Genomic DNA, 53855 nt, shown 5'->3' with positions numbered 1-53855 from the left:
CGGTGGTGGTGCTGGCCGGGCGCGATTACGGCGCCGGCTCGTCCCGCGACTGGGCGGCGAAGGGCACGCGGCTGCTCGGCGTGCAGGCCGTGGTCGCCGAAACCTTCGAGCGCATCCATCGCGCGAACCTCGCCAACCTGGGCGTGCTGCCGCTGCAGTTCGTGCAAGGCCAAAGCCGCACGACGCTGGGCCTCGACGGCAGCGAGACCTTCGATATCGACACCTCGCCGGTGCGTCCCGGTGCCACCGTGACCGTCCGCGCGACGCGGGCCAGCGGCGAGGTCGTCGAGTTCCCGACCCGTTGCCGGCTCGATACCGCCAGCGAAGTCGAAGTCTGGCGAGGCGGCGGAATGATGCCCTTCGTCCTCGATCGTCTTCTCCACCAGGAGGCAACGGCATGAGCGCCCACCAGGTCTCGTTTCCCACCGTGTACATGCGGGGCGGCACGAGCCGCGCGCTGTTCTTCAAGGTGTCCGACCTGCCTGCGGAGCGCGCGGCGTGGGACGCGATCTTCTGCGCCGCCCTCGGCACGCCCGACCCGCATGGGCGGCAGCTGGATGGAATGGGCGGCGGCATCTCCTCGCTGTCGAAGATCGCGATCATCGGCCCGTCGACTCGCGCCGACGCGGACATCGACTACACCTTCGCGCAGGTCCCGATCGGCTCCACCGTCGTCCAGTACAAGGGCAACTGCGGCAACATCTCGTCCGCCGTAGGTCCCTTCGCGGTCGATGAAGGCCTGGTCCCAGTGGAAGGCGACGCCGCCACCGTCCGCATCCACAACACGAACACCGGCAAGGTGATCGTCTCGAAGTTTCCGCTGGCAGGCGGGCGCGCGGCGGTGGACGGCGACTTCGTCCTCACCGGGGTAGCAGGCGCGGGTGCGCCGGTGCGTCTCTCCTTCCTGGAGCCTGGCGGCGCCGTCACCGGCAAGCTGTTGCCTACGGGCATGCGGAAGGAAATGCTGGAGCTCGAAGGCTTTCCCTCGGTGGAGGTGAGCGTCGTGGACGCTGCAAACCCGGTGGTCATGCTGCGCGCCGACGCCATCGGCCTGCATGGCGGCGAGAAGCCGTCCGAGCTCGATGCGAACCAGCGGGTGCTCGAACACTGCGAGGCCATTCGCCGGGCCGCCGCGGTCCGCATCGGGATCGCACGCGACCTGGCCGATGCGCGCGAGCGCGTCCGCAGCCTGCCGCAGGTGGCCCTGCTGTCGCCGCCCGCGGTGCAAGGCTGCCACCTGCGCGTGCGCGTCATGTCGACCGGCCAGCCCCATCGCGCGACGCCGCTGACGGGGGGCATGTGCGTGGCGACCGCGCTGCAGCTGCAAGGGACAGTGGCCGATGCGGTCGGCCTGCGGCCGCAGGGCGAGGACGTGGCGATCGAGCATCCGTCCGGCACCTTGCACGTCGCGGCGAAGCTGGAGCAGCGCGAGGGTGAGCCTTTCGTGGCGGAGACGGCGGTGTACCGCACGGCCCGCCGCCTGATGGAGGGCAGCGTGTTCGTTCCCGTCTCGAAGATCCTGGAGGCCAAGCCATGAGCTCGGAAGACGACCTCGGCGGCGCCTGGGAGCCGGTTGCCGACCACGTGCTGCTGCGGCTGCGCGACGCCATCCTCGGAGGCGAAATCCCGCCTGGCGCGAAGATCAGCGAGCCCGAGATGGCGAAGAAGTACGGCGTGAGCCGCGCGCCGCTGCGCGAGGCGATCCGCCGCCTGGAGGAGCGCAGCCTGGTCACGCGCATCCCGCGCCAGGGCGCGCGCGTCGTCGTGCTCGACGCGAAGAAGGTCAACGACATCTTCCAGCTGCGCGAGGCGATCGAAGGCATGGCCGCGCGCGAGGCGGCACTGAACATCACGCCGGAAGAGATCGCCAAGTTGCGCGAAGCGCTGGAGCGCCAGCGGGTCGCGACGGAAATGGCAGCCGACGGCGGCTACCCCTTCAAGAGCCTCGACACCGACTACCACTCGGCCATCGTCCGCGCCAGCCGCAACGAGTTCCTGATCAAGTTCCTCAGCGAGGACTACCACGGGCTGATCGACCTGTGCCGGCGCCAGCAACGCCGGCGGCCCGAGCGGACCTTGCGGTCGATGTTCGAACACCAGCGCATCGTCGATGCCCTGGCCGACCGCGACCCGGAGCTCGCCGAGCTCACGATGCGCCGGCACGTCGCGCGAGCGAAGCAGGACATCCTGCAAAACATGAGCATTCCCCAAGCAGACCAAGGAGACAAACCATGACCGTTCGACGCCGCGTCGTTCTCGCCGCTGCCCTGATGACCGCCTTCGCGGCCCACGCGGAGGACTGGCCGACCAAGCCTGTGAAGATCATCGTCCCGTTCGCCACGGGCGGCGGCTCCGACTTCGTCGCGCGCTTCATCGCCAACAAGCTGCAGGCGGCTTTCGGCCAGGCCTTCGTCGTGGACAACCGGCCCGGCGCCGGCGGCAACCTGGGCGTCGAGATGGGCGTGAAGTCGCCGGCCGACGGCTACACGCTGACGCTGGTGGCATCGAGCTACACGGTCAACCCCGCGGTCTACAAGCTGAAGTTCGACCCGGTGACGGACATTGCGCCCATCGTGCAGATCGCGCAGGGCCCGCTGATCCTGTGCGCGAACCCGGGGTTGCCCGCGAAGTCGGTGCAGGAGCTGGTGGCGCTCGCCAAGGCGCAACCGGGCAAGGTGAACTTCGCGTCCAGCGGAACCGGCGGCATCGCCCATGCGGCCGGTGAATTGTTCGCGCAACGCGCCGGCGTGAAGCTCACGCACATCCCGTACAAGGGCACCGGACCGGCGATGAACGACACGATCGGCGGGACGACGCAGCTGTTCTTCAGCAGCGCTGCGTCGGCCATTCCGCAGATCCAGGGCGGCAAGTTGCGGGCCCTGGCCGTCACGACGGCGCAGCGGGTTCCCGCGCTGCCCGATGTGCCCACCGCACAGGAAGCCGGTGTCGGCAACTACACGGTGACGCTGTGGCACGGGCTCATCGCGCCCAAGGGCACGCCGCCGGCGGTCATCGAGAAGATCAACGCGGCCGTCAACAAGATCATGCAGTCCAAGGAAACCGCGGACGTGCTGAAGGGCGACGGCATGGCGCCGGCCGGCGGCAGCGCCGCGCAGTTCGCCACGATCATCCGCAGCGAGATCGACACCTGGCAGCAACTGAGCACCACGGTCAACCTGAAGGCTGAGTAGCGACCGGCCAGGTGCCGGACCCGCTCTGTCCCAAATTGGTCACATTCGGCCGGCATCCTCGCCGGCTGCAACCAATCGAATGGAGCTCCTCATGCCCGGCATCTGGAATCGCAAAGCGACATGGCTCTCGAGCGCCCTGGCGGGCGCCGTGATGGTCCTCTCCCCCCACCAGGCCTGGGCCTGGGGCCACACGGGCCACGTCAAGATCAGCGAACTCGCCGCCAAGGCCTTGCCGAGGGAGATGCCGCTGTTCCTGCGCAACCCGATCGCCGCGTGGGAGATCGGCGAGCTGGGCGCCGAGGCCGACGAGTCGAAGACGACCGGCATCGTGACGGGCGTGGCGAACGGCCGCATCAGCACGGCCCCGACCGTGCACGACGCCGAGCGCGACCCGGGCCACTTCCTCGACGTCGACGATTCCGGCTACGTCATCGGCGGCGCGGTGCTGCTGGCCAGCCTGCCGCCGACGCGCCAGGCTTTCGACACGGCGCAGCGTGGCGCCACGGCGCCAGCGGGGCAGACGCAGTACGGCGGCTACCTGCCGTATGCGATCATCGACGGCTTCCAGCAGCTGCGGAAGGACTTCGCCATGTGGCGCGCCTTCAAGGCCGGACTGGAGACCGCGAAGACGCCGGCCGACCGCGAATACTTCGTGGCGCACCTCGCGCTGCGCGAGCAGCTGATCGTGCGCGACATCGGCTACTGGAGCCACTTCGTGGCGGACGCGAGCCAGCCGATGCACGTGTCGATCCACTTCAACGGCTGGGGCGCGTACCTGAACCCGAACGGCTACACGACCGCGCCCATCCATGCGCCGTTCGAAGGCTCCTTCGTCCGCAATTTCGTCGACTTCGACGCGGTCCGCTTCCAGATGCGCCCCTACACCGACCGCGGCGTCGCGACGATCGAGCAGCGGGTCCCTCTGTATCTCGCCGAGACGCTGACCGAAGTGGTCCCGGTCTACCTGGCCGCCAAGAACTCGGGCAACGACAACTACGCGACGGCCCAGCCGCTGGAGCTGGCGATCGTGACCAAGCAGCTCGCCGCCGGCGCCTCCGAGCTGCGCGACCAGATCGTCGACGCCTGGCGCCAGAGCACGCAGGTGACCGTGGGCTTCCCGCTGGTGACCGTGAGCGACATCGAAAGCGGCGCGGTGCGGGTGACGCCGCTGACCTTCGGCGCGGACTGAGAGCCGCTCAGCCCTCCACGATCCCCGGCACCGCCTTGCGCATCGCTTCGACGAATCGAAGCAGCCGCGAAGGGTAGTGCCCGGCCTGCGGGTACGTGATCCAGATCGGCAGTGGCGCCGGCTGCCATTGCGGCGCGAGGTGGACGAGGTCGCCGCGAGCGACATCGTCCACCAGCAGCCAGGCCGAACCGGCACAAGCGCCCAGCCCGCGCAGGGCGGCGCTGCGCAAGGCGTACAGGCTGTCGGTGCTGAAGCGCGATTGCAGCGGCACGGCGCGCGTCTCGCCCGTCACGGCATGCGTCAGCAGCAGCTCGTCGCGGTAGTAGGTGCGCAGCGCCAGCCAGGGCAGCGCCGCCAAGGCCTCGGGGTCTTGCGGCACCTTGCCCCCCGCAAGCAGGCCCGGCGCGGCCACCACGATGCGCGGGACGGCGGCGAGCCGGATCGCGATCATGGCGGGGTCGGTCGGCTGGCCGACCTGGATCACGCAGTCGATGCCGCGCGCGCGGGCATCGTCCACCTCGTCCTGCAGCAGCCACTCCACCGTCACGCGCGGCCAGGCGCGCAGGAAGCTTTCCAGCGGCGCGACGAACTGGTCCTGCCCGAAGGCATGCGGCACGGCCACCCGCAGCAGGCCTTCCGGCTCCGCGCCGGCGCCGCCCATGTCGGCCTCGAAGGCCGCCCAGTCATCCAGCAAGGTCCGCGCGCGCTGGTAGCAACGTTCGCCATCCACGGTGAGCCGCATCCCGTGCGTAGACCGCTGCAGCAACGGCACGCCCAGTGACTGTTCCAAGGCCCGCAGGCGCCGGCTGACCGTCGGCTGCGTCGTCTGCAGCAGCGGCGCCGCGGCCGACAGGCTGCCGGCCTCGACGATGCGAATGAAGGTCTCCAGCAGCGCCAACCGGTCCGCGGGCACGCCCGGCGGCGCATCCGCCGGATCCGGCGCGGTGGTCCGGGCGGGCTGCTGGCGAAGTCGTTTGGTCATGCGTTGAGCGTATATCCGTTTTGCCGCGCGCCCGTCTTCCGCAGCGACCATTTGCACGGCAAAGTCCGCCGTCAGAGCAGAACAAGGGTTTTCACCGATGAACGACATTTGCATGACGAATAGCCCCGCGGCCCACCCCACGGGCCCCGGCACGGCGTTGATGGGCCTGCTGGCCGCGGGCGCCGGACTGTCGGTTGCCGCGATCTATTACAGCCAGCCGCTGCTGGGCGTCGTCGGCGCCGACCTGCAGGCGCCGCCCTGGCTGGTGGGCTGGATCCCGACGACCACGCAGCTCGGATACGCGGCGGGCTTGCTGCTGTTCGGCCCGCTGGCGGACCGCTTCGACCGCCGGCGCGTGATCCTCGCCAAGCTGTTCGCCTTGACGCTCGCCCTGCTGCTCGCTGCGGCCGCTCCGTCGGTCTGGGCCCTGCTGTTCGCCAGTGCCGTCATCGGCATCACGGCCACCGCGGCCCAGGACTTCGTGCCGGCCGCGGCCACGCTGGCGCCGCCGGAGCAGCGCGGCAAGCTGGTCGGCACCGTGATGACGGGCCTGCTACTTGGCATCCTGTTGTCGCGCGTCCTGAGTGGCGCGGTCGCTGCGCAAGCGGGTTGGCGCACGATGTTCGTGCTGGCCGCTTTCGCCGTTGCGGCCATCGCTGTCGCGACATGGCGCGTGCTGCCCGCTTTTGCGCGGAATGCCAGCCTGGACTACGCGGCGCTGCTGCGCTCGCTGGCCGAACTGTGGCGCGCACACCCCGCGCTGCGGCGGGCTGCGATCGCGCAAGGCCTGCTGGGCGTCGGCTTCAGCGCGTTCTGGTCGACGCTGGCCGTGATGCTGCACGCCGCGCCTTTCCACCTGGGCAGCGCCGCGGCCGGCGCCTTCGGGCTGGCTGGCGCCGCTGGCGCGCTGGCCGCGCCGTTCGCGGGCCGCATCGCCGACCGGCGCGGTCCCTTGCTGGTCGTGCGACTGGGCGCGGCGATCTCCGCCGCGGCCTTCCTGGCCATCGCGCTGGGCACGGTGCTGCCAGTTGCGAGCCAGCTCGTGTTGCTCGCTCTGTGCACCGTGGTGTTCGACCTGGGCGTGCAGGGCTCGATGATCGCGCACCAGACCATCATCTACGGCCTGGACGCCTCGGCCCGCAGCCGCCTCAACGCGGTGTTGATGACGAAGCTGTTCGTCGGCATGGCGCTCGGGTCTGCCTTGGGCAGCGTGCTGCTGGCGCGTGAGGGTTGGATGGGCGTGATGCTGCTCGCCACGCTGACGTCGGCTGCGGCGCTGGCGGTGCAGGCGCGCCGCTCGTGATGGTGCTCGAGCGGCCTCGTCCTCAGGACTCCTGCCGCTCGTAACGCATCGCCACCGCGCCGGAACCGTACTTCACCTGCTCCACGAGCTTCAGGTCGACCGGCTTCGACAGCCCCGCGAACAGGGTCGGCCCATGGCCGGCCAGCCGGGGATGCACGACGAGCTCGTAGTCGTCGATCAAGCCCAGCTCCGCCAATGCCTGCGGAAGCATCACGCCGCCCACCAGCAGCCCGCGACCGGGTTGCTGCTTGAGCCGCCGGACCTCCTCTGCCAAGTCGCCGCGCAGCAGCTCCGCGTTCCAGTCGACGCTGGTGAGCGTGCGCGACACCACGTACTTCTTCTTCGCATCGATCGTGCGCGCGAACGGTTCCATCCAGGCCGGCATCCAGTCTGGCCGCACGCCCGTGCGCGCCGGTTCGCGCCAGGCGGATTCCATCATCTCGTAGATGACCCGCCCGAAGATCAGCGCATCGGCCTGGGCGATGGTCTCGGCCGCGCGATGGTGCAGTTCTTCGTCGGGGATGATCGCGAGGTGGTCGCAACATCCGTCCAGCGTGACGTTGATGGAATAGCGCAGGCGTTGCATGCGTGCTCCTGGAACTCGTGGCTCGCAAGCATACGGCTCCTTGGCGCCTAAGCCAAAGCTACACTGGGGTCCAGCCCTATGCGTCGACGCGACCTGCTGATTTCATCGCTGCTCACCGGCTCGACGCTGCCCCTGGCCGCGCAAACGCCGGCGCGCGGGCGGCTCGTCATCGTCGGCGGCGCCGAGGACCGCGTGCGCGACCGGCTGGTCCTGCGGCGCTTCCTCGAATACGCCGGCGGCCCGCAAGCCCGCATCCGCCTGCTGGCCGCGGCAAGCTCCGTACCCTTGATCGTCGCCGAAAGCTACCGGAACGCATTTGCCGAGATCGGCGCCCGGGATTTCGAACTGCTGCCCTTGCTCGATCGCGACGCCGCGTCCCGGCCCGAAGTCGTCCAGGCGATCCTGCAGGCGGACGCGATCTTCATGAGCGGCGGCGACCAGTCGCGGCTGATGGACGTGTTGCGCGACACGCCCGCGGCCGCCGCGCTGCACTACGCCCACCGGCACAACGGCTGCTGCATCGGCGGCACGAGCGCTGGCGCCGCGGTGATGTCGCGCCACATGATCGCGCAAGGGCCGGCGGTGCGGCGCCCGCGCAAGGACGTCGTCGCCATGGGCATCGGGCTCAGCCTGCTGCCGGCGGCGATCGTCGACCAGCACTTCTCCGAACGCGGACGGCTCGCGCGCCTGTTCTCGGCGCTCGCCCAGCGGCCCGACCTGCTGGGCGTGGGCATCGACGAAGACACGGCCCTCGTCGTCGAGAGCCAGGAGGCGATCGAGATCATCGGTAGCGGCGCCGTCACGCTGGTCGACGCTTCTGCCGTGCGCACCAACATCGGCGAGCTGGAGCCGAAGAGCGAGATCGAAATGCTGGGACTGCAGTTGCACTCCCTTCCCTCTGGCCACCGCTATGCGGCGCACATGTCCCGGCAGAACGCGGCGTGGCCGGCGGGATTGCTGGAGTCGGTGCAGCGGCTGGTGGCGCCGGCTTCGGCGTAGGTGGCGACGGGCATGCTCGTCGCACTCTCAGGCCTGCCCGGGACCGGGAAGACGGCGATCGCGCGGCTGCTCGCCAGGCGGCTGCCGGCCGTCCACGTTGGGCGGCTCCCCCCTTCCCGTCGCTGCGGCGCCGATCCGGATCGAGCTGCGGCGCGGCACGTTGTCCGCATCCATCGCTTGGCCGCTTGAGGCAGCGGGTGCCTTCGGGGCGTGGCTGCGCGAGCTGTTGATGTGATCCGAGTCGATGCGCTCTGGCTGGCCGTTGAGCCGTTGGACATGCGCTCAGGTACCGAAGCGGCGCTGGCCCGCATCGTTCGTCTCTTTGGTGGGGCCCTTCCTCATCACGCGTACTTGTTCGCCAATCGGCGAGCCAACCGCATGAAGGTCCTGGTGCACGACGGCATCGGAGTCTGGCTCGCCGCCAGGCGTCTGAATGCCGGCCGACTCGTCTGGTCCCATGAGGAGAGCGTCACGAGGTCGCTGACCCAGGCGCAGTTCGACGCCCTGGTTCTCGGCCTTCGTTGCAGATCATCGGCACATGTCGCAATTGCGCGGCGCTACGGCCGGGCGCCAGCGGTGCGGCAGTAGTTCGCCAATGCGGCTGGCCGCTCTATCTCACGCTCCACGGGGAGTGCTGAGCGGAAGTGTCACGGTGAAGACGCTACCTTGCCCGGCCCCGCCGCTCCGGGCTTCGACTGCGCCATGGTGATCCTCTACCAGCCTGCGCACCAGTGCCAGTCCGACGCCCAAGCCACATTCGCCCGGCGACCCGTTGCCCTGCACGAACAGCCCGAAGATGTGCGGCAGCAGGTCCGCCTCGATCCCGCGTCCGTTGTCCTTGACCTCCACCACCGCTTTGCTGTCTGCACACGAGACAGCGACGACGATGTTGCCGTTGGGTGCCGTGTAGCGCGCCGAATTCTGGATCAGGTTGCATAGAACCTGCTTCATGCGTCGAGGGTCGACCTGCACCCACGCGGGCACGTTAGCGAGCCGCAGGGTGACCTCGTGCCCCTTCGCAGTCGTGGAGCCCGCGCTCATCTCGACTGACTGCGCGACGAGCTCGTTGAGGTCCGCCAGTTCCTTCGCAAGCACCACCTTGCCCTGCGCGATCTGGGCCGTTTCCATCAGGTCCTCGACCATCTGCGACATCTGCCGGGTCTGGCGCTCCATCAGATCCGCCAGCCGGGTGATTTCATCTGGGTCGATGGTCGGGCGCTTGCGCATGAGGTCCACTGCCAACTTCAGCGTTCCCAGCGGATTGCGCAGTTCGTGCGCCAGGGTGGCCACGAACTGGTTCTTGCGCGTATCCGCGCGTTCCAATTCCGCCTGCTTGGCGCGAAGCTCCTGGTGGATCTTCAGCAACTCGCGATTTTGTTCTTCGACTTCTTCGCTCGCCGAGAGCGGCCCGCGCTCGGCGAGATGCGCGGCAATGTCATCGAGCCGGGCCGGTGTGAGCCGCGCAACCGTGCGCGGCAGTTTCATTTCCAGCCGCACAGACGTTCCGCCGGTCGGCCGCGATTCCACCAGAAGCCCGTCGACCAGCCGGCTGCTGCCGACCAAGCCCATCGGGATGCGTCCGTTTGCATCAGGAAGGCCGCTCATCGCCTTCGCCACATCCTCGATGCCGCGCCCTTCATCTGCGACCACCGCGACCACACCTTGCTCGCGCGCGGCGCCAATGTCTTCCACCATGAAGGACACCGAACCTCCGCCCGCGTACTGGACCGCGTTGCGCGCGATCTCCGACACCGCGGTGGAGAACCGCGTCTGCTGCAGAGCCTCCAGGCCACTGAGGACAGCGACCTTGCGGGTTTGCGTGCGCACCGCGGGCAAGTTGTTGGCGCTGATGGAGAGGGTAAGTAGCTGCTGGCTCATCTGGAGGGGATGTCCGGAGGGCCGGGCCATGAGATTGTCTTCTACAAATGCCGGCGCAAACGCGACAAGAGCCCCATAATCGGCCGCTCACCCATCCCGGCCCTTTGCGGCCACTCCATGACTTCCCACACAGACACTCTGGTCCGGCTCCTCGGCGAGCAGGACTCCCAACTACTGGACGATTGGCTGCAGGAGGCGGGTGGACTTTCACCCCGCATCTCCGAGGGGGCCAGGAACGGCATGCGCGCGGAGGCACGGGAAATTGCGTCGAGCACGCGTGCTGCACTGAGCGCCGGCGGGAATTTGGACGACATTTCCGGCCCCGCCTGGGCAGCTTTGCGTCAGGCGCTCGAGTCGCTGTCCCGGTCGAGGGCGGCGCAGGGGCAGTCCGCCGGCGACACGAGTCTGTTCGTGCTCTCCTTCAAGCGGCCCTTGTTCGCGCGCGTGCAGGCGAGCGTGCCGGCCGACGCGCAACTGGCCGCCGCCTGGTCGATCTCCTCCATGGTCGACCGGATGGCGCAGTGGACGGTCACCACCTACCAGGGCACGCGCGAAGAGCTCATTCAACGGCAGCAGTACGAGTTGCTGGAGCTCTCCACGCCCGTGATCAAGCTGTTCGAGGGCGTCCTGGCGGTGCCCATGATCGGCACGCTGGACTCGAACCGCACGCAGGTGGTGATGGAAACGCTGCTGCAGCGGATCGTCGAGACGGGCTCGCGGCTGGCGATCATCGACATCACCGGCGTGCCGACGGTAGACACGCTGGTGGCGCAGCACCTGCTGAAGACGGTGAGCGCGATCCGCCTCATGGGCGCGGAATGCATCATCAGCGGCATCCGCCCGCAGATTGCCCAGACGATCGTGCACCTGGGCATCGACCTGCAAGGCGTCGCGACGAAGTCCAGCCTGGCTGACGCGCTTGCGCTCGCGATGCAACAACAAGGCTTCGTGGTCACCCGCACACGCGGGAGTTGACATGTACCGCATCCCGATCCTGCGGATCGGCGCCACCTTGCTCGTGACCATCCAGGTGGAAATGCAGGATCAACTTGCGCTGACGCTCCGGGACGACTTGGCCAACAAGATCGCCGAGTGCAGCGCTTCCGGTGTGCTGATCGACATCTCCGCCCTGGAGATCGTCGATTCCTTCGTCGGCCGGATGCTCGCCACCATCTCCGGTGTCTCGCGGGTTCTCGACGCGTCCACGGTAGTGGTCGGCATGCAGCCTGCGGTGGCGATCACCCTGGGGGAGCTTGGCCCCTCGCTGGAGGGTGTTCGTGCGGCGCTCGACATCGAGCGGGGCATGGGTCTGCTTGCGCAGGGCCGGAGCGCGCCTGCCCATGACTGCACCCGATGGACTTGATCACGGGTTCGTTCCACGTCGCGCTGCCGATGGGAGATCCGAGCTGCGTCGGCGAGGCGCGGCGGCATGCCGCGCTTCTCTCCATGGAGTGCGGCTTCAACGACGTGCAGGCAGGCCGCCTCGCATTGTTGGTCACGGAGCTGGGGGGCAACCTGGTGCGGCACGCGCGGCAAGGCAGGCTCCTGCTTTCCGTGCGCCCGTCACAGAAGGAAGTCGAGGTACTCGCCATTGACTCGGGCCCGGGAATCGCCGACCTGGAGCTTTGCATGGGGGATGGGTTCTCCACCGGCGGCACGCCCGGTACCGGGTTGGGTGCGGTTCGCCGGCTGGCCAGCGGCTTCGACATGCACTCGACAGTTCCGGAGGGCACGATCATCTCTGTCCGGGTACACGCAAAGCCGCAGGCGACTCGTCTGCATGCGATCCATGTCGGCGCTGTGTCGCTTGCGGCGTCTGGCGAACGGATCTGCGGCGACGCGTGGGCCTTCGCCGTGGACGGCGAGCAGGCGACGGCGATAGTGGCGGACGGTCTGGGGCATGGGCCGCAGGCAGCGGAGGCCGCACGGGAAGCGGTAGCAACTTTCCTCGAGGACCCGACGGCAACGCCCAGCGACACCCTGCGGCGCATCCACGGCCGGCTGCGCAGGACCTGCGGCGCGGCGGTCGCCGTACTGCACGCGAACGCGGCGGCGGGCACGATCACCACCGTCGGCGCCGGCAATGTGGTGGGCCGCGTGATCTCCGGAGTCAGTGATCGCAGCGTCCTCACGGCTGACGGCACTGCAGGTCGTGCCATCCGCACACCCGTGGAAACGACCACGCCTTGGCCTCCGCACGCAGTCGTCATCCTGTCGAGCGACGGGATCGCGACGCGTTGGAGCAGCAGCTGTGTGACGGCGGCGCTCGGCCGCACTCCAAGCGTCGTGGCGGCCCTGGTGGCGCGGGATCAAAGGCGAGGGTACGACGATGCCACCGTGGCGGTCCTCCAGCGCCGAAACTAGCGGCTCGACTGCGGCTCCCGGTCTGTGTTGTCGGGCCGGCCGTCTCTTCCTGCGCGCGAGCGACACACAGCGAAAAGAGATGTCGGGATTTCGCGCCGTGAGTCCGCCCGCGCCGAATCGCACCAATCTGACGGTCCTCGCGGTGGACGACAACCAAGCGCCCCAGGCAGCCGCAATGCTCCTGGATGTCCATCGTTCTGGGCCCCGCGCCGAGGCAGCGAGATCCTAATGCGCGGGATCCTCCGCTCCTTCCAAGGCGCGACGTCCCACACCTTCCAAGGCTCTTCGGCCCCACAGTGCATCTCGCCAGATGGCGGATTCCTGTTCCGGGCTTCCGGTCTCCACCGGGCGCGGAACAAGGACAGCATCATGATCTCCATCGGTATCGTCGACGACCACGCCATCGTGCGCGGGGGCCTGAAGGACTTCTTCTCCCAGCACGTTGACTTGCGGGTGGTGGGCGAGGCGGGTTCGGGGCGGGAGGCGATCGATCTGGTGCGATGCACGCCGATGGACGTGCTGGTGATGGACCTGTCGATGCCGGGCCAGAGCGGGATCGACGCGATCGCGATGATTCGTGCGAAGGCGGCCGATGTCGCGATCCTCGTCCTCTCCGGTTTCCCGGAAGAGCACTACGCGATGAACCTGATTCGCCAGGGCGCCAGCGGCTACTTGAACAAGGCGTGCGAACCGATCGAGATCGTCGATGCGATCCGAACCGTCTCCCTCGGACGCCGCTACCTGTCGCCGGCCGTCGCCGAACTTCTTGCGGAACAGCTCACGCGCAAGGAGGCCGGTGCACCGCACGAGTCGCTCTCGAAGAGGGAATTCCAAGTATTCCTGAAGTTGTCCACGGGTGAGACTGCCGGCGTGATCGCGGCCGCACTCTCCTTGAGCGTCAAGACCGTGAGCACGTATCGCACCCGCCTGATGGAAAAGATGCACCTCGCATCGAACAGCGATCTGACCTACTACGCCGTCAAGCACAACCTGATCCAGTGATGGTCCCATTTTGGACGCGAAGCGCTACCGGCCGGGAGAAGGACGATGCACGATCCGGTTCGGGTGAGACTTGGTCGATCCGAACCTGCAATGGCGGAACGCGTATTCGCATCGAAACGCACGACTGCAGATGGGCCCGATTCGCTTGGCGCTTATGAACGGCACCCGTACACGTACTTGCGCGACCTTCTCGAGCGGCTCCCGGCGCAGCCGGCCAATCCGATGGACGAGCTGATGCTGCATCGGTGGGGCGCGCAAGCAAACTCCTGAGAGCAGGCGTCAAGAGGGGATCACGGGACGCTTGGCGTTCTTCTCGTCTGCGGGGATGTGGAGGAACATCGCCGCCGCGTGACCGGAAGGCGGGCCGATATCGAAGGCCGCGTGCTGCCGGCGTGGAAAGAAGTATCGGCGCTGTGGATCGAGTCGACGTGGGCGGCAGGGCTCGTCATCGACACGGGCGGAGAGAGCGTCGAAGCGGCGAACGAGATGATCGTCGGCCGTGCAAGCTGACGGCTGGTGACGGCTGGTGACGGCCGAAGGCGGGCATAGCACCCGATTGTTCTCCGGCTCGGACTGGCTACAGTTCGCACCGGTCGGTGCAGCGGGCCTTCCGTTTCGGCTTTGCAGCGGTTGCGGTCGGTCGTCCGTGGACGTCCAATTCACAGACTCGGCTCAAATGCAGCCATTGAGTCACCCCGATGGGCAAAGCGCGAACGACGGCGAGGGGTTGGAAGCAGCCGTCAGTATTGCTGTTCGACTTCCGTCCCCCGCAGTTCCGCACTCCCCAAATCGAGAGTTCGCATCGTGTCCATTCGGCACCGCGAAGCAGCGGAAGTGGTTAGTGCTTCCGCTTTGGCGGCATGCCGGGTTCGACAACCAAACCGGGAGCGTTCCTTGCGGTCACGCCGAGACGTTGAGTGAGCGTGTTACTGATGGGATCAAACACCCACTGGCTTAATCGCCGTTGTTCTTCTTGTTCGAGCGGAATGCTAACTGGCCTTTTCGAAAGCTTGTCTAAGATGATTATCCCGTCGATCGTCGGCGCTTTTCGCACCCTATCTTCGGCTTCCATTTTTAGCGCCTCTGCGTCTGGCGCGCCGCATTCCGCTGCAAACTTTGCATAGTGCGCAAGGCATAGCGCAGCCGTTGAATCTTGGCCCGCCTTCAAAAAAGTTTGCTCGGCCTCCCTGTACAAGGACTTGGCCAAATCGAATTGACCGCGACGGAGAGCGACGAGGCCTTCTGTAGCCTTGAAATACGGTTCCAGCCATGTCTGGCCCACCAATCGCGAGCGCTTCATTGTTGCTTCTGCTGCCGCTTCTTCTCCAAGTGCCGCTTGACTGAAGCTGAGGTTTGAGATCAAGCCGGCATCTGAAGGATCCGCGATTAAACCGCGCTGCACCCAATCAAGAGCTTTGCCGTACTCGCCTTGAAGGGAGTACAAGGTCGTCAGAAACTGCAGCGGCCGACTGGAAAACGGTTCCTCGGCGTGCCACCTGAGAGCGTGGGCCTCAGATGCGACTTCATCGCCGGCCATCCAAGCTTGCAGGAGGAGCGCTTCCGCAGACTGAGTGACCGCCCGTCGAATGGCGGGCTCTTCCATATTTAGACCCATCAAACGCCCGTCAATCATCGCTTGTGCGACCACGTTGTCGGTCGGTTGCTCCAGCGCAAGACGAAGAAGGCCGCGAGCCTCCTTAAGACTCCCATCGATCATCTCTCTGTTAGCTACAGCTCCAGCCAGTTCAGCCAATTGGCGCGCTGGGCGCTTGGAACTCCGCAGCAATCGCCGCCCTGGATTTAGCAGCGTAGATTCGCGATCTGCGACTTGAGCTAAGGATATCTCGCTTGCCATTAGCCAAGGATCATCCTTTGCGGCGGGGTGCCGTGATATCAAAGAATGCGCACGGTCAAACTCACCGAGATGCACGAAGAATCGTGCGGCCGTTCGCAATACGATACGGCCATTCGGTGCGAGATTGAGAGCGGTAAATAAGTAGCGCTTAGCCGCAGCTTGCTTTCCTGCAGCAAGCTGAAGCTGCGCCATGTCCAAGAGCGCTAGAACGTTGTCCGGTGCGACAAGAAGCTCTTTGCGGAGCTGGGCCACTCGCGCCTGCGTCGCCAGCCGGCCGCCTAGGTGAGTGTCGTCGGGATCAGCTACCTCCTCTCGTACTTCGGCGAAAATCGATCTCTGCGTATCTGATGCTTGAAGGCCTTTTTGCACGGCTTCGTCGACGATGCGCGCGATGGCCGGACGCAATTCCTCGTCAGGCGAAAACGCGATTACGTCGCCCAAGTGACCTGCCGTGGGGTTGCTCCGCCAAGAGTCCACGGTGTCATTGAAGACGTCACGGTCGAACGCCAATTTCTTCGACGGTTGATCTACTATCGACTCAACCTCGGTGGTTTCCAGCGTCTTGGAGACTGGCCGCCAGCGAGGGATCAGCCGTCGCTTAGGGAGAGATGATTTCACGGGCGAGCGAGCTTTTCGTAGATGGCCGCCAGCAGTCGAAGCTGCTTGAACTTCGGCGGGAAGCGATCCAGGCCAGGTCCGCCTGTCTGTGCACGCGCGCGCTTGTCGCCGCGTTTGAGCGGGTCCGGTTCGATCAACTGCTTAATCATTTCGATCACCGCGTCCCGTACGTCAACAGAAATAGTTGGAGCAACCGAGTTGGCTAAGATACTCGATTGCTTGGAGCGTAGCACCTGGAGCAAGGGGTCGTTGTATCCGCCCGCCCACGTCCCCGGCGCCATTGCGCTCGGGATCTCGTGAATGAGTAACGACTGCATGGTCACTCCACAGAACAAAAAACAGGCAAGGCTGCCCAGCATGTACGCATCCGATGCTTCTCGCGCATCGGGCCATTGTGGAGGCGTGTAGCCGTACCATCGCTCGGGCGGCGCATAGTGTTTATCCCCAGGCCAGGGCATGAGGTCGTACGGTCCTGGCGTCCCTTTGCGGACGATCCGGCCCAGGTCCGCGACCTTAAACAAGTTCTTTGCGGCGGCTGACAAATCGGTCATCGAGATAACGTTTGATGGCTTCACGTCCTGATGCGCAATCCCGTGACGGTGAAGTTGCGCCATTCCGAGGGCTGTATCCTCCAGTACATGGAGAATGATGCTTGTCGGCAATGCACCAATTCGAGTGAGCTGCTTGCGAATGTCGCCATCGCCGATCTCCATGACCAGGCATAAGACCTGGCTCAAAGGGTTTTTCGCCGGATCTTGATTGACGTATTCCCACGAAATTAGCTGGACCAGCCGAGACAGCCGTTGGTCTTTGCAGAGCTCTAGTGCTTGCCTTTCAAACGCGGCCTCAGAGGTCAACTTGAACATCTCCGCGAAGGGGTCGGCAGCGCGAAGAGCCCGCGCAAAGTCCATTGCCTTAACGAACGCAACTTCGTTCTTCGATCCTTGAGCTCTCTCCGCCTTGTACCCAGTACCGAAATTCGACCCGGATGCCCCTGGTGGTCGGCTCAGGCGCTCGACGAGCTTCCAACCGCTAGGTAGGGTAATCCCTTCAAGAAGTTCGGCCGGTGTTGGTGGTCTAGTCGGCGGTGTGGTCATGTGTCCCCTATATGTGTCCGCGTGACCGGTGGCAGATGAACCCTCGTTAACTGAAATGGTTCACCGTTACAGCAAGCAGAACGTGGTCCAGCTCCATCCAAATACGGTATTGTGGCTGCTCAGCGTATGAGTGAGTGCGGATGTTTACGAGACCGGTCTCGACGGAGCTCGCCGACGCTCCCTCAGTTGATTCGCCCTGTCAAGTCCGCTTCCGGCCAATCGAGCTCGCTTGCCGCCCATGCCTGGCCAATGTCAGGTTTTGGCGACCGCCAACATCGGACGGCGAAACCTGACCGTCCGCCCCCAGTCTTAAGCGGTCATCCACCGCCCCCCCGCTCCCACAGCCCAGGGCCGAATCCCACCGCGCCGATTACGATCCACCCACTACGGCCCGCACGGTGCGTGGCCTGAACATTCTTCGGAGGACATCAGATGCCCAAGGCTTATTGGATCGCCATGTACCGCTCGGTCAGCGACGCCGAGGCGCTGAAGCGCTACGCGGCGCTCGCCGGCCCTGCCATCCAGCAAGGCGGAGGCCGCTTCCTCGCGCGCGGTACCGCCGCCGCCGCGTACGAGGCAGGCGTCGCCCAGCGAACGGTGCTGATCGAGTTCGACTCCGTGCAGCAAGCCATGGCGGCGCACGACAGCGCGGGCTACCAGGAAGCGCTGAAGGCGCTGGCCGGCGGGGCGGAGCGAGACCTGCGCATCGTGGAGGGGCTCGCGTAGAAACGAAAAAGGGCACCCGAAGGTGCCCCTTTCCAGGCAGGCGCCGAAGCGCGCTTAGTTACCCGCCGCCAGCCGGCCGTCGATCCACGTGAAGGCATCCTGCACGTCGTAGTTGCCCGCATGCCCCTGGTCCCAGAACAGCGCGTAGTCGACGTTCTTGACCTTGGCATCCGCCTTCAGCGCGCGGCTCATGTTGTACGCCACGGTGAAGGAGGTGTCGCGGTCGCGCGCGCCCACGCGGATGCGCCAGTTCTTCGTGATGCCATCGGTCTTGCCGATGTACGGCAGCGCGTTGATCATCTTGTACTGGTTCAACAGGTAAGCCTGCTGCGGGTTGGCGGCCCAGGTGTAGCCGGTGTTGCCGAGGCCGACATCGGCCTGCCTGGCGTTCACTGCATCGCCGCCGTTGTTGTTGTTCCAGGCGTACTCGGTGAAGTTGGAATAGACCTGGGCGGCGGTGCCGAACAGGTTGGATTCGCCGCCGCTGTAGTTGCCATTGACGGTGGCGCCAGCGTGCGTCGTGTCGGCCGTCGCGGTCGTGGCGAGCGCCGGCGTCTGGCCGAGCTGGTCGAAGGCCGGCACGGCCTTCAGGCGCGATTGCTTGGCCACGAACTTCAGGTAGTTCGACATGTTGAAGTACGTGACCGCCCCAGTCGAATCCACGTCGATGAAGTCGTTCTTGTACGACAGGGTCCCGCTGCCGCCGGCGACGCCGTTGGCCGCGGCGCTGCCGGTGGCGTTGTAGGCGACGAAGGTCTTGCCGGCCTTGACATAGGCGCTGGCCGCCTTCTTGATCTCCGCCTGCAGGGCGGCCAGCATGTTGTCGGTGGTCAGCGCCGTGCCGTCGTCGTTCTTCAGGCCCAGGCTGGCCTGGTACGCCACGAATTTGTTCATCAGCGTGTTGCTGCCGGCGGGGTCGGGGTTCGAAGCGCGCACGAGCTCGGTGCCGCCCGCGTCGACGATCAAGCCGGCCTTCTGGTCCGCGGACACCAGCCCGCGGGTATCCAGCACGTTGTACATCCACTCGTAGTGCAGGTCGGCGCTGCCCAGGTCCTGGATCGGGCAGTAGGCCACGATGGCGTAGGGGCTGTCGCTGATCGAGCTCTTGCCGTTCGCGTCGATGCCGGCCGCGCCGACGGCCTTCAGGTACGGGAAGTAGTCCGTGCTGTCGCCCGTGGCGCCCAGCTGCGTGCTCTGCGCGCCGCCGCCGCTGGTGCCGTTCACCACGATGCGGTTGGCGTTGCCGAACATGGCGGCGTCGTTCAGGCGCAGGTAGCGCACCGCCGCCTTGGCATCGACGATGGCGGCCGGGGCCTTGCCCTGGTAGATGCCGTCGTCGTAGGTGCCTGCGGGCGCGGTCGCGCCGCGGCTGCGCGAGGCGATGGTGACGTACACGAAGCCGCGGGCGAGCGCCGCGCCCTTCTTGTCGGTATCGCTGTTGCTGACGTACGTGCCGCCGTTGACGATGTCGGCGCCGCTGTAGTTGGCGTTGGTGATGGGGGTCGTCCCGTCCCAGCCACCCTTGCCGCCCTGGTAGCTGGCCAGCCAGCCGGCGTTGTTGACGTTCAGCAGGATGGCGTTGTCCTGGCGGGCGGCGTCGGCCTCCCGCACGAAGATGTTCATGTTCTGGTAGCCGCAGGCCTGGTTGTCCACCGCGCCGGCCGACTGCGTCGGCGCCAGCTTCATCGGCTTGCCGACGTAGCAGACCTCGCGGTACCAGCGCACCGGCGTGCTGACGCCGTCGAGCGTGACCGTGATCGTCGTGTACTTGGTCTTGTCGAAAGCCAGCGCGGTGTCGAACACGCCGGGGCCGGCGGTGTCGGTGGTGGTGGTCGTGGTCGTCCCGGTGGTCGTGCCGGCGTCGGCACTGCTGCTGCCGCCCCCGCAGGCCGTCACGAGCGCTGAAGCCGAGATGGCGGCGATGGAGGCCGCGAGGACCCGGAGTTTGTAGTGCTTTTGCATGCTTGTCTCGAGTGGTTTTGGCTTGCGGGCGCGTGCTCGGTGAACACTCCCGAGTCGCTACGCGCCAGCGCACTCTATGCAGGCGGGACAAGCTGCGAAAGATGACGGATCAGGGGGCGTGATAACCAATCTTCATCATGGTTTGCCCTCTTCCCCCAGCGGTAGTGCGACACCCTCTTCGGCGAAGACTTCCTTGACGGCTGCCAGCCCGTTCAACGCCGCCGGAAAACCCGCGTAGACGGACATCTGCATCACCACCTCCACGATCTCGCGCGGCGTGCACCCGACATGCAGCGCGGCGTGCATGTGCACCCGCAACTGCGGCGCCGCATTCCCCATCGCGCACAAGGCGGCTACGACCGCGATCTCGCGCTCGCGCAAGCCCAGCCCGCCGCGCGATCCGTCAGATGGAAGCCCGCCTCGGCACGCCCTTGTTCGAGCGCAACACGCAGGCCGTGGCCCTCACGCCGGCCGGCCAGCGCCTGCTGCCGCTTGCGCGCCGCATCCGATACCTCGCCGCGGCTCGTGCGCCTGCTGTCCCGCGGCAAGCTGGACGCGGCATGCATCGCGCTGCCGACCAACGCTCCCGGCCTGGTGGTGGACGTGCTGGAAAAGCAGCCGCTCATCGCGGTGCTGCCGGCCAGCCACCGGCACGCGCGCCGCCGGACGCTTTCACTGCAGGATCTGTCGGCCGACCCGCTGTTCTGGTTCCGTCGCGCCCGCCAGCCTGCGTTCTTCGATCACTGCCGCGCGGTCTTCGAACGGCACGGGTTCGCACCGCCCTTGCTGGAAGAACCCGAAGACCACCACGTGCTGCTCGCCGCGGTGGCCAGCGGCCGCGGCGTGGCGCTGCTGCCCGCCTCGTTCGCGGCCATCCGGCGCGACGGCGTCACCTACAAGCCGCTGCGCGAAGGCGCCGAACTGCATGTCGGCCTCGGCCTGGCCACCGGCGCGGACCGGCCGGATGTCCGCCAGTTCCTGCTTACTTGTTGCCGGGCTTCGCGTTCGGGTCCATCCACAACGTAGCCCACAGGTGGCCGTCCGGGTCGGCCAGGTCGCGCGAGTACATGAAGCCGAAGTCCTCGGGCGGGTTGGCGTCGGCCTGGCCGCCATGCGACGCGGCGGCGCGCTGCATCGCATCGACGGCTTCGCGGCTGTCCAGCGCCAGCGAGAGCATGTGCCCGATGCTGCCTGGCGCCGGCAACGGCCGCTGCGTGAAGGTGCGCCACTTCGCGTGCGTGACCAGCATGACCAGGATCGCCTCGCTCCACGCCATGCAGGCGCCGCTGTCGTCGCTGAGATCCGGGTTCTTCCTGAAGCCCAGCGCCTGGTAGAAAGCGGTCGAGGCTTGCAGGTCGGCGATGGGCAGGCTGATGAAGATCGTCTTGGTCATGGAGTGCTCATGGGGTGGTCAGGAACCGGGGACTCCGCGGATTCGGAGCTCCACCGGTACGACGAACGAGGCCCGCCGGAATCGACAAGCGGCGTCGCTGCAATGACCGGGGACGTGAGACTCCCTGCCTGGCGGCTACCGCCCCTGCGGCCGATAGGTGGCCAATACCGCGTGGCCGGCCTGCACGACCTGGTCGCTCTTGCCGCCCGGGGCCAGGTCGCGCAGGCGGTCCTCGCACCAGGTCTTCGCGGCTGGCGTGGGCACGCGCGCTGCGCGATCGGCGCTGTTGTGGGCCTCCCTCACGACCACCGAGCGCAGCTGCATGCGGCCGTCCTCGCCCAGCAGGCTTCCGGCCACGTCCAGGGCGCGCTGCGCCATCGCCTTGTTGCGGCTGGCCCACTGGTCGGCAGCCGTCCCGTAACGCCCCTGCTCGTCCGGAAAAGCGAACCCGCAGGTGGAGCGGAAAGCCTGGACGAGCTCGTACTCCCCGATCACGTCGCGCGCGCTCTTTTCCATCCCACCCGCCGGCGCCGGCGCAGCGTTGCTGAGGCTGGGCGCGCTCACGCCTGCCGGCGCCGCCAACGGCGCGGGGGCCGCCGACGCAGTGGGCGCCGGCGCAGCCTGGGCCCGCGCTTGCGCGGTTTCGGCGGTCGGCGGCTTGTCGGTGAACGTCACCTTGCCGTCCGGCCCCACCGATCGGTAGATCTGTGAATGCGCGGCAGCCGCGAGCGCCAGCAGCAAAACGCCCGTGAGCCAGGTCTTGACGACGGAATCTCCCATGCACCCTCCTCCCGTCCCGTGCGAACCGGGACTTGTGGGTGCCATCCTATCCGAGCGCCGGACTCGAAGACGTTGTCTTTGCGCCGCCCTGGCACGGTAGACTGCGCCCATCCATCGGAGGCCGCCCGCATGTCCATCGTGCTCTACCATCACCCCTTCTCGCGCGCGTCGAGCGTCGTCTGGATGCTCGAGGAGCTCGGCGTTCCGCACGAGCTGCGCTTCGTGGACCTCATGAAGGGCGCCCACAAGGCGCCGGAACTCATCGCGCTGAACCCGATGGGCAAGCTGCCGATCCTCGTCGACGGCGACGCCGTCGTCACGGAGTCGGCGGCCATCGGCCTCTACCTCGCGGATCGCTACTCGCTCGGCCGCCTTGCCCCGCTGCCGGACGATCCCTTGCGCGGGACCTACCTGCGCTGGTCCTTCTTCGCCCCGTCAGTCATGGAGCCCGGCTCGATGGCCAAGGCCGCCAACTGGCAGTTCAAGCCGTCCCAGGCGGGCTGGGGCGACTACGAAGCGATGCTGCAGGCCATGGAAAGCGCGGTCACCGGGCGCGAGTTCCTCCTGGGCGACCGCTTCTCGATGGCCGACGTCATCTTCGGCGGCACCCTGCGCTACATGCTGCGCTTCAACATGCTCGAGCCGAAGCCGGCCTTCGTCGCCTACAGCGAGCGCCTCGCCGCCCGCCCCGCGCTGCAGCGGGCCGATGCGCGCAACCTCGCCATCGCGAAGGAGCACGGGCTCAATCCGGGGTGAAGCGCGACTTGAACTTCTCGGCGTCGGCTTCCAGCTCGTAGGTCACCAGCTGCCCGTTCTTGCCGTCCGCCAGCCGATGCGCGGCGTACAGGGACCAGCGGCCCTTGGGGTCGTAGCTGGGCGGATCGACCAGGGCATACGGATGCGGAACGAACACCTGGTGCGCGAAGATCTCGCGGTGCGGGTTGCGCGGGGACGGGTACAGCTTGTACGTCTCGGTGTTGATGGTCGTGCCTGCCATGCGGCACTATACGACGCGGCCCGTGGACAATTGCGCGCCATGCGTCCCCTCGACTACAGCATCGATCGCTCGATCTTCGACGACTCCCCCGGCTACCGGCGCGGCCTCGTCGTCGTGCGCGCGGCCAGCAACGACCAGCCGCCGCTCGAAGAGCTCTTGCGGGCGGAGGAGGCGCGGCTCCAGGAGCGCCTGCGCGGCGCCAATGTGGCCGAGCACCCGAACGTGAACGCGTGGCGGGACGCCTACCGCCGCTTCGGGGCCAAGCCTTCCGAGCACCGCAGTTCGATCGAGGCCATGGCGCGCCGCGTGCTCAAGCCGGACCAGCTGCCGGCGATCAACCCGCTGGTGGACATCGGCAACATCGTTTCGCTGCGCTACCTGCTGCCCGCCGGCGTCCACCCGCTGCCGGCCGACGGCGACGGCATCGCCCTGCGCCGCACCGCGCCCGGCGACGCCTTCATTCCGGCCGACGGCAGCCCGGCGGAAGCGCCGCTGCCCAACGAAGTCGTGTTCTGCCAGGGGAACAACGTGCTCACGCGACGCTGGACCTGGCGCCAGGCCGCCGGCACGCAGACCTTGCCGCAGACTTCGGACGTGTTCTTCAACGTGGACGCCTTGCCACCCGTGACGGACGCCGACCTGCGGGCGGCGATGGCCGACATCGAACAGCTGGTGCGCGAGCACGCGGGCGGCCAGATCGTTGCGAGGCTGGTGCTGCGAGCCGATGCGCCCGCGTGCAAGATTCCCTGAAAGCGGGAATCGTTAACGGCCGTTGCGGACCGCCGGCAGCCTGGACGGCCGCCCGAGCGACCCCGGCGGAAAGCTCAAGGTCGAGACTTCCAGCGGATCCACCAGCTGGTCGCGCCCCTGCCGGCGCACACGCAGGTGTTCCAGCTCCGTCACGACGGCCACCGTCAGGACGGTGATCGCCGCCAGCAGCGCCCATTCGGCCACGCGGCTCGTGGGCCAGGCGCCGAGGGAGACGAGTGCGACCACGGCGATGCAGGCCAGCAGGGCAACCGTCGTCGCGGCAAGGAGGAAATGCAAGATGCCGTTGCCGGTGCGGCGGGACTGCTTCATGGTACTACCGAGGTGGTCAGCGCTGCAGTGTACCGGCGGCAGCCCGGCCGGTAAGTAGCCGATTCCCTCCGCGCCACACAGGCCTGCTAGCCTTCAGCCCCATGAAAAACCCCGACCAGCGGATCGAGACCCTCGATTCCCCGGCCGTCCGCCGGCCCCTGTGGCGAACTTTCCTCCTGTTTCTCGGCCCGATGATCCTGGCCAACATCCTGCAAGGCCTGTCGGGGACGCTGAACAACGTTTTCGTGGGCCAGATGCTCGGAACGCGCGCGCTGGCCGCCGTGGCAGGACTTTTTCCCATCCTGTTCTTCTTCATCTCGCTGGTGATCGGCATCGGCGCCGGCGCCTCGGTCCTGATCGGGCAGGCCTGGGGCGCGCGCGAGAAGCACAAGGTGAAAGCCATCGCCGGCACCGCGCTCACGCTGGGCCTGCTGCTCGGACTGGCGGTCGCCCTGTTCGGCGGCGCCTTCACGCGCGCCATGCTGTCCGCGCTGGGCACGCCGGCCGACGTGCTGCCCATCGCGCTGGGCTACGCCCGCACCATGATGCTGGCGATGCCGGGCCTGCTGGTGTTCATCCTGCTCACCCAGTTGATGCGCGGCGTTGGCGACACCGTCACGCCCCTGTGGGCGCTGCTGATCTCCACCTCGGTGTCGTGCGTGATGACGCCCGCGTTCATCCGCGGCTGGGCTGGCCTGCCGCAGCTGGGCGTGACCAGCGCCGCGGCGGCGTCGATCTGCTCCTTCCTCGCGGCGCTCGCCTTCCTGGCGTGGTTCATGCGCCGCACCAACCACGCGCTGAAGCCGGACCGCGAACTGCTGCACGCGCTGCGCATCGACCCGCAGCTGCTGAAGCTGGTGGTGAAGATCGGCCTGCCCACCGGCGTGCAGATGATCGTGATCTCGGTCGCCGAGATCGCGCTGCTGTCCATGGTGAATGCCTACGGCTCCAATGCCACGGCCGCCTACGGCGCGGTCAACCAGGTGGTGAACTACGTGCAGTTCCCGGCGCTGTCGATCGCCATCACCGCCTCGATCCTCGGCGCGCAGGCCATCGGCCGGGGCCACGCCGACAAGCTGGGCGCGATCACGCGCACCGGCCTGCTGCTGAACCTGGTGATCACCGGCGTGCTGGTGCTCCTGGGCTACTGGGGTTCGCGCCACCTGATGGCGCTGTTCATCACCAGCGAACCGGTGATCGAACTCGCGCAGAGCCTGCTGCACATCATGCTCTGGAGCAGCCTGGTGTTCGGCTTCGCTTCGGTGTTGAGCGGCGTGATGCGCGCGAGCGGCGCGGTGCTGGTGCCCACGGCCATCTCCATCTTCTGCATCCTCGCCATCGAGGTGCCCTCGGCCTGGCTGATCAGCCGGCGCATCGGCCTGAACGGCGTGTGGGTGGCCTACCCGATCACCTTCGTCTCCATGCTGGTGCTGCAGGCGCTCTACTACCGGCTGGTGTGGCGCAAGCGCAAGATCGTCCGCATGGTCTAGTGGCCCTGTGCAAAACCGGCCGCGATGTTGATCGACAGCCCGAGGATCGCCAGGTTGAAGAAGAAGCACAGCACCGACTGCACCATGACGGTGGCGCGCATCGATGTCGTGCGCACCGAGACGTCCGAGGTCTGGACGGCCACGGAGATCGTCAGCGCGAAGTACATGAAGTCCAGGTAGGACGGCGACTTCAGCCCTTCCGGGAAAGCCAGGGGCAGGCGGTTCTCGGCCGAGGAGTAGTACAGGTGCGCATAGTGGAAGGTATACAGGGCGGCGACGAGCAGCCAGGAGCCGATCACCGTCAGCGCCGTCAGGCCATACACGAAGGCCCCGCTCTGGCCCGAGTGGCTGCCTCGCGCCAGTTCGGCCACGATGGCCGCGACGCTGAGGACGGCCGCGCCGCACATCACCACCATCAAGCCGGCGCTGCTGGCGTCTTCCTGCTTCGCGATGGCGCGCACGCCGGCCGCGTTCGTGCGCAGCGACAGCCACGCGAAGGTCGCCAGGTAAGGCCACACGCCCAGGTTCCAGGCGACGAGCACCCGCGCAGTGAAGGTCCAGCCATCGGGCAGCAGGAAGAAGGAGACGGCGCCCAGCGCACTGGCGGCGAAGAGGCGGGGCCGGTGCAGCCCGGCCTGGCGGAAACGGTCGACGAGCGAAGTCACGCGGGGGAGACTATCACCCCGCGCCGGTCTCAGGTTGAGCCGTCGCCGCTCCTCGGCGTCTCGTTGGCCTCGCTGTACGCGCACGCCTGCTGCGCTTCGATCGGGCGGATCTCGAAGAGCAGCCCGCAGGCCAGGCAAGGGTTGTCCGCCACGATGCGCGCTGCTTCGTCCAGGCTGGGGGCGTAGACGAACCAGTAGCCGCCGACCACTTCCTTGGCTTCGGTGAAGGGCCCGTCCGTGATGCCGTTGCGCGTGACCAGCTTCGCGCCCGTCGCCAGCCGCTGGCCCGACTTGAACTTGCCTTCGGTCACCAGCTTCGCGTGCCAGGCGTAGAACGCGTCGATGGTGGCCTGGATCTCCTGCGGCGACTTGTCCGCGTCCCAGCGGCCGCGCGAAAGCAGCAGGTATTCGTTCATGGTTGCAGCGTCCTGCATGGTTCCCTGTCCTCCTGTGGAGATGCGTCGCCCGGCCCGGCGCCGAAGCGGCTTTCCAGCCAGCGCACGCCGAAGGCGACGAGGTCTTGCGCGTCGAGCAGCCAACAGCTCGCGTCGCCGACACGGCCCCGCAAGCCACTGCCCTGCGCGACGTAGTCGGTCGCGATGCCCGCGATCGCATCGAAGCCGCTGGCCACGAACTGGTCGAGCAAGGCATTGGTGTCGAATTCCTCGGCCTCGCGCCAGCAGCGCTGGCCGTCCACCCGCACCGGCACCTGGTAGCGAACGCGCCGCTTGCCCGGGACGCGCGCGATGGCTTCCGCGACGTGCAGCACCGTCACCGCACCGGGCGGCGCGCCCAGCATCAGGATGCGGCCGCCGCCGACGGCGAAGCGCCCCAGCGGCGAGGCGGGCCCGTAGCCATCCAGCAGCGAGTGGTGCGCCGCCAGGTCCGCGGCGCGCCGGCCGATCGCCACGATGCTCGCGTCCGGGTGCGCGCTGCGCTGCGCGCCCGGGTGGGCACAGACAAAGCGGTTGAACTTGCCGAAGCCGTCGTAAGGCGGCGCCGTGGCGGGCTCGAACACCGGCCACGCATCGCGTTCCTCGCGCGTGAGCTCGCGGCCATCCAGCGTCGCGTCGTAGCTGGAGTGCTGCCAGGACGCATACGCGAGCAGCGTGCCTTCCGGCCCCAGCGCTTCCAGCAAGGCTGCGAGCAGACCGGGCGGCCCACCGGCCACCGGCCCCACGGCGCGCAGCGAGGCGTGCACCATCAGCCGGTCGCCCGCGCGGACGCCCAGCGCGCGCAGCTGCGCGTTCAGCTCACGCGTGTCCCACACTTTGCTGTCCCGTCCGCAATTCACCCTGCCGCAGCGTGAACCATCCCAGCAAGGCCGTGCCGGCGGCAAACAGCGCGCCGACCAGGAAGGCCAGCCGGTAGCCGGCGTTCAGCGCGATCGCTTCCACGGCGCCGTCTGCCTGGACCTGCGCGGTGCGCGCGGCAGCCACACTCGCCAGCACGGCCAGCCCCAGCGCTCCGCCCATCATGAAAGAGGTGTTGACCACGCCGGACGCCAGCCCCGCGTCCTGCGGCGCCACGTCGTTCATCGCCGCCAGCAGCATCGGGTTGAAGGCGATGCCCGCGCCGATGCCGAGCAGCACCATGGCGGGGAGCACGTCGACAAGGAACGCGCCATCCGCCGGCGCCCGCGCGAACAGCGCCAGGCCCGAGGCGGCAATCAACAAGCCCACGGCGAAGGGCCCGCGGATGCCCCAGCGCACGACGATGCGCGCCGATGCGCCCAGCGACATGACGGCCATGATCAGGTTGCCGGGCAGGAAGGACAGGCCCACCTGCATCGGCGTGTAGCCCAGCACCAGCTGCATGTACAGCGCCGACATGAAGAACCAGGCGAACATGGCCGCGGCCCACAGCACGCCGGAGATGTTGGCCACCGCCAGGTTGCGGTGCCGAAACATGCCCAGCGGCATCAGCGGCTGTGCCACGCGCTGCTCCACCGCGATGAACAGGGCGGCCAGCACCACGGCGAGGCCAAGCAGGCCCAGCGTGTTCGCCGAGGTCCAGCCCGCCTCGTTCGCGTTCACCACGGCATAGACAGCGACCAGCAAGGAGGACGTCACCAGCAGCGCACCCGCGCCATCGAGGCGCCGCGTCGCATCACGCTGCCCCGGCGCGATCAGGCCGCGCACCAGCAGCGCCACGACGATGCCGATCGGCAGGTTCACCAGGAAGATCCAGCGCCAGTTCAACAAGGTGGTCAGCACGCCACCCAGCAGCACGCCCACGCTGCCGCCGCCGGCACAGACAAAACCGTAGACACCCATGGCGCGGGCCCGTTCGCCGGCGTCGGTGAACATCGTCATGATCAGCGACAGCCCCACAGCCGACACCACCGCGCCACCGACGCCTTGCACGGCCCGTGCCGCGATCAGCGCGAACTGCGTCGGCGCCATGCCGCAGGCCAGCGAGGCCAGCGTGAACAGCGCGAGGCCCGCCAGGAAGACCCGCCGGTGCCCGAACAGGTCGCCCAGCCGGCCCCCCAGCAGCAGGAAGCCGCCGAAGGTGAGCATGTAGGCGTTGACCACCCACACCAGCGAGGTCTCGGTGAACTTCAGGTCCGTGCGGATCGAGGGCAAGGCGACGTTCACGATGGTCGTGTCCAGCACGATCATCAGCACGCCCAGGCACAGCACGTAGAGGGCCCACCAGCGCCTGTGCGGGCCGGCCGTTTCGGGGGAGGCCACCATGCCTCAGCCCTTGCGCGCGGCTTCGATCCTGGCGATGTCGATCTTGCCCATCTTCATCATCGCGTCGAAAGAGCGCCTGGCCGCCGCGCGGTCGGGGTCGCTGATGGCCGCCAGCAGCGCGCGGGGCGTGATCTGCCACGACAGGCCCCACTTGTCCTTGCACCAGCCGCAGGCGCTCTCCTGGCCGCCGTTGGAGACGATCGCCTGCCACAGCCGGTCGGTCTCGGCCTGGTCGTCGGTCGCCACCTGGAACGAGAAGGCCTCGTTGTGCTGGAACACCGGCCCGCCGTTCAGGCCCACGCAGGGAACGCCCATGACGGTGAATTCGACCGTCAGCACGTCGCCTTCCTTGCCGGACGGATAGTCGCCCGGGGCGCGGTGGACGGCGCCCACCTTGCTGTCCGGGAAGGTCTTCGCGTAGAACTGCGCGGCTTCCAGCGCGTCGCGTTCGTACCAGAGGCAGATCGTGTTCTTGCTCACCATTTGCTTTCTCCAGGAGTTGCGGGACCTACCCGCCTTGCACTGACGACGAAGCAGCTCCCGCGAAATCGACAAGGATTTTCCTAGGGTTTTCACTAGCGGTGGCTCAGGCGTAACAGGCGGCGACGGCCGCCGGGTCGCTGAAGGGATCGCTCGGTGCCTGCATGGCACCGAGTCTATGCTTCAGCCTTCGCCCTTGAGGGCCGCCGCCAGCGGCGCGCGCTGCATGCGCCAGGCCGGCAAGGCCGCCAGCACCAGGCCGACGCCGAAGATGGCCAAGGCCACCAGCAGTTCCGCTGCGCCCAGGCTGGGCTGCAGCGAGACACCCGTGGAATGCGCCAGCCAGCCGCTGATGGCAAACGACAGTCCCCAGCCGCCGGCGAGTCCCGCCAGCACGCCGACGCCCACCAGCAAGGCCGTGAAGCCCCAGGCGATCGCGAACACGTAGCGTCGCGGCGCACCCAGCGCTCGCAAGGTCGCGAACTGCGGCGCCAGCAGCCGGAACAGGATGAACACGCTGGAAACGATGGCCAGCAGCACCAGCGCCTGCGTCACCACGGCCAGCAGGCTCATCAGCTGCCGCATGTCGCCCAGGATGGCATACAACTGCAGCAGCGCTTCCGCCGGGAAGAAGGCCATCGACTCCTTGCCCGTGTAGGCGCTGCGCAGCTGGTAGGCCGCGGCGATCTTCGGCGTGTGCACCACCGCGGCGGGGATGCCGGGCGTGAAAGCCGGATCGAAGGGCGCACCGAGCTGCGCCGATCCGGGCGCGTGCCCCGTGGGCAGATGGTGCAGCGACCAGACCAGTTCGATCGGCACGACGATGGCACGGTCCCAGGGCGAGCCGGTCGGCTTCATGCGGCCGACCACCGTGATGAGCACGTCGTGCGCATCGAGCTCGTCGTCGCCGCCATGCTCCATGCCACCGTGGTGCACGCCATGCGCGGGCTTGAAGCTGTCGCCCAGTTGCAGCGGCGAGGTCGCGCCCACGACAGCTTCGCGCGGCGATGCGAACACACGCCCTTCGGCGAGGCCTTCGGACAGGTGCTCCACCAGCGGCGCGATCGCGCCCACCACCGGCGCGCCGCGATGGCTGTCGCCGAAAGCGAGCGGCGACACGAAGGCCGCGCGCTTGTCATTGAGCAGATTGGCCGTCAGCGTGGGACTGAGCAACTGGCTGGATCCGGGCCGCAGGAACACGCCCGTGAACAGCGCATCGGTGCGGCTGCCCGGCGGCGCGACAATCAACGTGAAGCGGTCGGCAGCGCGCGTGCTGCCGTTGCGCAGCGCCCGCTCCTGCGACAGGATGGCGACCGCCAGCGTCACGCCCGCCGCCACCAGCAGCACGAAAGCCATCGCGCTGTAGCGATAGCGCGCCAGCGCGGCGCGAATGAGCGGCCAGGGATTCATCGCCCGGCGTCCCCGACGATGCAGCCGGCGCGCAAGGTCAACACGTGGTCGGCCGCAGCCATCAGCTTGTCGTCGTGCGTCACGGCTATGACGGTCTTGCCGGCGCGCGCGAGGTCCAGCAGCGACTGCGCGATGCGTTGCCCGTTCCCGGCATCCAGGCTCGCGGTCGGCTCGTCGGCCAGGATCAGCGGCGGGTCCAGCAGCAGGGCCCGCGCCAGCGCCACGCGCTGCTGCTCGCCACGCGAGAAGCGCGCCACCGGCCCGGCGCGCTGCGGCACTTCGAAGCGTGTCAGCAGTTCGTCCGCCCTGGCCTTCAATTCAGGCGACACGCGCACGCGGCGAAATTGCGCCGGCAGCAGCGTGTTGCCCAGCGCATCCAGTTCGTCGATCAGGCGGAAGTCCTGGAACACCATGCCGCAATTCGCGAGCCGCCAGGCATCGCGGCGGCGCTCGTCGAGGCGGTTGACCACCGTCTCGCCGCAGCACACCTCGCCCTGCTCCGGCACCACGATGCCGGCCATGGCGTGCAGCAGGGTCGACTTGCCGGAACCGGACGGACCGACGATGGCGGTGAGCCGGCCCGGCGCGAACTGCGCACTGACGCCGGCCAGCGCGCGGATGACGCCCGCGCCATGGTCCGCGAAGCTCACCGTCAGCGACCGGATCGCCAGCCCGCCGGCGGGCTGCGCGAGCGCCGTCATAGCACGCGGAAGGTGGCGTCGACCAGGCGCACGCGGCTGGTGAAGCCGGTCAGCGCGTCGGTCTGCGGGCCGATCTCCAGCTTGCCTTCCACCAGGATCAGGTCGCCGGGGTTGGCGGCCTGCTGCCGCTTCTTCATGCGCACGAAGATGATGGTGTCGATCCACTGGTCCTCGGACGCGCAGAACGGGCAGGTCTCCACCGGCTGGTTCGACAGCACGAAGAAATCGGAGTCGACCTTCAGGTGCGGGGCCATGAAGCCCTGCACCGTCACCGCCTTGCCGGCGAGCTTGCGCGCGGCGGGCGAGAAGGTGCGGTCCTTGTCCTCGTTGTACAGCTCGAACATGCGGATGCGCGGCGGCTCCGCGGCGAAGGCGGCACCGGCCAGCGGAAGCAGGCCCAGGGCCGTGGCGAACTGGCGGCGCTGCATCGCGCTTACTCCATGCCGGTGACGGCCATGACGATGCTCAGGCTGGTCGTCACGGCCTTGACCATCGGTTCCTTGGTCACGTCCATCCACTCGTCCAGCGAGTGGCCGCGGCCACCGGCGTCGGGTGCGCCGCGGCCGATGGTGATGGCGGGAATGCCCAGGTTCATCGGCATGTTGGAGTCGGTGGAACTCCAGCCGTAGGTGGGCTTGTAGCCGCCGGCTTCGATGGCGGCCTTGGCGTACTGCACGATGTCGCTGTTGGCGTCGGTGCTGCCGGCCGGGCGGTCGCCGATCAGCTTGGCTTCGACGGTGATCTTGCCTTCCTTGGTGGAGCGGGCGAAGTTCTCGCCCTCCGCCGCTTCCTGGACGATCTTCAGCAGGCGGTCCTCGACGCGCTTCAGGTCCGGCACGGACTCGGAGCGCATGTCCACTTCCATCCAGCCGCTCACGGGAATGGAGTTGACGGAGGTGCCGCCGCCGATCACGCCGATGCCGTAGGTGGTCTTCGGGTGCGCCGCCACCTGGATGCGCGAGAACTCGGTGGCCGCCTGGCCCAGCGCGAACATCGGGTTCACCAGGCCGAAGGCGCCGAAGCTGTGGCCGCCGGGGCCACTGAAGGTGACGCGATAGCGCTTGGAGCCGACGCCGCCGTTGGTAATGCCGGCCACGCTGCCCGCCTCGATGGAGAAGAAGGCCTTGATCTTGTCCTTGTACGCGCCCTTGGTGAACAGGTAGCGCACGCCGCGCAGGTCGCCGGGGCCTTCCTCGCCCACGGTGCCGACGAACAGGATGTCGTCGCGGGTCTTGATGTTGGCGGCCTGCATGGCGCGCACGTAGGCCAGCAGCACCGACAGGCTCATGGTGTCGTCACCGATGCCGGGCGCATACAGCTTGTTGCCCTGGCGCTTGACCTTGACGTCGGTGGCGGCAGGGAAAACGGTGTCCAGGTGCGCGGACACCACGACGACCTTGCCGTCGCCGTGCGTGCCCTTGCGCAGCGCGAACACGTTGCCTTCGGGGTCGATCTGCGCGTCCTTCAGGCCGGCGGCCTGCAGCATCTTCTGGAATTCCTTGGCGCGCACTTCTTCCTTGAAGGGCGGCGCCGGGATCTCGGTCAGCTTGATGCCTTCGTCCACGATGCGGCCATGTTCGCGATCGATCTCGGCTGCCGCGGCCTTGAAGGCGGGGCTGGCGAGGATGCGGCCCACGTCGCCGGCGTAGTTGGCGGACTGGGCGAAGGCGCCGGAGGCACCGAAGGCGAGAGCGAGGGACAGGGAAACGGAAGACAGGCGCAGCGCGGAAAGCATGGGATGTGTTCGGTCCTGAAAATAGAACTTTCATTATGGCCGAGCATCGCGGCCGGTCCGCCGCGGATCGTATGCATGCTAACCCTGCATGGCCGCTGCTCTTTTCCCTAGCGGGCGGGCGTGCAGCGGAAGGCGCGCGCCGGCCCGAGCTTGCACTGCGCGGACACGCTGCCGTCGGTGCCGAAGGCACTGAGCGTCCATGTGTCAGGGCCCGTGTTCTCCAGCAGCACGAAGCCGAAGCGCTGCGCATGCAAGGCTTCGCGCACCTGCACGCCGGGCGCGGGCGACGCCCCTTGCAGCGCAGCCTGCGGCAGGTCCGTATCGAGCTTGGTGCCGGCGTGGCCGGCCACCAGCGTGGGCGGTTCGTCCTGCGCGAACGAGAGCGCTTCGAACAGGTGCACGTGGCCATGCAGCGCGAGTTGCACGCCAGCCGGGAACAGGACCGGTCCATTGACGCCCCGCAAAGCTTGCTGCAGCGCCGGGTTGCCGGGGAACAGGCCCGTGCCGTTGGCGGCGAAGCCAAGCACCGGGTGGTGGCTGATGAACCAGCTGCGCACGCCGGGAGGCGCGGCGAGCCGGGTGAGGTCTCGCATGTCCTGCGCGTACTGCTTTTGCGTCAAGGCGTCTTGCGGATTCTGTGGATTCAAGGGCGTATTGCCGGCAACCGCGGAATCGACGATCAGCAGTTGCACGCCGGCGCCGATGGGTACCGCATAAGGGCTGGCGTAATCCGCGACGCCGTCGTTGCGCGGGTCGTCGCAGGAGCGCTGCGCATCGAACGGCCCCGGCGCCAGCAGGCGGGCCCAGCCCTGGCCGGCGCGCGCGCATTCCTCGTGGTTGCCGCGCACGAAGACCCAGGGCGCCGCGGCCAGCAGCGGCGCGGCCGGCACGAAGAAGTCCGCGCGCCAGGGCTCCCAGGCGAAGCCGTAGGGGCTGCCTGCGCAGCCACTCGTGCCCGGCGGGCAAGGCGCCTCGCGATAGTGATAGTCGCCGAGGTGGACGACCAGGTCCGGCCTGGTGGCCGCAGCCGCTGCGGCAACGCGCGCGAACGGCCAGGCCTCCGCGTCGTCGCAAGCCTGGGCGACGCCGGGTGCGATGCGGCAACCGCTGTCGCCCAGCAGCACGATGCGGCGCGCTTGCGGCGCGGGCACGGGAAGGCGCTGCGAGCCGACGCGCAGCTCGCTCGCGCCGGGCGGCACCGCGGCTTCGCAGACGCTCGCGTCCCATGCGGGGCGCGTCGGCGAAGAAGGCGCGCCGGCTGCGGCGCGCATGTGCATGGTCACCAGTTGCCCGTCGACTTCCAGCGGCGGACACTGCGCGCCGGCGGGCACCAGCCGCACCTGCGGCTGCGCGGCACCGGTCCACTGCACCCAGGCGAACTGCGGGTCGGGCTCGCCGACCGAGGCACAGCCGCCGAGGAGCGCAGCGGCGGAAACCAGGGCGGCGAACAGCGCGGCGAACAACTTCACTCGTAGCAACATGGTGGCTCCTTGCGATGGCGTTCGCGCGCCGGTTCTCCTTCAGGCGGCGGCCGGACTTTCCATTTTGCGGTGCAAAGCCACCGTGCCCAGGCAAGCCCGCGCGACCTCGATGCCCTTCTTGACGAAGTGCTCCGAGAAGAAGCGCAGGTGCTCCTCGTGCTCGTGGAAGTCACGCGGCGTCAGCACGGCGGACAGCACCGGGACGTCGGTATCGAGCTGGATGCGCATCAGCCCGTCGATGACGGCCGTGCTCACGAACTCGTGGCGGTAGATGCCGCCGTTGACGATGAGCCCGATGGCGATGATGGCGTCGTAGCGCCGCGTGCGCGCCAGCATCTTGGCGCACAGCGGGATCTCGAAGGCGCCCGGCACGTCGAACAGGTCGACGCGGTCGCGCGCGATGCCGTTGCGCTCCAGTTCGGCGAGCGCGGCGTCGCGCCCGCGGTGGACGATGTCCGAATGCCAGGCGGCGCTGATGATGCCGAAACGCATTCGGCCGCTGTTGGGAAGGGAAAAGTCAGGCTGATTCATGAAAGTTCCTGTGAAGGTTTCAGAACCAGGGCGCTTGCGAGCAAGGGCGCCGCTTGCCCGAACTGGCATGCGGCGGCCCTTGCGCGTCTCTTTCATCCGGACTGTGACCGTCGGCCCTGGCATCGCACCAGGTCTGCTGACCCCGGCACGGGCAATAGCCTGTGCCGGGCGCTCGCGGGCTCCTGCATCGCTGCAGATACCGCCGGTGGGGAATTTCGCCCCGCCCTGAGAACGCTGCCGACCCGTGAAGGCCGGCACCGCCATTTTATGCCGGCCGGGCCGGCAGCCATTCGCGCAGCACGCGATGGAAGCCGATGGGGTCGGACACCATCACCCAATGGCCGGTCTCGAACGCTTCGACGCGGCTGCCGGGGCGCTGCGCCAGTTCGTCCGTCCAGCGCTTCGAATGGAACATCAGCGGCTTGCGCTTGCCGTAGATGAACAGCATCGGGCAGGCGGGCCGCAGCGGACGCGATTGCCGCGGCAGGGACTGCGCGCCGCCGAACCAGGTGCGGTGGTAGGGCCAGTTCATCCGCACCGAGATGCGGGCGGGGTCCGCGGGCGCGCGCAGGAAGCGCGCCATGTGGCGCGTCATCCGGTCGCCGAGGCCGCCACCGATCTTCCAGGCCAGCGCCAACCAGAGCTGGTAGCCGGCCACCATCAGCAGCTGCTTCTTGCTCAGCGTGCGCGACAGCGACTCCGCATCGCCGACGTCGACGCCGACGATGCGCGCCACCCGCTGCGGATGCCGCATCGCAAACTGGTAGCCGAAGATGCAGCCCCAGTCGTGCAGGACCAAGGTCACCGGTTGCTCCGGCGACACCTGGTCGACGATGTGCAGCAGGAGGCCGCTGATCTCCTCCAGCGTCGGCTGCACGCGCGGGCTGCCCGGTGCGTACCCGGGCAAGGTGAAGCGGACGCAGCGGAAGCGATCGCGCAGCACCTCCACGGTGGGATCCCACAGCTGCAGCGTGTCGGGCCAGCCGTGCAGCAGCAGCAGGGTTTCGGGGCCCGTGCCTTCCACTTGCACTTCGACGCCGTCGACAACGAGCGTTTGCATCTTCACCTTTCTTCGATCGCGACCTGGGCGGCCTGCGCGCGTTGCAGCAATTTCGGCTCACCGATGCGCTCGGCAAACGCGGCGAAGGACTTCTTCGGGCCGCGCCAGCGCAGGGAGTCCACATCCTTGAACAGCTTCGCGTCGGTGCGAAGCGTGGCCAGCCGCTTGAACAGCAAGGCGTCGGGCAGCCGCTCGCCCAGCACCTGCGGCGGGAAGGACTCGATGGGCCCGTGCTGCTGCAGCAAGCGAGCAGCGCCGACGGCGCCTATGCCGGGGATGCCGGGGTAGCCGTCGGCGGCGTCGCCCACCAGGGCCAGGTAGTCCGGGATCAGCTCCGGATCCACGCCGAACTTCGCGCGCACGTCTGGCGCGGCACGGACCTTGTTGGCGCGGCGGTCGACCTGTACGACGCGCTCGCCGCGCACGCACTGGGCGAGGTCCTTGTCAGGGGTCCAGAGCAGGACCTTGTCGACGCGCGGGTCCTTATCCGCCAGATGCGCTGCGCTTGCCAAGGCGTCATCGGCTTCCAGTTCGGTCATCGGCCAGACGACAACGCCCATCGCGGCCAGGCCTTCTTCCAGCGGCTGGAACTGGGCACGCAGCGCACGTTCGATGCCTTCGCCGGTCTTGTACCCAGGCCACAGCTCGTTGCGGAAGGACTCGACGACGTGGTCGGTGGCCACGCCGACGTGCGTCGCCTGCTTCTCCAGCAGTTGCAACGTCCCGTTCAACACGCCCGCCACCGCGCCGAAAGGGCGATCCTCGCCCTGGGTGAAGCGGCGCAGCCCGTAGAAGTGCCGGAACAGCTCGTAGGTGCCGTCGATGAGGTCGATGATCACCCGGCGAGTATGGCCGGATTCCCGGCGGGGCCCGCATAGAATGACCGGCCCATGCTCGCGAAGCGCCCTGCCCCCACCAGCCCTCCCGCCGCCCCCGGCGTGCGTGTGCGCCCCGTGCCGGCGGTCAGCCGCGCCATCGCCATCCTGCGGCTGCTCGGGAAGACGGACCAGGCCCTGGGCGTGAAGGCCGTCGCGGACGAACTGGAGCTGGTGCCCAGCACCGCTCTGCACATCCTGCGCGTGCTGGTGAGCGAGGACCTGGTGAAGGTCGACCCCGCCACCAAGCGCTACTCGCTCGGCACCGGGATGATCAGCCTGGCGCGCAGCGTGCTGCGCGAAGGCGGCTTCGCGCAGCTGGTGCAGCCCGCGCTGGACCGCGTGGCGCAATCGCATGGCGTGACGGCGATGGGCGTGGAGCTGACCACGCGCAACACGATCATGGTGCTGGCGCTCTCGCGCTCGAACCAGCCTTTCCGCTTCCACACCGACGTGGGGAGCCAGTTCAGCTCCTTCGTCAGCGCCACGGGCCGCCTCGCTGCGGCCTACGGCGGCGAGACCTGGACCCAGCTGCGCAAGCGCTTCGGCGCCATCGAGTGGGACCGTGCGCCCAGCTTCGACACCTGGAAGAAGGAAGTGGAACTCGCGCGCGAGCGCGGCTGGGCGGTGGACCGCGACAACTTCCTGTCCGGCCTGACGGCCGTGGCCGTGCCGGTGTTCAGCGCCGGCGGCCGCTTCAAGTACGGCCTGGCGGCCATCGGCTTGACCGGCCAGCTCGATGAGACCACCACTTCCGCGCTGGCCACCACGATGCGCGCGGAAGCCCAGGCGCTCAGCGAACGCCTGGTCGAAGTGGACTGAAGCCTATTCGGCCCTCATGCCGGTCGCCTTGATGATCGGCTCCCACTTCTTGCGTTCGGCGCGCGCGAAGTCCGCCAGTTGTGCCGGCGTGCCGCCCGCCGGGTCGAAGCCCAGGTCCAGCAGCTTCTGCCGCGTCTCGGGCCGCGCCAGCGCCTTGTTGATCGCGGCGTTCAAGGTCGCGATCACGTTGGCCGGCGTGCCCTTGGGCGCATAGAGCGCGTTCCAGGCGATCACCTCGTAGCCGGCGAAACCCTGCTCCGCCACCGGCTTCACGCCGGGCACCAGGCCACTGGGCTTGCCGGAAGTCACGGCCACCGCGCGCACCTTGCCCGCCGCCAGGTGCGGCCGCAAGGCCGTCGGCGTGTCGACGATCACCGGCAGCTGCCCGCCGATCACGTCGGTCATCGCGCCGCTCGAACCCTTGTACGGCACGCCGAACAAGGGCGCCGAAGCGCGTTCCTTCAGCAGTTCCACGACCAGGCGCGCCGTGGTGCTGGGCATGGCGATGTCGGCAGAGCGCTGGTCACGCTGCGCGACGCTCACCAGGTCCGCCGCGGAATGAAACGGCGATTGCGCATTGACCGCCACCACCATCGGGAAGGTGCCCACCAGCGCGATCGGCTCGAAGTCCGTTTCCGGGTCGAAGCCCAGCTTGGGATAGAGGAACTGGTTGAGCACGTGCGTGGCATTGGTGCCCATGGTCAGCGTGTAGCCGTCCGGCGCGGCCTTGGCTGCGAGCTCGGTGCCGACGTTGCCGCCGGCGCCACCGCGGTTGTCGATGACGATCGGCTGGCCGAGGTCCTTGGACAGTTGCTCCGCGAGATAGCGGGTCGCCACGTCGGTCCCCTGGCCGGCGGTGTAGGCAACGATGATCTTGATCGGCTTGGACGGCCAGGTCTCGGCCGGGGCAGCCACGGACGCCAGCAGCGCACAGGCCGCGGCAAGGACTTTCACGATTCGCATGCTTGTCTCCTTTGTGTGTGTATAGGCAATGCTTCGTTGCGGGGCGGATGCTAGTGACCGGGCACGGCGCCGCTTTCGCGCAGGCGCTCGCGCGCCGTTGCGTCGAAACCCAGTCGTTCCAGCACTTCGTCGGCGTGCTGCGCAAAGGCGGGCGGCGCTTCACCCGGCGTGCCGGGCGTGCCATGCAACCGCATCGGCGAGCGCACGCCGGTGTAGCTGCCGCGGCGCACGACGATGTCGCGGTGCGCGCTGTGGGGGTGCTCCAGCGCCTGCGGCACCGAGCTCACGCGGCCGGCCGGCACGCCGGCGCGCATCAGCGCCTCGCACAGGGGCGCACTCGCGCGGCCGCCAATCGCCGCTTCGATCTCGCGCTTCAGCGCGGCGCGATTCGTCACGCGCGCCCGGTTGTTGGCGAAGCGCTCATCGGCCGGCAGCTGTTCCGCGCCCAGGTGCGCGCAGAAGCGGCGGAACTGGCCGTCGTTGAGGATGCCGATGAACACCTCGCCGTCCTGCGCGCGGAACTTGTCGTAGGGCGCGATGTTGGGGTGCGCGCTCCCCAGCAGCTTCGGCGCGGCCTCCGACGCGAACCAGTTCGCCGCGTGCGGCAGCAGCAGGCTCAGCGCCGTGTCGTAGAGCGTGGCTTCCACGCGCTGGCCGCGCCCGCTGGCATGCCGCGCATTCAAGGCCATCAGGATGCCGGTGAGCGCCACGTAGCCGGTGAGGTGGTCGACGATCGGGATGCCCAGGCGCGTGGCGCCGCTCTCCTCGTCGCCGTTGATGCTCATGAGGCCGCACAGTGCCTGCAGCACGGCGTCATAGCCTGGCAGGCCGCCCAGGGGGCCGTCACCGCCGAAGCCCGAGATGGCGCAGTACACCAGGCGCGGATAGCGCCCGGCCAGCGCCTGCTCGTAGCCCAGGCCCCAGCGCTCCATGGTGCCGGGCAGGAAGTTCTCCACCAGCACGTCGGCATCGGCCAGCAGGCGATGCAGCACCTCCTGCGCCTCGGGCCGCGACAGGTCCAGGCTCATGGACTGCTTGCCGCGGTTCAGCGCGGTGAAGTAGGCCGCCTGCCCCGCCTCGTCGAAAGGCGGGCCGAGCGTGCGGGTCTCGTCGCCCGAGGGCGGCTCGATCTTGACGACGCTCGCGCCCTGGTCCGACAGGATCTGCGTGCACAACGGGCCGGCCAGCACGCGGGTGAGGTCCACCACCCGCAGGCCGGCCAGCGCGCCGCCACGCCCCGTGGCGGTCATGGCGTTCAGGCCCGTGAAGGCAGGATCACCACGCCGCTGCCCACCACCGACAGTTCGTCGTCCTGGTTGCGCGCTTCCTGTTCGATCTCCACCATGTGCTGGCCGTTCTCGACGAACTTGCGCTTGACCGAGCCCTTGATGAACAGCATGTCGCCTTCCGGGTTGTGGCGGCGGATCTTGCAGCTGGCCTTGTGCAGGAAGCCGCGGTCGCCGGCCCAGTTGGTCAGGTGGTGCGTCAGCCAGGAGGTGCGCTCCGGGCCGTAGTCGTAGGCTCCCGGCGCGCCCACTTCCAGCGCGAAGTCCTCTTCCCAGTGCACGCGCTCGGGCACGTCCGGAATGCCGAAGCGGTTCTTGATGCCGACACCCGGGTGCTGGTCGATCAGCTTCCAGGCCAGCTTGTTGGCACGGATGTAGAGGCCGCCCCATCCTTGCGCGTAGGCAATGAAGCCGGTCACCGTCATCGGGCCCTTGAACATCACGGGCAGTTCGTCGCCGACGGCCACGTCTTCCCAGTAGCGCGGGGTGGCGCCGCGCACCTGCTCGCCGCGGTACAGCTTGTAGGCTTCGCCCAGTTCCTCGTCGGTGTAGCGGCGCGGCTCGCGGGCGCGCACTTCGCTGTACTTGGTGCCCTGCTCGCGGGCGTGGTCGCGCTCGGTGCGGAAGCACCAGCTGTCGGCCTCGGCCACCTTGTCGCCGCCCTGGTTGAAGAAGTCCACGTGGTAGATCTGCTGCACGGCGCGGCCGGCAAAGCGCGTCTGGTGCTCCACCAGGTCTTTCAGGTAGGCCTCGGTGCGGATCTCGTCGTTGCGGTGCACCGGCTTGTGCCAGGTCCAGTCGGAACCGGACCACATGGCGTGCACGCCCGGCAGGCCGCCGACGTAGCCCGACACGATGCGGCTGGTGGCGAACAGGAAGCTGGGCAGGGCGATGATGCCGCCGTACTGCGTCTTGGCGGCGTACTCGGGGTCGCACCACAGCGGGTTGTCGTCGCCGATGCCGTGCGCGTAGTGGCGGATGTTGTCGCGCGTGGCTTCATGGCACCAGGGTTCGGCGGTCTGGCCGATCTTCACGCCGATGCGCTGGCGGAGCTCGTCGAGGCCACTCTCGGTGATCTTGGGGAAGGTGCGTTGCTGGGGGGCGGACATCGTTGTCTCCTCTGGTTGAATCGGTTCGGGGGTCAGTGGGCGGCGGCAGCGGCTTCGCGTTCGCGCAGCACCTTGCGGTGCACCTTGCCGGCGGGGGTCTTGGGCAGTTCGGCCACGAAGGCCACGTGGCGCGGGTACTCGTGCTGGCTCAGCTTGTTGCGCACCAGGTCCTGCACCTCCTGCACGAAGGCGTCGGAGGCGCGGCGGTCGCTGACGATGAAGGCCTTGACGACCAGCCCGCGCAGTTCGTCGGGCACGCCGATGACGGCGGCTTCCAGCACGTCCGCGTGCATCAGCAGCACGTTCTCGATCTCCACCGCGCTCATGGTCCAGCCGGCGGAGATGATCACGTCGTCGGCGCGGCCGCCGTGGTAGTAGTAGCCGTCCTCGTCGGTGCGGCCCAGGTCCTTGGTCGGGATCCATGCGCCCTTGCGCAGCACCATCAGCTGGCCAGTGACGCCGGGCGGGCAGACGCGGCCTTCGGCGTCGTGCACTTCGACGCGCGTGCCGGGCACCGCCTTGCCGAGCGAGCCGCGCTTGACCGGGAAGTCCGGCGCGCCGGGGTAGCTGGCCAGCACCACGCCGATCTCGGTGGTGCCGTACATGCTGCAGACGTCCAGGCCGAAAGTGCGCTTGACGAAATCGGCGGTGTCGTCGTCGATGGGCTCGCCGGTGAAGGACAGCTTCTGCAGCGCGTAGCGGTAGTCGCCCGCCACGCCGCTGTTCTTCATCATCCGGTAGTGCGTGGCCGCCGCCGACATGTTGGTGAAGCCGTGGCGGGACAGCGCTTCCAGCAGGCGCACGGGGTTGAAGCGGCCGCTATAGGCGCCGACGGTGAGGCCCATCGCCAGCGGCGCCAACGTGCCGTGCCACAGGCCATGGCCCCAGGCCGGCGAGGACGGGCAGAAGAAGCGGTCGCCCGGACGCAGGCCTGTGCCATAGAGCGCGGCCACGGTCAGCGTGACCAGCGCGCGGTGCGAATGCTTCACCGCTTCGGGCAGCTCGCGCGTCGTGCCCGAGGTGTACTGGAACACCGCCAGGTCGTTGGCGCGGGTGCGCGTCTCGAACTTCGGGGGCAGGCTCGCCAGGGAAACGCGGAAGGCCTCGTCGAACACCAGGGTCTGGTCGTCGACGATGGCGCGCGCCACTTCTTCCTTCTGCGCGTTCGTCACCAGCAGCGCCGGCTGGCAGTCGTTGACGCGCAGGCGGATGCCATCCGGCCCGAACAGCGTGAACAGAGGCACCGCGATGGCGCCGCTCTTGATGACGCCGAACATCGCCGTGTAGAAGGCGCGCGAGGGCTCCAGCATGATCGCCACCCGCTGGCCGGGCTGCACGCCCCGCGCCACCAGCCAGTGCGCGAAGCGCGACGAGTCCGCGGCCAGTTCGGCGTAGGTGATGGTCTCGTCGCTGCCGTCGGCGTTGGCCACGACCAGCGCATCGCGGCCGCTGGCGGCATGCCGGTCCACGCATTCGTGGGCGATGTTCAGGAAGTCGCGGTCGCCATCGAACAGTTCCCACAGCTTGTCGCTGCTGAAGTTGGCCTGGGCGTCGGCATAGCCCAGGAAGTCGGTGAGTTTGGCCATCGGTCTCGTCTCTGCTGGTGCGCTTGCAGTTTCGTGGCCTCGCTTGCTTTTGTCAATAGCCTCCATTGTTTGTCTATAGACAACCAGCTGGAGGCAACTTTTCGCAGGCTGGGTTTCGCGCCAGCGAACCCCAGCTCTCTCCCGCACGCTTTAGCCGCGCGCCACCACCTTCATGATTGCCTGCCCCGCCAGCACCAGCTCGCCCTCGACGACCACCGTCCCCCGCATGAACAGCATGCTCTTCGACCTCTGCACCACCTCCGCCCGCGCCTGCGCGAACTCGCCCGCCCGCACGGCGCCGGCAAAGTGCGTATCGAGTTGCAGCGTCACGCAAGCTGCGCGCCCGGCGGCCTCCCACGCCACCGTGCTGATCGCGTGATCGAGGAGCGTGACGAGCGCGCCGCCATGCACGACACCGGCCGGATTCAGATGCTGCTCGCCGGCCAGCAAGCCATAGGCCCAGCCCTCACCTTCCCGCAGCGTCCACAACGGGCCCGCCAGGCCGATGAAGCCGGGCAACTCGCGCTGCTTCCAGCCTTGCTGCTGCAGCAGCGAGATCAGTTCAGAGTCGGGCATGCGTGCGTCCTTCACGGTTTGTCAAAACCCGTTATCGATTGTACTAATGCAATTTGTAGAGTGTGCAGCTCCGCTGCGCACCGCGCGACTCAAAGGGCCGGCGCACAGGGGCCAGTATGCAGAACCGCCGAAACGCCCTCGAGACGCAGAAGAAGGTTCGCGGCGCGACAAGGCCGAGAAATATTTGAGCATTGGGCACAGCACGACAAGCACCCTTGCTTTGTCGGACTTGTCCTACCTCATAGGACGGCGGAGCAGAGCGACACTATCGGTCTTCAGCAGTACCCAGAATCACTAGAACATGAGCACGGCCCCAAGCGATGCGCCAGACACGCAGGCTTCGGTCAACATCCTGATCGTCGACGACGAACCGCGCAACCTCACGGTCCTGGAATCGGTGCTCGCGGATCCCGACTACCGGCTGGTGCGAGCCACCTCGGGCGAAGAAGCCCTGCTGGCCCTGATGAAGGAAGACTTCGCCGTCCTGGTCCTCGACGTGCGCATGCCCGGCATGACCGGCTTCGAGCTGGCCGAGATCATCAAGGGCCGCAAGAAGACCGCCTCCATCCCCATCATCTTCCTCACCGCCTTCTACAACGACGACCAGCACGTGCTGGAAGGCTACGGCAGCGGCGCGGTGGACTACCTGCACAAGCCGGTGAACACCGCGGTGCTGCGCTCCAAGGTCGCCGTCTTCGCGGAGCTGCACCGCAAGAGCCGCGAGCTGCGGCAGCTCAATGCCTCGCTGGACCAGCGCGTGGCCGAGCGCACCGCGGCCCTGGCGGAGAGCGAGGCCAAGCTGCGCCATGCCGACGCGATGAAGGACGAGTTCCTGGCCACGCTGGCCCACGAACTGCGCAACCCGCTGGCGCCGATCCGCAACGCCGTGCACGTCGTCAAGGCGGCCGGACCCCAGGGCAGCCAGCTGCCCTGGGCCTGCGACATCATCGAGCGGCAGGTCCGCACCATGAGCCGCCTCATCGACGACCTGATGGACGTCAGCCGCATCAACCGCGGCCATTTCGAGCTGCGCCGCGAGGTGTTCGACCTGCACGCGGCGGTGACCGATGCGGTCGAGACCGTGCAACCGCTGCTGCTCGATTGCGGGCACCAGCTCGAGGTGACGCAGGATCCGCAGCCGCTGCCGGTCGACGCCGATCGCGCCCGCATCGCGCAGGCGCTGGTGAACCTGCTGGCCAACGCCGCCAAGTACACGGACAGCGGCGGCCGCATCGAGCTGCACGTCGAGCGGCACGCCGGCCAGGTGGTGCTGCGCGTCAAGGACACCGGCATCGGCATCGCGCCGGAGCGCCTGGCCTCGGTGTTCGAGATGTTCGCCCAGGAAGACGTCGCGCTGGCCCGCTCGCGCGGCGGCCTGGGCATCGGCCTGGCGCTGACGCGCAAGCTGGTCCTGATGCACGGCGGCGAAATCGGCGCCACCAGCGACGGGCCGGGGCTCGGCAGCGAGTTCTCGATCAAGCTGCCGCTGTCGGCCGCCACCCAGGCCGCGCAGGAACCCGCGGCCGAAGAGGCAGCCGCCGCACCGGCTGGCCTGCGCATCCTGGTCGCCGACGACAACCGCGATGCCGCGGAGACCCTGGGCACCTTGCTGGAGCTGATGGGCCACGCCGTCATGCGCGTGCACGATGGCGAATCCGCCGTGGCGGCGGTGCAGTCCTTCGACCCGCAGCTGGTGCTGCTCGATATCGGCATGCCGAGGCTCAATGGCTACGAAGCCTGCCAGCGCATCCGCACGGCCGCCGGCGGCAGCGCGCGAAAGCTGGCCGCCGTCACCGGCTGGGGCCAGGCCCAGGATCTCGCCCGTTCGCAGGAGGCGGGCTTCGACAGCCACCTGGTCAAGCCGATCGGCGTGGACGCGCTGTCGCAGCTGATCGCCAGCACCGTCGCGCCGCGGCCGAACTGAGCGCCTACGCGCCGCCCTTGGCGCGCGCCGCGGCGCGTCCCGCCAGCAAGGCATTCAGCGCCACCGGTTCCACCGGCTTCACCAGGTGGTGGTCGAAGCCCGCCTCGGCCGTCGCCACGCGATCGTGCGGCTGGCCATAGCCCGTGAGCGCAATGAACAGCGATTGCCGTAGCGCCGGCAAGGTGCGCAGGCGGCGCGCCAGTTCCAGCCCGGTCATGTCCGGCAGGCCGACGTCGAGGATGCAGATGTCCGGCACGATGCGCTCCACCGCGGCCAGCGCCTGCTCGCCGCTGTAGCACACGGCCACTTCATGGCCGTCGAACTGCAGCAGCAGCGCCAGCGATTCGGCGGCATCGACGTTGTCGTCGGTCACCAGGATGCGCAGCGGCGCGGCGCCTTCGGCCCGGTCGGGTGCCGCAGCGGCCGTGCCCTGGGGCAACTCGACCCGCGGCAGCCGGAGGACGAAGCGGCTGCCCCGCCCCTTGCCATCGCTTTCCGCGCGCACCGAACCCTGGTGGAGGGCGACGATGGCCTTGACCAGAGCCAGCCCGATGCCCAGGCCGCCCTGGCTGCGATCGGGCGTGCGCTCGCCCTGCGTGAACAGGTCGAACACCTTCACCAACAACTCCGGCTCCATGCCGGCGCCGTTGTCCTCCACCGCGATCTCGGCGTCCTTGTCCACGCGCGAGAGCCGCACGCGGATCTCGCCGCGCGGCGGCGTGTACTTGGCCGCGTTCGTCAGCAGGTTCACCAGCACCTGCACGAGCCGCGTCCGGTCGCCGAGCACGATGACTTCGCCCGGATCCGTTTCGACCACGACCCTATGCTGGCGCGCGTCGATCAAGGGCCGCGCCTGCTCCAGCGCGCTCTGGACGATTCCCTGCAAGTCCAGCGGTTCCTCCTCGATGGTGATCAGGCCGCGCGTGACGCGGGACACATCGAGCAGGTCGTCCACCAGCTCGCTCATGTGCCGCACCTGGCGCGCGATCAGCTCGCTGGTGCGCAGCACCACGTCGCGGTCGCCGGCGCCCTTGGCGAGCAGCGCGCTGCCGGTGGCGATCGGCGCCAGCGGGTTGCGCAGCTCGTGCGCCAGCATGGCCAGGAATTCGTCCTTGCGCAGGTTCGCGTCGCGCAGCGCCTGCTCGGTGCGGACGCGATCGGTGACGTCGATGATGACGCCGCGCATCAGCGCGCCGCTGCCCGGCTCTTCCTCGTCGACCTGGCCGCGGGTGTCGGTCCACAGCAGCGCGCCCGTGTCCGGCCGGATGCGCCGGTGCACCAGCTGGTACTTGCCGTGGTTGGCGCGCGCCTGGTCGATGAGCGTGCGCAGGTGCGGCAGGTCGTCCGGGGACACGCTGCCGAGTCCTGCGTTCGGCGAGTCTTCGGTATAGCCCAGGACCTCGAGCGCATTGGGCGAATAGCGCACCTGGCCCGAGCGGAAGTCCCATTCGAAAGCCACCATGCGCGCGGCCTGCAGGCCTTCCTGCAGCCAGGCCCCGGTGCGCTGCAGCTCGGCGTAGGCGCGCATGGTCTCGGTGACGTCGAAGCCTTCGCAGAAGATGCCGTCGACGTCGCCCGCCTCGTCGAACAGCGGCTGGTAGACAAAGGTGAGGTACTTCTGCACGAGGCTGCCGTCCGACAACGCCAGTTGCGCCGGCGAGGCCTCGGCCCGGTAGGGACGGCCGGTGCGGTACACCTCGTCGAGGCGCTCGAAGAAGCCCTGCCCCTCCAGGTCCGGGAAAGCCTCGCGCGCCGGGCGGCCGGCCAGCGGCCGGTCGAACAGGCTCCGGTAGGCCGCGTTGGCGAACTCGAACACGTGCCGCGGCCCGCGCAGCGTGCAGATGAAGCCGGGGGCCTGCTCGAACATCTGCGCCAGCCTCGACTGCTCGTGGGCCAGGCGCCGCTCCGCGCGCACCTTTTCGGTCGTTTCCACGACGATGGCCAGCACCGCGGCGGGCCGGCCCTGCTCGTCCAGCACGGGCGAGTAGTCCAGGTTCATCCACACCGGCTCGGGGACGCCGCGCCGCTGCAGGGTGAGCTCCTGGTCCTTGTACGACAGCGTGCCACCGGCGAGGCCGGTACGCATCACGAAGTCGTTGAAGTCAGCCACTTCGGGCCAGCCCTCGCGCACCGCCGAGCCCAGCAGGCGCGGGTGGCGGCCGCCGGCGAAGACCGAGTACGCGTCGTTGTAGATCATGACGCCCGGTTCGTCGAACAGGGCCACCATCGGAACGCCGGATTGCAGCATCAGCGCCACCGTGTGGCGCACATGCGCCGGCCACCCGTGGATCGGCCCCAGCACCGTGGTTTCCCAGGGAAAGCGGGCAATCAGTTCGGCGAGCTCGGTGCCGCCGGCGAGGAAAGGGGGACGATCGTTGGCTGGGCCGGTCATGGAATGGGAGGGAGTGAACGTCCAGCCACGAGCGCGCATCGTACTTGCTCATCCGGCCCGGCCGTGTCGGACGATTCCGACAGGCCGGGGCGGCACGGCCATCAGCCGCCTTGGGCGAAGAAACCGATCTTCCGGCCGCGCGCGAGCGCCTTCAGGCGCAACTCCGCCCGCAACGCATCCGACTTGCTCGGATATTCCCGCGCCGCCAGCACGCGCAGCGGCGGCCGCGCGCGCGTGAACTTGGCGCCGGTGCCGAACAGGTGCTGGTAGAAGCGCTGCTCCACGTCCAGCGCGATGCCGGCGTAGTACACGCCGCCTTCGCATTCAAGCAGGTAGAGCCAGTAGGGTGGGGAGACGGTTTCGGTCATCGCGGCGAAGCGGGAGCTTAGCCGAGGACGTCCTCCAGCCTCAGCAGCACGCGGTCGGGCCGGGCCGATGCGATCGGCCGGCCACCGTTGTAGCCGTGCGCCAGCGCCCAGGCGCGCACACCCGCGTTGCGCGCAGTCTCGACATCGATCGCCGAGTCGCCGACGAACACGGCTTCGTTCGCGGCGACGCCGGACCAGCGCAGGCAATCGAACACGCCGGCCGGGTCCGGCTTGCGCCGCGGCAGCGTGTCGCCGCACACCACGCGATCCAGCAGCGGCTGCAGGTCGTGCTGGCGCAGCAGCGGCAAGGCAAAACGCTGCTCCTTGTTGGTGACGAGCGCCCTTCTGACACCGCGCGCCGCCAATGCACGCAGCAACTCGCGCGCGCCGGGGTACAGGCGACTGCCGGTGCCGCAGTGGCGCGCGTAACGCAGCGCGAACAGCGGCTCGGCGGTGTGCCACAGTGCGCTGGCCCGCAGCACTTCCGGCTCCAGCCCGGTTGCATCGGACAAGGCGCGCAGCAGCAGCGTCCCGGTGCCGTGGCCGATCCAGGCTTCCACCTTCGCCAACGGCGCGGGCGGCAGGCCCATCTCACGCAGCGTGTCGTTCAACGCATCCCGGATCTCGGGTGCGGTCTCCACCAGCGTGCCATCGAGGTCGAACAAGACCAGCGCGATGTTCATGCCGCCGCCAGCGCGCGCTGCCGCCGCTCCATCATCCGCCACACGAAGGGCGTGAAGATCAGCTGCATCGCCAGTTCCATCTTGCCGCCCGGCACGACGATGGTGTTGGCGCGCGACATGAACGAGTCGTGGACCATGTTCAGCAGGTAGGGAAAGTCGATGCCCTGGGGCTGGGCGAAGCGGATCACGACGAAGCTCTCGTCCGCCGTCGGGATGGCGCGGGCGACGAAGGGGTTGGACGTGTCCACGCAAGGCACGCGCTGGAAGTTCACGTGCGTGTGCTTGAACTGCGGGCAGATGTAGTGCACGTAGTCGGGCATGCGCCGCAGGATGGTGTCCGTGACCGCCTCGGTGCTGTAGCCGCGGCTGGACTTGTCGCGCCACAGCTTCTGGATCCACTCCAGGTTGATCACGGGCACCACGCCGATCAACAGGTCCGGGTAACGCGCCACGTTCACCTCCGGCGTGACCACCGCGCCGTGCAGGCCTTCGTAGAACAGCAGGTCGGTCCTTTCCGGCAAGGGTTCCCACGGCGTGAAGGTACCCGGCTCCTGGCCGCTGCCGGCGGCCTCCTGCGCGTCGTGCAGGTAGCGGCGGCGCATGCCCTCGCCCGTCTCGCCGTAATGGCGAAACAGCTGCTCCAGCTCCGCGAACAGGTTGTTGGCCGGACCGAAGTGGCTGAAGTGGCGGTTGCCGGCCTTCTCGGCCTGCGCCATGCGGTCCTTCATCTCGCGGCGGTCGTAGCGGTGGAAGCTGTCGCCCTCCACGATGGCTGCTTCCACCTTCTCCCGGCGGAAGATGTTCTCGAAGGTGTGCGTCACCGAGGTGGTGCCGGCCCCGCTGGAGCCGGTGATGGCGATGATGGGATGGCGTTCGGACATGGCGGGGCCCTCACGCTGCGCGGAACAGCGTGCGCTCGGCGAACAGCGGCAGCACCGAATCGGAAGCGCCCGGCTCCGCGTGGTAGCGCTCGATGCGCTCCACCTCGTTGCGCGAACCGAACACCAGGCCGATGCGCTGCTGCGCCGCTTCCGGCTGCAGGCCCAGCACGGCACGGCGGCCGGTGCTGGCGCGGCCGCCCGCCTGCTCGATCAGCAGCGCGATCGGGTTGGCTTCCTCCAGCAGGCGCAGCCGCGCCGCGCGCTGCGGCTCGCGCGAGTCGCGCGGGTCCAGGAACACGCCGCCGCGCACCAGGATGCGGTGCACCTCGGCCACCAGCGAGGCGATCCAGCGCATGCCGAAGTCCTTGCCGCGCGGGCCTTCGCGGCCGCGCTGGCATTCGTCCACGTAGCGCTGCACCGGCCGCTCCCAGAAGCGGCGGTTGCTGGCGTTGATGGCGAACTCGCGCGTATCCGCCGGCACGCGCAGGTCAGGATGCGTCAGCATGAACTCGCCCATGTCGCGGTCCAGCGTGAAGCCGGCCACGCCGTTGCCGACCGTGAGCACCAGCAAGGTCGTGGGGCCGTACAGCGCATACCCGGCGGCGAGCTGGGCGTGGCCCGGCTGCAGCAGGTGGGACTCGTCGAACGCTCCTTCCGGCGCACGCAGCACCGAGAAGAGGCTGCCCACCGGCAGGTTCACGTCGATGTTCTCGGCATCGGCCAGCGGCTCGAACAGCAGCAGGTACTTGCCCTGCACCCGCTCTGGCGCCTGCGCGGGCCCGGGCAGCCGGCCGAGCGCCAGCAACCGCGCGATCGACTTGCACGCGATGGCCACGTCGAGGACCAGCGCGTTGAAGTCGCCGGTGGCGTCCGGGAAGCGGCGACGCTGTGCGATCAGGTAGCGTGTGAGTGTCTCGGCATTCATGGCGCCGCTCCCTCGGCCAGGCGCGCGCGCCAGCGGCCCAGGCGCGCCACGGTGACGCCCGCCAGCGAAGGCAGCACGCGCATTGCGCCGCTGAAGTCGTGGTCCTGCGTGAAGACGGTCGGCGTGACCACCGTGTCCAGGCCTGCGGCCGTGGCGGCGCGCAAGCCGTTGGCCGAATCCTCGAAGGCGATGCAGGCCTGCGGCGGCAGCTTCAGCTGCGCCAGCGCCTGCAGGTAGACCTGCGGGTGCGGCTTCTTGCGCGGCGCGCTGGAAGCGTCGCACACCACCGGGAAGTGCAGCGGCCACTGCGGCCCCACCGCGCGCCGCAGCAGCGCCGCCACGTTGACCGGCGAAGTGGTGGTGGCGATGGCCAGCGCCAGGCCGCGGCGGCGCGCTTCCTCCATCAGGGCCAGCACGCCGGGCCGCAGCCCCACCAGGCCATCGCTGACCATCGCCTCGTACACGCCCGTCTTGGCCTGGTGCAGCCGCTCCACGACGTCCAGGATGGCGTTGGCGTCGATCTCCACCATGCGTTCGCGCGAAGCCCGCCAGTAATGCAGCATGCGCTCGCGGCCGCCGGAGACGTCCAGCAGCTGCGTGTACAGCGCCTCGTCCCAGTGCCAGTCCAGGCCCTCGTCGGCGAAGGCGCGGTTGAAGGCGCACAGGTGGAAATGCTCGGTGTCCGCGAGCGTGCCGTCGACGTCGAACACGAGCGCGCGCAGGGGCTGGTCCATGAAGCTCTCCTCCTCAGGTGGCCGCGAACACGCGGCTGGCGAGGATGTCGCCGGCCGCGATGGTGGTGAGGTCGTCCGCGTCCAGGGCGCGGTGGCGGTCCTTGGCGAACAGGCGGCTCGCCTGCCGCAGGCGTGCGCGGTCCAGCGCGTTGCGCACGCTGCGGGCATTGGCGAAGTGCGGCTGCTGCGTGCGCAGGGCGATGTAGCGTTCCAGCGCTTCGCCGGCGCCCTCGTCCAGCCGGTAGTTCTGCGCGGCGAGCATGCGCTGCGCGATCGCCATCAGCTCGTCGGGCCGGTAGTCCGGGAAGTCGAGATGGTGCGCAATGCGCGAGCTCATGCCCGGGTTGCTGCGAAAGAAGGCCTGCATCCGCTCTGCATAGCCGGCCAGGATGACGACCAGGTCGTCGCGCTGGTTCTCCATCACCTGCAGCAGGATCTCGATGGCTTCCTGCCCGTAATCGCGCTCGTTCTCGGGGCGGTACAGGTAGTAGGCCTCGTCGATGAAGAGCACGCCGCCCATGGCGCGCTTCAGCACTTCGCGCGTCTTCGGCGCCGTGTGACCGATGTACTGCCCCACCAGGTCGTCGCGCGTCACCGCCACCAGGTGGCCCTGCCGAACGTAGCCCAGGCGGTGCAGGATCTGCGCCATGCGCAGCGCCACGGTGGTCTTGCCGGTGCCCGGGTTGCCGGTGAAGGACATGTGCAGGCTGGGCGCCTGCGTGGCCAGGCCCAGGTTGGCGCGCAGCCGGTCCATCACCAGCAGTGCCGCGATGTCGTGGATGCGTGCCTTGACGGGCGCGAGTCCCACCAGGTCTCGATCCAGTTCGGCCAGCACCGCTTCCACCTGCGAGTCGGCCAGCACCTCAGCGACCGAGCGAGGCTCCGGTTTCGCGACCAGTTGCAGCGGCTGGCTCATTCGTACCTTTGCGTCTCCGGCCGCCCGGCGGAGTAGGCGCGCGTGGTGTAGCGCATCGTGCGGCCCGGCGCTTCCTGTCGCTCCAGCGCGAAGCCCGGCTCGTTCTTCGGCCGGTTCACCAGGAAGCTCATCGCGATCGATTCGATGCCACGCGTGGAGTCGAAAGCCGTGAGCCGGATGTAGAGATTGGGGTAAGCGGCGCGACACTCCTTCAGCTCGCCCAGCACGCCGGCGGCATCGCGCAGGTCGAACATCGGCATGCCGGACATCTCCCAGAAGGTGTTGCGCGGGTGCGGGTCGTCGGTGTACTCCACGCTCCAGGCATAGCCGCGGTCCAGGCCGTACTGGATCTGCAGCTTGATCTCGGTGTCTGTGAGCTCGGGCAGGAAGCTGAACTGGCCTTGCGTGATGCGGCCGGCGGGGTTGGTCATCATGGTCCGCGCTCCTTCATGCCATGGCCGGCGTTGCGACGTAGTCGCTGCTGTCGGTGGGCGTGTAGTTGAAGCTGATGTCGCCCCAGGTGTCGAGCGCCGCGCGCAGCGGGCCACACCACTGCGCGGCACGCTGCAGGATGTCCGGGCCTTCCTGCAGGATGTCGCGGCCCTCGTTGCGCGCCTTCACCATCGTCTCCAGCGCCACGCGGTTGGCCACCGCGCCAGCCTGGATGCCTTGCGGGTGCCCGATGGTGCCGCCGCCGAACTGCAGGATGACGTCGTCGCCGAACAGCTCCAGCAGCTGGTGCATCTGGCCGGCGTGGATGCCGCCGGAGGCGACCGGCATCACCTTCTTGGTGTCGGCCCAGTCCATGTCGAAGTGGAGGCCGCGCGGCAGGTCGGTCAACGTGTAGCTGTCGCGGCAGACGTTGTAGTAGCCCTGCACCGTGAGCGGGTCGCCTTCCAGCTTGCCCACCGCGGTGCCGGCATGCATGTGGTCGCAGCCGGCCAGGCGCAGCCACTTGGCGATGACGCGGAAGCTGACGCCGTGGTTCTTCTGCCGCGTGTAGGTGCCGTGGCCGGCGCGGTGCATGTGCATCACCATGTCGTGGCGGCGGCACCATTCGGCCATGGACTGGATGGCGGTCCAGCCGATCACCAGGTCCACCATCAGCACCACCGAGCCCAGCTCCCTGGCGAAGGCGGCGCGCTCGTACATCTGCTCCATCGTGGCGGCCGTGACATTGAGGTAGGAGCCCTTGACCTCGCCGGTAGCGGCCTGCGCCTTGTTGACGGCATCCATCACGTAGAGGAAGCGGTCGCGCCAATGCATGAAGGGCTGCGAGTTGATGTTCTCGTCGTCCTTCATGAAGTCCAGCCCGCCCTTGAGCCCTTCGTAGATGACGCGCCCATAGTTGCGGCCCGACAGGCCCAGCTTCGGCTTGGTGGTGGCGCCCAGCAAGGGCCGGCCGAATTTGTCGAGACGCTCGCGCTCGACGATCAGGCCGGTCGGCGGTCCCTTGAAGGTCTTGACGTAGGCCACCGGGATGCGGATGTCCTCGAGCCGGCAGGCCTTGAGCGGCTTGAACGAGAACACGTTGCCGATCAGGCTGGCCGTCATGTTGGCG

58 protein-coding genes, 1 pseudogene and 1 riboswitch (2 of these 60 cut by a window edge) are annotated in these 53855 nt (G+C 68.3%); of the genes and pseudogenes, 21 read left to right on the top strand and 38 right to left on the bottom strand.

Features of this window, described 5'->3' with window-relative positions; genetic code table 11:
- The 5 genes from acnA to HHL11_RS11805 form a co-directional block, all read left to right on the top strand.
- Positions 1-401: the 3' portion of an aconitate hydratase AcnA gene (gene acnA, locus HHL11_RS11825; protein WP_169418569.1), read on the top strand. Its footprint begins 2254 nt before the window's first position; 401 of the gene's 2655 nt are visible here — the last part of the coding sequence; the start codon falls outside the window, past its left edge; its stop codon occupies positions 399-401.
- Positions 398-1537 (top strand): 2-methylaconitate cis-trans isomerase PrpF family protein, encoded by a 1140-nt coding sequence (locus HHL11_RS11820; protein ID WP_169418568.1) that lies wholly within the window; start codon positions 398-400, stop codon positions 1535-1537. Before acnA ends, HHL11_RS11820 begins: the two co-directional genes overlap by 4 nt.
- Positions 1534-2235, top strand: coding sequence for a GntR family transcriptional regulator (locus HHL11_RS11815; protein ID WP_169418567.1), 702 nt, complete (start codon positions 1534-1536; stop codon positions 2233-2235). The genes HHL11_RS11820 and HHL11_RS11815 overlap by 4 nt, the downstream gene beginning before the upstream one ends.
- Entirely contained in the window at positions 2232-3191 is a 960-nt protein-coding gene (locus HHL11_RS11810) for a tripartite tricarboxylate transporter substrate binding protein (RefSeq protein ID WP_169418566.1), read from the top strand. The genes HHL11_RS11815 and HHL11_RS11810 overlap by 4 nt, the downstream gene beginning before the upstream one ends.
- A gap of 148 nt (positions 3192-3339) precedes the next feature.
- On the top strand, positions 3340-4380 hold the full coding sequence (locus HHL11_RS11805) for a S1/P1 Nuclease (RefSeq protein ID WP_169418565.1): 1041 nt from the start codon (positions 3340-3342) through the stop codon (positions 4378-4380).
- Between the two features lie 7 nt (positions 4381-4387).
- Here HHL11_RS11805 and HHL11_RS11800 read toward each other — a convergent pair whose 3' ends face one another.
- Positions 4388-5362 (bottom strand): LysR family transcriptional regulator, encoded by a 975-nt coding sequence (locus tag HHL11_RS11800; RefSeq protein ID WP_169418564.1) that lies wholly within the window; start codon positions 5360-5362, stop codon positions 4388-4390.
- A gap of 112 nt (positions 5363-5474) precedes the next feature.
- Between HHL11_RS11800 and HHL11_RS11795 the strand changes: the two genes are divergently transcribed.
- Entirely contained in the window at positions 5475-6665 is a 1191-nt protein-coding gene (locus HHL11_RS11795; RefSeq protein ID WP_240980058.1) for an MFS transporter, read from the top strand.
- Between the two features lie 22 nt (positions 6666-6687).
- Here HHL11_RS11795 and HHL11_RS11790 read toward each other — a convergent pair whose 3' ends face one another.
- The gene (locus HHL11_RS11790; RefSeq protein WP_169418562.1) at positions 6688-7251 is read right to left on the bottom strand and encodes a dihydrofolate reductase family protein; all 564 of its coding nucleotides are present in this window, start codon (positions 7249-7251) and stop codon (positions 6688-6690) included.
- 78 nt (positions 7252-7329) lie between these two features.
- Between HHL11_RS11790 and HHL11_RS11785 the strand changes: the two genes are divergently transcribed.
- Genes HHL11_RS11785 through tnpB form a run of 3 tightly spaced genes read left to right on the top strand, consistent with a single transcriptional unit; the run spans position 7330 to position 8838 of the window.
- Positions 7330-8250, top strand: a complete 921-nt coding sequence (locus HHL11_RS11785; RefSeq protein WP_169418561.1) for a cyanophycinase — start codon at positions 7330-7332, stop codon at positions 8248-8250.
- 12 nt (positions 8251-8262) lie between these two features.
- On the top strand, positions 8263-8439 hold the full coding sequence (locus HHL11_RS34820) for an AAA family ATPase (protein WP_205964257.1): 177 nt from the start codon (positions 8263-8265) through the stop codon (positions 8437-8439).
- Between the two features lie 42 nt (positions 8440-8481).
- Positions 8482-8838: an IS66 family insertion sequence element accessory protein TnpB gene (gene tnpB / locus HHL11_RS11775; RefSeq protein ID WP_169418560.1), complete on the top strand. Its 357-nt coding sequence runs from the start codon at positions 8482-8484 to the stop codon at positions 8836-8838.
- Between the two features lie 27 nt (positions 8839-8865).
- On the opposite strand, the gene HHL11_RS11770 is transcribed toward tnpB, so the two are convergent.
- Positions 8866-10158 (bottom strand): sensor histidine kinase, encoded by a 1293-nt coding sequence (locus HHL11_RS11770; RefSeq protein ID WP_169418559.1) that lies wholly within the window; start codon positions 10156-10158, stop codon positions 8866-8868.
- On the opposite strand from HHL11_RS11770, the gene HHL11_RS11765 reads away from it, so the two are divergent.
- The 5 genes from HHL11_RS11765 (at position 10138) to HHL11_RS11745 (ending at position 14004) form a co-directional block, all read left to right on the top strand.
- Positions 10138-11103 (top strand): STAS domain-containing protein, encoded by a 966-nt coding sequence (locus HHL11_RS11765; protein WP_425355193.1) that lies wholly within the window; start codon positions 10138-10140, stop codon positions 11101-11103. The genes HHL11_RS11770 and HHL11_RS11765 overlap by 21 nt on opposite strands.
- A gap of 1 nt (position 11104) precedes the next feature.
- Positions 11105-11491: an STAS domain-containing protein gene (locus tag HHL11_RS11760; RefSeq protein ID WP_169418557.1), complete on the top strand. Its 387-nt coding sequence runs from the start codon at positions 11105-11107 to the stop codon at positions 11489-11491.
- Entirely contained in the window at positions 11482-12492 is a 1011-nt protein-coding gene (locus HHL11_RS11755) for an ATP-binding protein (protein ID WP_169418556.1), read from the top strand. Before HHL11_RS11760 ends, HHL11_RS11755 begins: the two co-directional genes overlap by 10 nt.
- Positions 12493-12861: 369 nt before the next feature.
- Entirely contained in the window at positions 12862-13494 is a 633-nt protein-coding gene (locus HHL11_RS11750) for a response regulator (protein ID WP_169418555.1), read from the top strand.
- 327 nt (positions 13495-13821) lie between these two features.
- Positions 13822-14004 (top strand): hypothetical protein, encoded by a 183-nt coding sequence (locus HHL11_RS11745; protein ID WP_169418554.1) that lies wholly within the window; start codon positions 13822-13824, stop codon positions 14002-14004.
- Positions 14005-14332: 328 nt separating this feature from the next.
- Here the strand turns inward: HHL11_RS11745 and HHL11_RS11740 are convergent, their stop codons facing one another.
- Positions 14333-15967: a tetratricopeptide repeat protein gene (locus HHL11_RS11740; protein ID WP_169418553.1), complete on the bottom strand. Its 1635-nt coding sequence runs from the start codon at positions 15965-15967 to the stop codon at positions 14333-14335.
- Positions 15964-16833, bottom strand: a complete 870-nt coding sequence (locus HHL11_RS11735) for a protein kinase domain-containing protein (RefSeq protein ID WP_169418552.1) — start codon at positions 16831-16833, stop codon at positions 15964-15966. Before HHL11_RS11735 ends, HHL11_RS11740 begins: the two co-directional genes overlap by 4 nt.
- 663 nt (positions 16834-17496) lie before the next feature.
- On the opposite strand from HHL11_RS11735, the gene HHL11_RS11730 reads away from it, so the two are divergent.
- Complete coding sequence (locus tag HHL11_RS11730; protein ID WP_169418551.1) at positions 17497-17790, top strand: DUF1330 domain-containing protein; 294 nt, start codon at positions 17497-17499, stop codon at positions 17788-17790.
- Between the two features lie 54 nt (positions 17791-17844).
- Here the strand turns inward: HHL11_RS11730 and HHL11_RS11725 are convergent, their stop codons facing one another.
- Together HHL11_RS11725 and HHL11_RS11720 are read right to left on the bottom strand one after the other, a co-directional pair.
- Entirely contained in the window at positions 17845-19752 is a 1908-nt protein-coding gene (locus HHL11_RS11725) for a subtype B tannase (protein WP_169418550.1), read from the bottom strand.
- Positions 19753-19887: 135 nt separating this feature from the next.
- Positions 19888-20151 (bottom strand): annotated as a pseudogene (locus HHL11_RS11720) (carboxymuconolactone decarboxylase family protein); the annotation flags it as partial.
- A 93-nt stretch (positions 20152-20244) separates the two neighbouring features.
- On the opposite strand from HHL11_RS11720, the gene HHL11_RS11715 reads away from it, so the two are divergent.
- The gene (locus tag HHL11_RS11715; protein ID WP_240980057.1) at positions 20245-20778 is read left to right on the top strand and encodes a LysR family substrate-binding domain-containing protein; all 534 of its coding nucleotides are present in this window, start codon (positions 20245-20247) and stop codon (positions 20776-20778) included.
- Here HHL11_RS11715 and HHL11_RS11710 read toward each other — a convergent pair.
- Positions 20735-21145 carry a VOC family protein gene (locus HHL11_RS11710; RefSeq protein ID WP_169418549.1) on the bottom strand — a complete coding sequence of 137 codons (411 nt, stop codon included), beginning with the start codon at positions 21143-21145 and terminating at the stop codon, positions 20735-20737. The two genes, HHL11_RS11715 and HHL11_RS11710, sit on opposite strands and share 44 nt — an antisense overlap.
- 135 nt (positions 21146-21280) lie before the next feature.
- Positions 21281-21925 (bottom strand): DUF4124 domain-containing protein, encoded by a 645-nt coding sequence (locus tag HHL11_RS11705; protein WP_169418548.1) that lies wholly within the window; start codon positions 21923-21925, stop codon positions 21281-21283.
- 129 nt (positions 21926-22054) lie between these two features.
- Here HHL11_RS11705 and HHL11_RS11700 point away from each other — a divergent pair, with 129 nt between their 5' ends.
- Complete coding sequence (locus HHL11_RS11700) at positions 22055-22681, top strand: glutathione S-transferase family protein (RefSeq protein WP_169418547.1); 627 nt, start codon at positions 22055-22057, stop codon at positions 22679-22681.
- Here HHL11_RS11700 and HHL11_RS11695 read toward each other — a convergent pair.
- Entirely contained in the window at positions 22668-22922 is a 255-nt protein-coding gene (locus HHL11_RS11695) for a hypothetical protein (RefSeq protein WP_169418546.1), read from the bottom strand. The genes HHL11_RS11700 and HHL11_RS11695 overlap by 14 nt on opposite strands.
- A 39-nt stretch (positions 22923-22961) precedes the next feature.
- Between HHL11_RS11695 and HHL11_RS11690 the strand changes: the two genes are divergently transcribed.
- A complete protein-coding gene (locus HHL11_RS11690; protein ID WP_169418545.1) occupies positions 22962-23672 on the top strand; it encodes a B3/B4 domain-containing protein in 711 nt (236 codons plus the stop codon).
- A gap of 12 nt (positions 23673-23684) precedes the next feature.
- Here HHL11_RS11690 and HHL11_RS11685 read toward each other — a convergent pair whose 3' ends face one another.
- Positions 23685-24002: a hypothetical protein gene (locus tag HHL11_RS11685; protein ID WP_169418544.1), complete on the bottom strand. Its 318-nt coding sequence runs from the start codon at positions 24000-24002 to the stop codon at positions 23685-23687.
- A 101-nt stretch (positions 24003-24103) separates the two neighbouring features.
- Here HHL11_RS11685 and HHL11_RS11680 point away from each other — a divergent pair, with 101 nt between their 5' ends.
- Entirely contained in the window at positions 24104-25492 is a 1389-nt protein-coding gene (locus HHL11_RS11680) for an MATE family efflux transporter (RefSeq protein ID WP_205964256.1), read from the top strand.
- Here the strand turns inward: HHL11_RS11680 and HHL11_RS11675 are convergent.
- From HHL11_RS11675 to HHL11_RS11615, 13 genes are all read right to left on the bottom strand, one after another.
- Positions 25489-26157 (bottom strand): DUF1345 domain-containing protein, encoded by a 669-nt coding sequence (locus HHL11_RS11675; RefSeq protein WP_342593204.1) that lies wholly within the window; start codon positions 26155-26157, stop codon positions 25489-25491. The two genes, HHL11_RS11680 and HHL11_RS11675, sit on opposite strands and share 4 nt — an antisense overlap.
- Before the next feature lie 29 nt (positions 26158-26186).
- Positions 26187-26591, bottom strand: coding sequence for a YciI family protein (locus tag HHL11_RS11670; protein ID WP_169418543.1), 405 nt, complete (start codon positions 26589-26591; stop codon positions 26187-26189).
- Positions 26570-27427: an aminoglycoside 3-N-acetyltransferase gene (gene aac(3) / locus HHL11_RS11665; RefSeq protein WP_169418542.1), complete on the bottom strand. Its 858-nt coding sequence runs from the start codon at positions 27425-27427 to the stop codon at positions 26570-26572. The genes HHL11_RS11670 and aac(3) overlap by 22 nt, the downstream gene beginning before the upstream one ends.
- Entirely contained in the window at positions 27411-28856 is a 1446-nt protein-coding gene (locus tag HHL11_RS11660; RefSeq protein ID WP_169418541.1) for an MFS transporter, read from the bottom strand. Before HHL11_RS11660 ends, aac(3) begins: the two co-directional genes overlap by 17 nt.
- A 3-nt stretch (positions 28857-28859) precedes the next feature.
- Positions 28860-29339, bottom strand: a complete 480-nt coding sequence (locus tag HHL11_RS11655; protein ID WP_169418540.1) for a VOC family protein — start codon at positions 29337-29339, stop codon at positions 28860-28862.
- Positions 29340-29519: 180 nt separating this feature from the next.
- Positions 29520-30746 (bottom strand): ABC transporter permease, encoded by a 1227-nt coding sequence (locus tag HHL11_RS11650; protein WP_169418539.1) that lies wholly within the window; start codon positions 30744-30746, stop codon positions 29520-29522.
- Positions 30743-31447: an ABC transporter ATP-binding protein gene (locus HHL11_RS11645; RefSeq protein ID WP_169418538.1), complete on the bottom strand. Its 705-nt coding sequence runs from the start codon at positions 31445-31447 to the stop codon at positions 30743-30745. Before HHL11_RS11645 ends, HHL11_RS11650 begins: the two co-directional genes overlap by 4 nt.
- Entirely contained in the window at positions 31444-31875 is a 432-nt protein-coding gene (locus HHL11_RS11640; RefSeq protein ID WP_169418537.1) for a hypothetical protein, read from the bottom strand. Before HHL11_RS11640 ends, HHL11_RS11645 begins: the two co-directional genes overlap by 4 nt.
- Positions 31876-31880: 5 nt before the next feature.
- On the bottom strand, positions 31881-33182 hold the full coding sequence (locus HHL11_RS11635; protein ID WP_169418536.1) for a M20/M25/M40 family metallo-hydrolase: 1302 nt from the start codon (positions 33180-33182) through the stop codon (positions 31881-31883).
- Positions 33183-33289: 107 nt separating this feature from the next.
- Positions 33290-34651: a metallophosphoesterase gene (locus HHL11_RS11630; RefSeq protein ID WP_169418535.1), complete on the bottom strand. Its 1362-nt coding sequence runs from the start codon at positions 34649-34651 to the stop codon at positions 33290-33292.
- A gap of 51 nt (positions 34652-34702) precedes the next feature.
- Positions 34703-35194 carry a 6,7-dimethyl-8-ribityllumazine synthase gene (locus HHL11_RS11625; protein ID WP_169418534.1) on the bottom strand — a complete coding sequence of 164 codons (492 nt, stop codon included), beginning with the start codon at positions 35192-35194 and terminating at the stop codon, positions 34703-34705.
- Positions 35195-35273: 79 nt separating this feature from the next.
- Positions 35274-35431, bottom strand: a riboswitch (FMN riboswitch).
- A gap of 28 nt (positions 35432-35459) precedes the next feature.
- The gene (locus tag HHL11_RS11620; RefSeq protein WP_169418533.1) at positions 35460-36254 is read right to left on the bottom strand and encodes an alpha/beta fold hydrolase; all 795 of its coding nucleotides are present in this window, start codon (positions 36252-36254) and stop codon (positions 35460-35462) included.
- Between the two features lie 2 nt (positions 36255-36256).
- Positions 36257-37093 carry a 5'-3' exonuclease H3TH domain-containing protein gene (locus tag HHL11_RS11615; RefSeq protein ID WP_169418532.1) on the bottom strand — a complete coding sequence of 279 codons (837 nt, stop codon included), beginning with the start codon at positions 37091-37093 and terminating at the stop codon, positions 36257-36259.
- Between the two features lie 51 nt (positions 37094-37144).
- On the opposite strand from HHL11_RS11615, the gene HHL11_RS11610 reads away from it, so the two are divergent.
- A complete protein-coding gene (locus tag HHL11_RS11610) occupies positions 37145-37951 on the top strand; it encodes an IclR family transcriptional regulator (RefSeq protein WP_169418531.1) in 807 nt (268 codons plus the stop codon).
- A 3-nt stretch (positions 37952-37954) separates the two neighbouring features.
- On the opposite strand, the gene HHL11_RS11605 is transcribed toward HHL11_RS11610, so the two are convergent.
- The 5 genes from HHL11_RS11605 to HHL11_RS11585 form a co-directional block, all read right to left on the bottom strand.
- Positions 37955-38914, bottom strand: a complete 960-nt coding sequence (locus HHL11_RS11605; protein ID WP_169418530.1) for a Bug family tripartite tricarboxylate transporter substrate binding protein — start codon at positions 38912-38914, stop codon at positions 37955-37957.
- Between the two features lie 50 nt (positions 38915-38964).
- Positions 38965-40164 carry a CaiB/BaiF CoA transferase family protein gene (locus HHL11_RS11600; RefSeq protein WP_169418529.1) on the bottom strand — a complete coding sequence of 400 codons (1200 nt, stop codon included), beginning with the start codon at positions 40162-40164 and terminating at the stop codon, positions 38965-38967.
- 5 nt (positions 40165-40169) lie between these two features.
- Positions 40170-41309 carry an FAS1-like dehydratase domain-containing protein gene (locus tag HHL11_RS11595; RefSeq protein WP_169418528.1) on the bottom strand — a complete coding sequence of 380 codons (1140 nt, stop codon included), beginning with the start codon at positions 41307-41309 and terminating at the stop codon, positions 40170-40172.
- 32 nt (positions 41310-41341) lie between these two features.
- Positions 41342-42895, bottom strand: a complete 1554-nt coding sequence (locus HHL11_RS11590; protein WP_169418527.1) for an acetate--CoA ligase — start codon at positions 42893-42895, stop codon at positions 41342-41344.
- Between the two features lie 150 nt (positions 42896-43045).
- A complete protein-coding gene (locus tag HHL11_RS11585; protein ID WP_169418526.1) occupies positions 43046-43471 on the bottom strand; it encodes a PaaI family thioesterase in 426 nt (141 codons plus the stop codon).
- Between the two features lie 301 nt (positions 43472-43772).
- Here HHL11_RS11585 and HHL11_RS11580 point away from each other — a divergent pair, with 301 nt between their 5' ends.
- Positions 43773-45395 (top strand): response regulator, encoded by a 1623-nt coding sequence (locus HHL11_RS11580; protein ID WP_169418525.1) that lies wholly within the window; start codon positions 43773-43775, stop codon positions 45393-45395.
- Positions 45396-45399: 4 nt separating this feature from the next.
- Here the strand turns inward: HHL11_RS11580 and HHL11_RS11575 are convergent, their stop codons facing one another.
- The 9 genes from HHL11_RS11575 to HHL11_RS11535 form a co-directional block, all read right to left on the bottom strand.
- A complete protein-coding gene (locus HHL11_RS11575; protein ID WP_169418524.1) occupies positions 45400-47787 on the bottom strand; it encodes a hybrid sensor histidine kinase/response regulator in 2388 nt (795 codons plus the stop codon).
- A 101-nt stretch (positions 47788-47888) separates the two neighbouring features.
- On the bottom strand, positions 47889-48155 hold the full coding sequence (locus HHL11_RS11570; protein ID WP_169418523.1) for a GIY-YIG nuclease family protein: 267 nt from the start codon (positions 48153-48155) through the stop codon (positions 47889-47891).
- A gap of 17 nt (positions 48156-48172) precedes the next feature.
- Positions 48173-48838 (bottom strand): HAD-IA family hydrolase, encoded by a 666-nt coding sequence (locus HHL11_RS11565; protein ID WP_169418522.1) that lies wholly within the window; start codon positions 48836-48838, stop codon positions 48173-48175.
- Positions 48835-49719 (bottom strand): phosphoribulokinase, encoded by an 885-nt coding sequence (locus HHL11_RS11560; protein WP_169418521.1) that lies wholly within the window; start codon positions 49717-49719, stop codon positions 48835-48837. The genes HHL11_RS11565 and HHL11_RS11560 overlap by 4 nt, the downstream gene beginning before the upstream one ends.
- Positions 49720-49729: 10 nt before the next feature.
- The gene (locus HHL11_RS11555; protein ID WP_169418520.1) at positions 49730-50644 is read right to left on the bottom strand and encodes a class 1 fructose-bisphosphatase; all 915 of its coding nucleotides are present in this window, start codon (positions 50642-50644) and stop codon (positions 49730-49732) included.
- Positions 50641-51378: an HAD-IA family hydrolase gene (locus HHL11_RS11550; protein ID WP_205964255.1), complete on the bottom strand. Its 738-nt coding sequence runs from the start codon at positions 51376-51378 to the stop codon at positions 50641-50643. Before HHL11_RS11550 ends, HHL11_RS11555 begins: the two co-directional genes overlap by 4 nt.
- Positions 51379-51391: 13 nt before the next feature.
- On the bottom strand, positions 51392-52294 hold the full coding sequence (cbbX, locus tag HHL11_RS11545) for a CbbX protein (protein ID WP_169418519.1): 903 nt from the start codon (positions 52292-52294) through the stop codon (positions 51392-51394).
- Entirely contained in the window at positions 52291-52728 is a 438-nt protein-coding gene (locus HHL11_RS11540) for a ribulose bisphosphate carboxylase small subunit (RefSeq protein WP_169418518.1), read from the bottom strand. Before HHL11_RS11540 ends, cbbX begins: the two co-directional genes overlap by 4 nt.
- 13 nt (positions 52729-52741) lie before the next feature.
- Positions 52742-53855, bottom strand: the 3' portion of a protein-coding gene (locus HHL11_RS11535) for a ribulose-bisphosphate carboxylase large subunit (RefSeq protein ID WP_169418517.1). Its footprint extends 341 nt past the window's final position; 1114 of the gene's 1455 nt are visible here — the last part of the coding sequence; its start codon lies off the right edge, out of view; its stop codon occupies positions 52742-52744.

Source organism: Ramlibacter agri, from assembly GCF_012927085.1.
Classification (GTDB): Bacteria; Pseudomonadota; Gammaproteobacteria; order Burkholderiales; family Burkholderiaceae_C; genus Ramlibacter; species Ramlibacter agri.
Note: the sequence above shows the minus strand (reverse complement) of the source record. Positions and strands in the feature narration are given on the sequence as shown.

Bases quoted from the DNA above. Each gene is read 5' to 3' on its own strand.
- HHL11_RS11820 (WP_169418568.1), top strand. From the start codon at position 398: ATGAGCGCCCACCAGGTCTCGTTTCCCACCGTGTACATGCGGGGCGGC.
- HHL11_RS11815 (WP_169418567.1), top strand. From the start codon at position 1,534: ATGAGCTCGGAAGACGACCTCGGCGGCGCCTGGGAGCCGGTTGCCGAC.
- HHL11_RS11810 (WP_169418566.1), top strand. From the start codon at position 2,232: ATGACCGTTCGACGCCGCGTCGTTCTCGCCGCTGCCCTGATGACCGCC.
- HHL11_RS11800 (WP_169418564.1), bottom strand. From the start codon at position 5,362: ATGACCAAACGACTTCGCCAGCAGCCCGCCCGGACCACCGCGCCGGAT.
- HHL11_RS11795 (WP_240980058.1), top strand. From the start codon at position 5,475: ATGACGAATAGCCCCGCGGCCCACCCCACGGGCCCCGGCACGGCGTTG.
- HHL11_RS11790 (WP_169418562.1), bottom strand. From the start codon at position 7,251: ATGCAACGCCTGCGCTATTCCATCAACGTCACGCTGGACGGATGTTGC.
- HHL11_RS11785 (WP_169418561.1), top strand. From the start codon at position 7,330: ATGCGTCGACGCGACCTGCTGATTTCATCGCTGCTCACCGGCTCGACG.
- HHL11_RS34820 (WP_205964257.1), top strand. From the start codon at position 8,263: ATGCTCGTCGCACTCTCAGGCCTGCCCGGGACCGGGAAGACGGCGATC.
- HHL11_RS11765 (WP_425355193.1), top strand. From the start codon at position 10,138: ATGTCCGGAGGGCCGGGCCATGAGATTGTCTTCTACAAATGCCGGCGC.
- HHL11_RS11770 (WP_169418559.1), bottom strand. From the start codon at position 10,158: ATGGCCCGGCCCTCCGGACATCCCCTCCAGATGAGCCAGCAGCTACTT.
- HHL11_RS11760 (WP_169418557.1), top strand. From the start codon at position 11,105: ATGTACCGCATCCCGATCCTGCGGATCGGCGCCACCTTGCTCGTGACC.
- HHL11_RS11755 (WP_169418556.1), top strand. From the start codon at position 11,482: ATGGACTTGATCACGGGTTCGTTCCACGTCGCGCTGCCGATGGGAGAT.
- HHL11_RS11750 (WP_169418555.1), top strand. From the start codon at position 12,862: ATGATCTCCATCGGTATCGTCGACGACCACGCCATCGTGCGCGGGGGC.
- HHL11_RS11735 (WP_169418552.1), bottom strand. From the start codon at position 16,833: ATGTTCAAGTTGACCTCTGAGGCCGCGTTTGAAAGGCAAGCACTAGAG.
- HHL11_RS11730 (WP_169418551.1), top strand. From the start codon at position 17,497: ATGCCCAAGGCTTATTGGATCGCCATGTACCGCTCGGTCAGCGACGCC.
- HHL11_RS11725 (WP_169418550.1), bottom strand. From the start codon at position 19,752: ATGCAAAAGCACTACAAACTCCGGGTCCTCGCGGCCTCCATCGCCGCC.
- HHL11_RS11710 (WP_169418549.1), bottom strand. From the start codon at position 21,145: ATGACCAAGACGATCTTCATCAGCCTGCCCATCGCCGACCTGCAAGCC.
- HHL11_RS11705 (WP_169418548.1), bottom strand. From the start codon at position 21,925: ATGGGAGATTCCGTCGTCAAGACCTGGCTCACGGGCGTTTTGCTGCTG.
- HHL11_RS11700 (WP_169418547.1), top strand. From the start codon at position 22,055: ATGTCCATCGTGCTCTACCATCACCCCTTCTCGCGCGCGTCGAGCGTC.
- HHL11_RS11695 (WP_169418546.1), bottom strand. From the start codon at position 22,922: ATGGCAGGCACGACCATCAACACCGAGACGTACAAGCTGTACCCGTCC.
- HHL11_RS11690 (WP_169418545.1), top strand. From the start codon at position 22,962: ATGCGTCCCCTCGACTACAGCATCGATCGCTCGATCTTCGACGACTCC.
- HHL11_RS11685 (WP_169418544.1), bottom strand. From the start codon at position 24,002: ATGAAGCAGTCCCGCCGCACCGGCAACGGCATCTTGCATTTCCTCCTT.
- HHL11_RS11680 (WP_205964256.1), top strand. From the start codon at position 24,104: ATGAAAAACCCCGACCAGCGGATCGAGACCCTCGATTCCCCGGCCGTC.
- HHL11_RS11670 (WP_169418543.1), bottom strand. From the start codon at position 26,591: ATGCAGGACGCTGCAACCATGAACGAATACCTGCTGCTTTCGCGCGGC.
- HHL11_RS11660 (WP_169418541.1), bottom strand. From the start codon at position 28,856: ATGGTGGCCTCCCCCGAAACGGCCGGCCCGCACAGGCGCTGGTGGGCC.
- HHL11_RS11655 (WP_169418540.1), bottom strand. From the start codon at position 29,339: ATGGTGAGCAAGAACACGATCTGCCTCTGGTACGAACGCGACGCGCTG.
- HHL11_RS11650 (WP_169418539.1), bottom strand. From the start codon at position 30,746: ATGAATCCCTGGCCGCTCATTCGCGCCGCGCTGGCGCGCTATCGCTAC.
- HHL11_RS11645 (WP_169418538.1), bottom strand. From the start codon at position 31,447: ATGACGGCGCTCGCGCAGCCCGCCGGCGGGCTGGCGATCCGGTCGCTG.
- HHL11_RS11640 (WP_169418537.1), bottom strand. From the start codon at position 31,875: ATGCAGCGCCGCCAGTTCGCCACGGCCCTGGGCCTGCTTCCGCTGGCC.
- HHL11_RS11635 (WP_169418536.1), bottom strand. From the start codon at position 33,182: ATGCTTTCCGCGCTGCGCCTGTCTTCCGTTTCCCTGTCCCTCGCTCTC.
- HHL11_RS11625 (WP_169418534.1), bottom strand. From the start codon at position 35,194: ATGAATCAGCCTGACTTTTCCCTTCCCAACAGCGGCCGAATGCGTTTC.
- HHL11_RS11620 (WP_169418533.1), bottom strand. From the start codon at position 36,254: ATGCAAACGCTCGTTGTCGACGGCGTCGAAGTGCAAGTGGAAGGCACG.
- HHL11_RS11610 (WP_169418531.1), top strand. From the start codon at position 37,145: ATGCTCGCGAAGCGCCCTGCCCCCACCAGCCCTCCCGCCGCCCCCGGC.
- HHL11_RS11605 (WP_169418530.1), bottom strand. From the start codon at position 38,914: ATGCGAATCGTGAAAGTCCTTGCCGCGGCCTGTGCGCTGCTGGCGTCC.
- HHL11_RS11600 (WP_169418529.1), bottom strand. From the start codon at position 40,164: ATGACCGCCACGGGGCGTGGCGGCGCGCTGGCCGGCCTGCGGGTGGTG.
- HHL11_RS11595 (WP_169418528.1), bottom strand. From the start codon at position 41,309: ATGTCCGCCCCCCAGCAACGCACCTTCCCCAAGATCACCGAGAGTGGC.
- HHL11_RS11590 (WP_169418527.1), bottom strand. From the start codon at position 42,895: ATGGCCAAACTCACCGACTTCCTGGGCTATGCCGACGCCCAGGCCAAC.
- HHL11_RS11585 (WP_169418526.1), bottom strand. From the start codon at position 43,471: ATGCCCGACTCTGAACTGATCTCGCTGCTGCAGCAGCAAGGCTGGAAG.
- HHL11_RS11580 (WP_169418525.1), top strand. From the start codon at position 43,773: ATGAGCACGGCCCCAAGCGATGCGCCAGACACGCAGGCTTCGGTCAAC.
- HHL11_RS11575 (WP_169418524.1), bottom strand. From the start codon at position 47,787: ATGACCGGCCCAGCCAACGATCGTCCCCCTTTCCTCGCCGGCGGCACC.
- HHL11_RS11570 (WP_169418523.1), bottom strand. From the start codon at position 48,155: ATGACCGAAACCGTCTCCCCACCCTACTGGCTCTACCTGCTTGAATGC.
- HHL11_RS11565 (WP_169418522.1), bottom strand. From the start codon at position 48,838: ATGAACATCGCGCTGGTCTTGTTCGACCTCGATGGCACGCTGGTGGAG.
- HHL11_RS11560 (WP_169418521.1), bottom strand. From the start codon at position 49,719: ATGTCCGAACGCCATCCCATCATCGCCATCACCGGCTCCAGCGGGGCC.
- HHL11_RS11555 (WP_169418520.1), bottom strand. From the start codon at position 50,644: ATGAATGCCGAGACACTCACACGCTACCTGATCGCACAGCGTCGCCGC.
- HHL11_RS11550 (WP_205964255.1), bottom strand. From the start codon at position 51,378: ATGGACCAGCCCCTGCGCGCGCTCGTGTTCGACGTCGACGGCACGCTC.
- cbbX (WP_169418519.1), bottom strand. From the start codon at position 52,294: ATGAGCCAGCCGCTGCAACTGGTCGCGAAACCGGAGCCTCGCTCGGTC.
- HHL11_RS11540 (WP_169418518.1), bottom strand. From the start codon at position 52,728: ATGATGACCAACCCCGCCGGCCGCATCACGCAAGGCCAGTTCAGCTTC.